General features: G+C 64.9%; 54 protein-coding genes, 7 tRNA genes and 1 pseudogene (1 of these 62 cut by a window edge). 43 read left to right on the top strand and 19 right to left on the bottom strand.

Annotated elements, in window-relative coordinates:
• Nucleotides 1-71: 71 nt before the first annotated feature.
• Nucleotides 72-491: an HD domain-containing protein gene (locus ACM0PK_RS15495; RefSeq protein WP_049415052.1), complete on the bottom strand. Its 420-nt coding sequence runs from the start codon at nucleotides 489-491 to the stop codon at nucleotides 72-74.
• 130 nt (nucleotides 492-621) lie between these two features.
• On the opposite strand from ACM0PK_RS15495, the gene ACM0PK_RS15490 reads away from it, so the two are divergent.
• The 18 genes from ACM0PK_RS15490 (at nucleotide 622) to ACM0PK_RS15405 (ending at nucleotide 19,609) form a co-directional block, all read left to right on the top strand.
• Entirely contained in the window at nucleotides 622-879 is a 258-nt protein-coding gene (locus ACM0PK_RS15490; protein WP_414607652.1) for a hypothetical protein, read from the top strand.
• A gap of 35 nt (nucleotides 880-914) precedes the next feature.
• Nucleotides 915-2,594: a type IV secretory system conjugative DNA transfer family protein gene (locus ACM0PK_RS15485; RefSeq protein ID WP_414607651.1), complete on the top strand. Its 1,680-nt coding sequence runs from the start codon at nucleotides 915-917 to the stop codon at nucleotides 2,592-2,594.
• Nucleotides 2,595-3,018: 424 nt separating this feature from the next.
• Nucleotides 3,019-3,465 carry a hypothetical protein gene (locus tag ACM0PK_RS15480; protein ID WP_032954281.1) on the top strand — a complete coding sequence of 149 codons (447 nt, stop codon included), beginning with the start codon at nucleotides 3,019-3,021 and terminating at the stop codon, nucleotides 3,463-3,465.
• A gap of 89 nt (nucleotides 3,466-3,554) precedes the next feature.
• Nucleotides 3,555-4,610 (top strand): VirB8 family type IV secretion system protein, encoded by a 1,056-nt coding sequence (locus ACM0PK_RS15475; protein ID WP_019660295.1) that lies wholly within the window; start codon nucleotides 3,555-3,557, stop codon nucleotides 4,608-4,610.
• Entirely contained in the window at nucleotides 4,607-5,386 is a 780-nt protein-coding gene (locus tag ACM0PK_RS15470; RefSeq protein WP_014037652.1) for a TrbG/VirB9 family P-type conjugative transfer protein, read from the top strand. The genes ACM0PK_RS15475 and ACM0PK_RS15470 overlap by 4 nt, the downstream gene beginning before the upstream one ends.
• Nucleotides 5,383-6,654, top strand: coding sequence for a TrbI/VirB10 family protein (locus tag ACM0PK_RS15465; protein WP_414607650.1), 1,272 nt, complete (start codon nucleotides 5,383-5,385; stop codon nucleotides 6,652-6,654). Before ACM0PK_RS15470 ends, ACM0PK_RS15465 begins: the two co-directional genes overlap by 4 nt.
• A 14-nt stretch (nucleotides 6,655-6,668) precedes the next feature.
• Nucleotides 6,669-7,712 (top strand): P-type DNA transfer ATPase VirB11, encoded by a 1,044-nt coding sequence (gene virB11 / locus ACM0PK_RS15460; protein WP_049415061.1) that lies wholly within the window; start codon nucleotides 6,669-6,671, stop codon nucleotides 7,710-7,712.
• Between the two features lie 3 nt (nucleotides 7,713-7,715).
• The gene (locus tag ACM0PK_RS15455; protein ID WP_414607649.1) at nucleotides 7,716-8,699 is read left to right on the top strand and encodes a lytic transglycosylase domain-containing protein; all 984 of its coding nucleotides are present in this window, start codon (nucleotides 7,716-7,718) and stop codon (nucleotides 8,697-8,699) included.
• 73 nt (nucleotides 8,700-8,772) lie between these two features.
• Nucleotides 8,773-9,180 (top strand): TrbC/VirB2 family protein, encoded by a 408-nt coding sequence (locus tag ACM0PK_RS15450; protein ID WP_049444299.1) that lies wholly within the window; start codon nucleotides 8,773-8,775, stop codon nucleotides 9,178-9,180.
• On the top strand, nucleotides 9,173-9,481 hold the full coding sequence (locus tag ACM0PK_RS15445) for a VirB3 family type IV secretion system protein (RefSeq protein WP_019660289.1): 309 nt from the start codon (nucleotides 9,173-9,175) through the stop codon (nucleotides 9,479-9,481). The genes ACM0PK_RS15450 and ACM0PK_RS15445 overlap by 8 nt, the downstream gene beginning before the upstream one ends.
• An 81-nt stretch (nucleotides 9,482-9,562) precedes the next feature.
• Nucleotides 9,563-12,004 carry a VirB4 family type IV secretion/conjugal transfer ATPase gene (locus tag ACM0PK_RS15440; RefSeq protein WP_414607648.1) on the top strand — a complete coding sequence of 814 codons (2,442 nt, stop codon included), beginning with the start codon at nucleotides 9,563-9,565 and terminating at the stop codon, nucleotides 12,002-12,004.
• A 45-nt stretch (nucleotides 12,005-12,049) separates the two neighbouring features.
• Entirely contained in the window at nucleotides 12,050-12,847 is a 798-nt protein-coding gene (locus tag ACM0PK_RS15435; RefSeq protein ID WP_329847450.1) for a hypothetical protein, read from the top strand.
• A 78-nt stretch (nucleotides 12,848-12,925) separates the two neighbouring features.
• On the top strand, nucleotides 12,926-14,098 hold the full coding sequence (locus ACM0PK_RS15430) for a TrbL/VirB6 family protein (protein ID WP_414607647.1): 1,173 nt from the start codon (nucleotides 12,926-12,928) through the stop codon (nucleotides 14,096-14,098).
• Nucleotides 14,099-14,122: 24 nt separating this feature from the next.
• Nucleotides 14,123-14,677, top strand: a complete 555-nt coding sequence (locus ACM0PK_RS15425) for a DUF4189 domain-containing protein (protein WP_321573200.1) — start codon at nucleotides 14,123-14,125, stop codon at nucleotides 14,675-14,677.
• 662 nt (nucleotides 14,678-15,339) lie between these two features.
• Nucleotides 15,340-15,846 (top strand): DUF4189 domain-containing protein, encoded by a 507-nt coding sequence (locus ACM0PK_RS15420; protein WP_081275803.1) that lies wholly within the window; start codon nucleotides 15,340-15,342, stop codon nucleotides 15,844-15,846.
• A gap of 798 nt (nucleotides 15,847-16,644) precedes the next feature.
• Nucleotides 16,645-17,181 (top strand): hypothetical protein, encoded by a 537-nt coding sequence (locus ACM0PK_RS15415; RefSeq protein WP_032954278.1) that lies wholly within the window; start codon nucleotides 16,645-16,647, stop codon nucleotides 17,179-17,181.
• Between the two features lie 57 nt (nucleotides 17,182-17,238).
• Complete coding sequence (locus ACM0PK_RS15410) at nucleotides 17,239-18,243, top strand: XVIPCD domain-containing protein (RefSeq protein ID WP_414607646.1); 1,005 nt, start codon at nucleotides 17,239-17,241, stop codon at nucleotides 18,241-18,243.
• Between the two features lie 97 nt (nucleotides 18,244-18,340).
• Nucleotides 18,341-19,609 carry a hypothetical protein gene (locus tag ACM0PK_RS15405; RefSeq protein WP_414607645.1) on the top strand — a complete coding sequence of 423 codons (1,269 nt, stop codon included), beginning with the start codon at nucleotides 18,341-18,343 and terminating at the stop codon, nucleotides 19,607-19,609.
• A 52-nt stretch (nucleotides 19,610-19,661) separates the two neighbouring features.
• Here the strand turns inward: ACM0PK_RS15405 and ACM0PK_RS15400 are convergent, their stop codons facing one another.
• Genes ACM0PK_RS15400 through ACM0PK_RS15390 form a run of 3 tightly spaced genes read right to left on the bottom strand, consistent with a single transcriptional unit; the run spans nucleotide 19,662 to nucleotide 22,355 of the window.
• On the bottom strand, nucleotides 19,662-20,990 hold the full coding sequence (locus ACM0PK_RS15400) for an XVIPCD domain-containing protein (protein ID WP_414607644.1): 1,329 nt from the start codon (nucleotides 20,988-20,990) through the stop codon (nucleotides 19,662-19,664).
• A complete protein-coding gene (locus ACM0PK_RS15395; RefSeq protein WP_414607643.1) occupies nucleotides 20,987-21,640 on the bottom strand; it encodes a hypothetical protein in 654 nt (217 codons plus the stop codon). The genes ACM0PK_RS15400 and ACM0PK_RS15395 overlap by 4 nt, the downstream gene beginning before the upstream one ends.
• A gap of 43 nt (nucleotides 21,641-21,683) precedes the next feature.
• A complete protein-coding gene (locus ACM0PK_RS15390) occupies nucleotides 21,684-22,355 on the bottom strand; it encodes a hypothetical protein (protein WP_164093640.1) in 672 nt (223 codons plus the stop codon).
• Between the two features lie 246 nt (nucleotides 22,356-22,601).
• On the opposite strand from ACM0PK_RS15390, the gene ACM0PK_RS15385 reads away from it, so the two are divergent.
• Entirely contained in the window at nucleotides 22,602-23,108 is a 507-nt protein-coding gene (locus ACM0PK_RS15385; RefSeq protein ID WP_414607642.1) for a GNAT family N-acetyltransferase, read from the top strand.
• Between the two features lie 34 nt (nucleotides 23,109-23,142).
• Here ACM0PK_RS15385 and ACM0PK_RS15380 read toward each other — a convergent pair whose 3' ends face one another.
• Nucleotides 23,143-23,580, bottom strand: a complete 438-nt coding sequence (locus ACM0PK_RS15380) for an acetyltransferase (RefSeq protein ID WP_180883971.1) — start codon at nucleotides 23,578-23,580, stop codon at nucleotides 23,143-23,145.
• 184 nt (nucleotides 23,581-23,764) lie between these two features.
• On the opposite strand from ACM0PK_RS15380, the gene tadA reads away from it, so the two are divergent.
• The 4 genes from tadA to ACM0PK_RS15360 all read left to right on the top strand — a co-directional run bounded on the left by tadA (nucleotide 23,765) and on the right by ACM0PK_RS15360 (nucleotide 27,238).
• Nucleotides 23,765-24,289 (top strand): tRNA adenosine(34) deaminase TadA, encoded by a 525-nt coding sequence (gene tadA / locus ACM0PK_RS15375; protein ID WP_180883973.1) that lies wholly within the window; start codon nucleotides 23,765-23,767, stop codon nucleotides 24,287-24,289.
• Between the two features lie 75 nt (nucleotides 24,290-24,364).
• Entirely contained in the window at nucleotides 24,365-24,937 is a 573-nt protein-coding gene (orn, locus tag ACM0PK_RS15370; RefSeq protein WP_053499815.1) for an oligoribonuclease, read from the top strand.
• Nucleotides 24,938-25,107: 170 nt separating this feature from the next.
• Nucleotides 25,108-25,983: an EcsC family protein gene (locus tag ACM0PK_RS15365; RefSeq protein ID WP_414607641.1), complete on the top strand. Its 876-nt coding sequence runs from the start codon at nucleotides 25,108-25,110 to the stop codon at nucleotides 25,981-25,983.
• Between the two features lie 139 nt (nucleotides 25,984-26,122).
• Complete coding sequence (locus ACM0PK_RS15360) at nucleotides 26,123-27,238, top strand: alkene reductase (RefSeq protein WP_414607640.1); 1,116 nt, start codon at nucleotides 26,123-26,125, stop codon at nucleotides 27,236-27,238.
• Nucleotides 27,239-27,362: 124 nt separating this feature from the next.
• Here the strand turns inward: ACM0PK_RS15360 and ACM0PK_RS15355 are convergent, their stop codons facing one another.
• Both ACM0PK_RS15355 and ppsA read right to left on the bottom strand, forming a co-directional pair.
• Nucleotides 27,363-28,262: a mechanosensitive ion channel family protein gene (locus ACM0PK_RS15355; protein WP_414607639.1), complete on the bottom strand. Its 900-nt coding sequence runs from the start codon at nucleotides 28,260-28,262 to the stop codon at nucleotides 27,363-27,365.
• Between the two features lie 145 nt (nucleotides 28,263-28,407).
• Nucleotides 28,408-30,786, bottom strand: a complete 2,379-nt coding sequence (ppsA, locus tag ACM0PK_RS15350) for a phosphoenolpyruvate synthase (protein ID WP_414607638.1) — start codon at nucleotides 30,784-30,786, stop codon at nucleotides 28,408-28,410.
• 144 nt (nucleotides 30,787-30,930) lie between these two features.
• On the opposite strand from ppsA, the gene ppsR reads away from it, so the two are divergent.
• The 15 genes from ppsR to ACM0PK_RS15275 all read left to right on the top strand — a co-directional run bounded on the left by ppsR (nucleotide 30,931) and on the right by ACM0PK_RS15275 (nucleotide 45,686).
• Nucleotides 30,931-31,752: a posphoenolpyruvate synthetase regulatory kinase/phosphorylase PpsR gene (gene ppsR, locus ACM0PK_RS15345; protein WP_005417170.1), complete on the top strand. Its 822-nt coding sequence runs from the start codon at nucleotides 30,931-30,933 to the stop codon at nucleotides 31,750-31,752.
• Nucleotides 31,753-31,929: 177 nt separating this feature from the next.
• A complete protein-coding gene (locus ACM0PK_RS15340; RefSeq protein ID WP_032954273.1) occupies nucleotides 31,930-32,439 on the top strand; it encodes a DUF1249 domain-containing protein in 510 nt (169 codons plus the stop codon).
• Nucleotides 32,440-32,481: 42 nt separating this feature from the next.
• Nucleotides 32,482-32,970, top strand: a complete 489-nt coding sequence (locus ACM0PK_RS15335) for an NUDIX hydrolase (protein WP_005417168.1) — start codon at nucleotides 32,482-32,484, stop codon at nucleotides 32,968-32,970.
• Nucleotides 32,971-33,113: 143 nt separating this feature from the next.
• Nucleotides 33,114-33,728 (top strand): DUF2239 family protein, encoded by a 615-nt coding sequence (locus tag ACM0PK_RS15330; RefSeq protein ID WP_414607637.1) that lies wholly within the window; start codon nucleotides 33,114-33,116, stop codon nucleotides 33,726-33,728.
• A 117-nt stretch (nucleotides 33,729-33,845) separates the two neighbouring features.
• Nucleotides 33,846-35,207 carry an MATE family efflux transporter gene (locus ACM0PK_RS15325; RefSeq protein ID WP_414607636.1) on the top strand — a complete coding sequence of 454 codons (1,362 nt, stop codon included), beginning with the start codon at nucleotides 33,846-33,848 and terminating at the stop codon, nucleotides 35,205-35,207.
• 452 nt (nucleotides 35,208-35,659) lie between these two features.
• Nucleotides 35,660-36,274 carry a CDP-alcohol phosphatidyltransferase family protein gene (locus tag ACM0PK_RS15320; protein WP_019660264.1) on the top strand — a complete coding sequence of 205 codons (615 nt, stop codon included), beginning with the start codon at nucleotides 35,660-35,662 and terminating at the stop codon, nucleotides 36,272-36,274.
• Between the two features lie 22 nt (nucleotides 36,275-36,296).
• Complete coding sequence (gene phaE, locus ACM0PK_RS15315; RefSeq protein WP_227837012.1) at nucleotides 36,297-37,346, top strand: class III poly(R)-hydroxyalkanoic acid synthase subunit PhaE; 1,050 nt, start codon at nucleotides 36,297-36,299, stop codon at nucleotides 37,344-37,346.
• Nucleotides 37,343-38,410: a class III poly(R)-hydroxyalkanoic acid synthase subunit PhaC gene (gene phaC / locus ACM0PK_RS15310; protein ID WP_005417157.1), complete on the top strand. Its 1,068-nt coding sequence runs from the start codon at nucleotides 37,343-37,345 to the stop codon at nucleotides 38,408-38,410. Before phaE ends, phaC begins: the two co-directional genes overlap by 4 nt.
• 33 nt (nucleotides 38,411-38,443) lie before the next feature.
• The gene (locus tag ACM0PK_RS15305) at nucleotides 38,444-38,812 is read left to right on the top strand and encodes a YfeK family protein (RefSeq protein WP_032954276.1); all 369 of its coding nucleotides are present in this window, start codon (nucleotides 38,444-38,446) and stop codon (nucleotides 38,810-38,812) included.
• 112 nt (nucleotides 38,813-38,924) lie between these two features.
• The gene (locus tag ACM0PK_RS15300; RefSeq protein WP_194430536.1) at nucleotides 38,925-39,083 is read left to right on the top strand and encodes a PspC domain-containing protein; all 159 of its coding nucleotides are present in this window, start codon (nucleotides 38,925-38,927) and stop codon (nucleotides 39,081-39,083) included.
• Nucleotides 39,084-39,127: 44 nt separating this feature from the next.
• The gene (locus tag ACM0PK_RS15295; RefSeq protein ID WP_088123871.1) at nucleotides 39,128-39,532 is read left to right on the top strand and encodes a hypothetical protein; all 405 of its coding nucleotides are present in this window, start codon (nucleotides 39,128-39,130) and stop codon (nucleotides 39,530-39,532) included.
• 580 nt (nucleotides 39,533-40,112) lie between these two features.
• Complete coding sequence (locus ACM0PK_RS15290) at nucleotides 40,113-40,328, top strand: hypothetical protein (RefSeq protein WP_005417149.1); 216 nt, start codon at nucleotides 40,113-40,115, stop codon at nucleotides 40,326-40,328.
• Nucleotides 40,329-40,535: 207 nt separating this feature from the next.
• On the top strand, nucleotides 40,536-42,923 hold the full coding sequence (locus ACM0PK_RS15285; RefSeq protein ID WP_414607635.1) for a Tex family protein: 2,388 nt from the start codon (nucleotides 40,536-40,538) through the stop codon (nucleotides 42,921-42,923).
• 208 nt (nucleotides 42,924-43,131) lie between these two features.
• Nucleotides 43,132-45,321, top strand: coding sequence for a PAS domain S-box protein (locus tag ACM0PK_RS15280; protein ID WP_065178518.1), 2,190 nt, complete (start codon nucleotides 43,132-43,134; stop codon nucleotides 45,319-45,321).
• A gap of 62 nt (nucleotides 45,322-45,383) precedes the next feature.
• The gene (locus tag ACM0PK_RS15275) at nucleotides 45,384-45,686 is read left to right on the top strand and encodes a hypothetical protein (RefSeq protein WP_032954271.1); all 303 of its coding nucleotides are present in this window, start codon (nucleotides 45,384-45,386) and stop codon (nucleotides 45,684-45,686) included.
• Here the strand turns inward: ACM0PK_RS15275 and ACM0PK_RS15270 are convergent.
• Nucleotides 45,628-45,918, bottom strand: a complete 291-nt coding sequence (locus ACM0PK_RS15270; protein ID WP_414607634.1) for a putative quinol monooxygenase — start codon at nucleotides 45,916-45,918, stop codon at nucleotides 45,628-45,630. The genes ACM0PK_RS15275 and ACM0PK_RS15270 overlap by 59 nt on opposite strands.
• A gap of 61 nt (nucleotides 45,919-45,979) precedes the next feature.
• Complete coding sequence (locus ACM0PK_RS15265) at nucleotides 45,980-47,068, bottom strand: DUF5694 domain-containing protein (RefSeq protein WP_065178517.1); 1,089 nt, start codon at nucleotides 47,066-47,068, stop codon at nucleotides 45,980-45,982.
• A gap of 532 nt (nucleotides 47,069-47,600) precedes the next feature.
• On the opposite strand from ACM0PK_RS15265, the gene ACM0PK_RS15260 reads away from it, so the two are divergent.
• On the top strand, nucleotides 47,601-49,427 hold the full coding sequence (locus ACM0PK_RS15260; RefSeq protein ID WP_414607633.1) for a methyl-accepting chemotaxis protein: 1,827 nt from the start codon (nucleotides 47,601-47,603) through the stop codon (nucleotides 49,425-49,427).
• Here the strand turns inward: ACM0PK_RS15260 and ACM0PK_RS15255 are convergent.
• Both ACM0PK_RS15255 and ACM0PK_RS15250 read right to left on the bottom strand, forming a co-directional pair.
• Nucleotides 49,338-49,625, bottom strand: a pseudogene (locus tag ACM0PK_RS15255) (hypothetical protein); the annotation flags it as partial. The gene ACM0PK_RS15260 and the pseudogene ACM0PK_RS15255 sit on opposite strands and share 90 nt — an antisense overlap.
• A gap of 270 nt (nucleotides 49,626-49,895) precedes the next feature.
• Nucleotides 49,896-49,981: transfer RNA gene (locus ACM0PK_RS15250), tRNA-Leu, on the bottom strand.
• Nucleotides 49,982-50,113: 132 nt separating this feature from the next.
• On the opposite strand from ACM0PK_RS15250, the gene ACM0PK_RS15245 reads away from it, so the two are divergent.
• Nucleotides 50,114-50,494, top strand: coding sequence for a response regulator (locus ACM0PK_RS15245; RefSeq protein WP_180883996.1), 381 nt, complete (start codon nucleotides 50,114-50,116; stop codon nucleotides 50,492-50,494).
• 124 nt (nucleotides 50,495-50,618) lie between these two features.
• Here ACM0PK_RS15245 and ACM0PK_RS15240 read toward each other — a convergent pair whose 3' ends face one another.
• Nucleotides 50,619-51,575: an SOS response-associated peptidase family protein gene (locus ACM0PK_RS15240; protein WP_414607632.1), complete on the bottom strand. Its 957-nt coding sequence runs from the start codon at nucleotides 51,573-51,575 to the stop codon at nucleotides 50,619-50,621.
• A 76-nt stretch (nucleotides 51,576-51,651) separates the two neighbouring features.
• Here ACM0PK_RS15240 and ACM0PK_RS15235 point away from each other — a divergent pair, with 76 nt between their 5' ends.
• A complete protein-coding gene (locus tag ACM0PK_RS15235; RefSeq protein WP_053500686.1) occupies nucleotides 51,652-52,068 on the top strand; it encodes a GNAT family N-acetyltransferase in 417 nt (138 codons plus the stop codon).
• 95 nt (nucleotides 52,069-52,163) lie between these two features.
• Here ACM0PK_RS15235 and ACM0PK_RS15230 read toward each other — a convergent pair.
• The 7 genes from ACM0PK_RS15230 to ACM0PK_RS15200 form a co-directional block, all read right to left on the bottom strand.
• Nucleotides 52,164-52,239: transfer RNA gene (locus tag ACM0PK_RS15230), tRNA-Glu, on the bottom strand.
• A gap of 47 nt (nucleotides 52,240-52,286) precedes the next feature.
• Nucleotides 52,287-52,362 (bottom strand) — tRNA-Ala (locus ACM0PK_RS15225).
• 44 nt (nucleotides 52,363-52,406) lie between these two features.
• A tRNA-Glu gene (locus ACM0PK_RS15220) sits at nucleotides 52,407-52,482 on the bottom strand.
• A 49-nt stretch (nucleotides 52,483-52,531) separates the two neighbouring features.
• Nucleotides 52,532-52,607, bottom strand: a tRNA-Ala gene (locus ACM0PK_RS15215).
• Nucleotides 52,608-52,792: 185 nt separating this feature from the next.
• Nucleotides 52,793-52,868 (bottom strand) — tRNA-Glu (locus ACM0PK_RS15210).
• Nucleotides 52,869-52,922: 54 nt separating this feature from the next.
• Nucleotides 52,923-52,998 (bottom strand) — tRNA-Ala (locus tag ACM0PK_RS15205).
• A 105-nt stretch (nucleotides 52,999-53,103) separates the two neighbouring features.
• Nucleotides 53,104-53,502, bottom strand: coding sequence for a heavy metal-responsive transcriptional regulator (locus ACM0PK_RS15200; protein WP_049415383.1), 399 nt, complete (start codon nucleotides 53,500-53,502; stop codon nucleotides 53,104-53,106).
• A 186-nt stretch (nucleotides 53,503-53,688) separates the two neighbouring features.
• Here ACM0PK_RS15200 and ACM0PK_RS15195 point away from each other — a divergent pair, with 186 nt between their 5' ends.
• Nucleotides 53,689-54,756, top strand: a complete 1,068-nt coding sequence (locus tag ACM0PK_RS15195) for a GlxA family transcriptional regulator (protein ID WP_049415382.1) — start codon at nucleotides 53,689-53,691, stop codon at nucleotides 54,754-54,756.
• A gap of 82 nt (nucleotides 54,757-54,838) precedes the next feature.
• Nucleotides 54,839-55,129, top strand: partial view of a redoxin family protein gene (locus ACM0PK_RS15190; protein WP_032954270.1) — the 5' portion only. 513 nt of this gene lie beyond the right edge of the window; the window shows 291 of its 804 coding nt (coding positions 1-291); its start codon is at nucleotides 54,839-54,841; the stop codon falls past the right edge of the window.

Below are 55,129 nucleotides of genomic sequence, written 5' to 3'. Positions count from 1 at the left end.
GCAGCAGCACTCAGGGTAAATCAGCGTTTGATCGGTGACACGCCGGCCCTCCGCGCCGCCTCGCGGCGGGCTCAGATGCCCAGCGCCGCCCGGGCATGAGCGTATTTGTCGCGAAGGCGCCCTGCCGTGGTCCCGTCCAGCATCGCCAGCCGCTGTGGATCGGCGTTGTCATCCAGATCGGCGCGCTTCACTTTCAATGCAAGCGGGTGGGCGGCAATGCGCGCGTAGTAGCTGTCCGCGTCAGGAGCCGCATCGCGGTTGAGCAGTTGCACCGCCTCGCGCAGCGGTGCGGGAAATACCTCGATCCGTGCGGCAAACGCCGGGCAGTCCTCGGCCACGTCATGCAGCCAGGCCACCACTTCGGCGTCATCGTCGCCGCGCACCGCAGCCGCCACCCGCGCCACATGGCCGATGTAAGGCTGGCCGGCCTTGTCGATCTGCCCCGCGTGGGCCTCGGTGGCCAGCGTGCGGGCAAGTGCTACCCAGTCCATTGCAGTCTCCTTGGATATCCGCGCACAGTTTCGCGCAAACGCCGCAGCGGTTGTGGATGCGCCCATGACGCTGCCACCGGCATGATGGCGGGGCAGGGGGCGCAGTGTTGCCCCGACAAGGAGGAGTGAGATGCAGGAATTCAGGCATGTGCTGGAAACCCGTGGGCGCTATCAGCTGGTAGCGGTGTCCTACGAGCCGGTGTACGCTCCCGGCGATGTGGTCGGCCATGCGGTCGTCGCCGACGATGGGGTTCGTCTGACCGACCTGATATCACTGGCCGAAGCGCGCCAACGCTTGCTGCAACTGGTGCGTGAAGAGGGCGAGGAGCCCGGGCTGGAAAACGAGAACCACCTGCGGAAGAAGGCGTCGCGCTGGCGCCACCGCTAGGCCGTCGCGCCGCGTGCGCATCATGGAGGATTCGGGTGTTGCCCAGTAAGAAGTATCTGCTCATCGCCATCATCACGCTGGCGACCCTGCTGCTCGGTTTCGTGTTTTCCGGCTATCTGACCCTGCTGTTCCTGGGGCTGGACACCCAGCTGTTCACCTGGAACACCTACTACCAGTACGTCCACGCCATCGGCCAACCGCAGGTCGCGCCCTTCGTGGGCAAGATCAAATGGGCTGGCTACGTGGGCTTCGGCCTGCCCCTGCTGGTGCTGCTGGTGGCCGGCCTGGTGCAGCTGCTGAAGAAGGACAAGCGCTCGCTGCACGGCGATGCGCGCTTCGCCACCGGCGCTGACCTGGCCAAGCACGGCATGTTCAAGAAGACCGGCCAGAGCATCGTGGTCGGCAGCCATGGCGGCAAGCTGGTGCGCCTGGATGGTCAGCAGTTCGTGATCCTGGCCGCGCCGACCCGCTCGGGCAAGGGTGTGGGCGTGGTCATCCCGAACCTGCTGGAGTACGGCGAATCACTGGTGGTGCTGGACATCAAGCAGGAGAACTTCGACCTGACCAGTGGCTGGCGCGCCAGCCAGGGCCAGGAAATCTATCTGTTCAATCCCTTCGCCGAGGACCGGCGCACGCACCGCTGGAACCCGCTCAGCTACGTCTCCGACGATCCGGCCTTCCGGGTGTCGGACCTGATGAGCATCGCCGCGATGCTGTATCCGGACGGGGCCGAGGACCAGAAATTCTGGGTCAGCCAGGCGCGCAACGCGTTCATGGCCTTCACCCTGTACCTGTTCGAGAACTGGGACGATGAGCGCAGCAGCGGTTTCCCGGGCGGCGCCGGCACGCCCACGCTCGGTGCGGTGTACCGTCTGTCCTCCGGCGACGGCACCGACCTGAAGAAGTACCTCAAGACCCTGTCGGAGCGGCCGTTCCTCAGCGCCAACGCACGTTCGGCATTCGCCAACATGCTGTCCCAGGCTGACGAGACTTTCGCCTCAATCCTGGGCACCTTCAAGGAACCGCTCAATCCCTGGATCAATCCGGTGCTGGACAAGGCCACCAGCTGCAACGACTTCCTGCTGACCGATGTCCGCAAGAAGAAGATGACCATCTATATCGGCATCCAACCGAACAAGCTGGCCGAGAGCCGGCTGATCATCAACCTGTTCTTCAGCCAGCTGATCAACCTCAACACCAAGGAACTGCCCAAGTCCAACCCGGACCTGAAGTACCAGTGCCTGCTGCTGATGGACGAATTCACCTCGATCGGCAAAGTGGAGATCATCGCCTCGGCGGTGTCCTACATGGCTGGCTACAACATCCGCCTGCTGCCGATCATCCAGAGCATGTCCCAGCTCGACGCCACCTACGGCCGGGAAGTGTCACGCACCATCATCACCAACCATGCCCTGCAGATCCTGTACGCGCCGCGTGAGCAGCAGGATGCCAATGACTATTCGGACATGCTGGGCTACACCACGGTGCGCAAGAAGAACGTCACCCATGCCCGCGAGAAGACCCACAACTTCACCGAGGAACGGCGCGCGCTGATGCTGCCGCAGGAGCTGAAGGCAATGGGGCCGGACATGGAGGTGTTCCTGTATGAGGGCATACCGCATCCGGTGAAGTGCGACAAGATCCGCTACTACAAGGACCGCTACTTCACTTCGAGGCTGCTGCCGAAGGTGGACGTTCCGATGCTGAACGTCTAATTCACGACGCTTAATTTGTGAATTTGATTCGAAGTTAAGAATGTGAATTCGTGATTTCGGTCAAGAATTTGGCATTTGTTCATGGATTTTCAGACTTGTCTGACATGGAATTGACGCGTGGTTGTGCGACCCTGTGCATGTCGTCCAGAAGTGTGTGCTGGATGTCGAAGATGTAGCAGCAGGGTGGCCAGGAGTTTGTGCCATGGAAACAAGGATGGTTTCGACGTTGGTGAGGTATGCGGATGTGTTGTCGGCTGCGCCGATGGCCCCGCGACCTGGTTGGCAGCTTTTGGGCTGCAGGGGAGCCGGAGTGGGTGCGCTGCACACAGCGTGTCCCTCCGATTCCGGCGTGCGCGATGCAGCGCCGGACGACCAGGGGACCAATGCTCGGGACTGCTTTTTCGTACGTCAAAGTGAAGCCCGTATGAATCAGGCGTTTATCGCGAAAATGTCCATCGCCGCAGTGGCGGCGCTGATGGTGGCCGGTTGCGCCACCAAGTCCGCTCCGGATTTCGGAGGCCGCTGGAAGCCGGTCAACCGCTTTGCTGCGACGACGACCGAAATTCCGCTGTACTCCAGCTACGTCTACCAGGCCTCGCCGATGGATGGCACGCTCAAAGCCATGCTCGAGCGTTGGGCCAAGGATTCCGGGCGCACGCTGGACTACCGCCTCAGCTCGGATTTCACCCTGTATGGCGCGGTCTCGAACATCGACACCACCAACGCACAGCAGGCCGTGATCGATCTGACCGCAGCCTATGCGGCGCAGGGCATCTCCGTCTCCATTGTTGGCAACCAGATCGTTGTGCAGAGCGCTGGCTCGACGCCGACCGCGTCGGCGCAGGGCGCTGATTCCAACAGCGGCACCTGAGTCCACCTCGAAATCATCGAACGTGCCGCTCCCCGCGCCTGTCGCAGGGGTGCCACGCCCATTGATGTTTCAGCAGTACGGAAGAATCCATGTTCCGCAAGAAGGATCCCGGCAATAGTCCAAAGGTCGAGCAGTCGGTCGCCAAGGCGGTCAGCTACGAGATCACCGTGGCCGACATGGCACGCCGCAGCGAGCGGCGCGCATGGTGGGTCGCCACAGGCTCGTTGCTGATGTCGCTCGCCCTGGCGGGCGGCTACTACTACATGCTGCCGCTGAAGGAGAAGGTGCCGTTCCTGGTGATGGCCGATGCCTACACGGGTACCGCGACCGTCGCGCGCCTGAGTGGCACCTTCCAGGGCGAGACGATCACCACCAACGAAGCGATCAATCGCAGCAACGTCGCCCAGTACGTGCTCGCGCGCGAATCGTATGACTCGGCGGTGATGGGCCTGCGTGACTGGGAGCTGGTGTTCGTGATGTCCACCGATCCGGTGGCGCAGTCCATGCGTGTCCGCTATGCCGGCAACAATCCGCAGAACCCGTTCGTGATGTATGGCCGCGAACGCGCGATCCGGGTCAAGATCCTCAGCATCACGCCGCTGGGCGCAGAACCGAACGGCAGCTTCCGCGGCGCTTCGGTGCGCATCCAGCGCAGCCTGCTGGACAAGCGCACCGGCGTCTCTACCTACCTGGACAACCAGCTGGTGACGATGCGCTTCGAGTACAACCAGAACCTGGCGTTGTCCGAGCAGGATCGCATCCTCAATCCGCTGGCGTTCCAGGTCACCGAGTACCGCGTCGACAACGACTACTCGCGTGGCGTGCCGGTGCCGGATGACGGCGCCATGCAGGCACAGGCGCAGCAGGCCGCGCAGGCCGCGCAGCAGGCGCAGGGTGTCTACGATCCCAACAATCCGGCCGCGGCCACCATGATCGACCCGGCCACCGGCCAGCCGGTCGCGGTGCCAGCCAACGGCCAGGTACCGGGTCAGGCAATGCCGGGACAGCCTGTACAGGGCCAACCGATGCCGGGTCAGCCGGTGCAGGGGCAAGCAATGCCGGGGCAGGCCATGCCCGGACAGCCGGCCATGAGGCCGGCGCAGAACAATTCCACCGGAACTGCTGATGGAGCAAGCAACCGATGAGTAGTCGAAATATCAGGGGAAGCGCGCTGGCGCTGCTGTCGATGTTGTCGTTGCTGTTCTCAGCAGCGGCGATGGCGCAGGCGGTTGACCACTACGAGTACGAGAAGGACCGCATCTATCCGGTTCGCACCGGCCTGGGCCTGACCACCCAGATCGAGTTGAGCCCTAACGAGAAGATCCTCGACTACAGCACCGGCTTCAGCAGCGGCTGGGAACTGACCCGCCGCGAGAACGTGTTCTACCTCAAGCCGAAGAACGTCGACGTCGACACCAACATGATGGTGCGCACCGAGACCCATTCCTACATCTTTGAACTGAAGGTGGTGGCCACCGACTGGCGCCAGCTGGAGCAGGCCCGCCGCGCGGGCGTGCAGTACAAGATCGCCTTCGTCTATCCCAATGACACGGTGTTCGGCGTCGCCCAGGAAGCGGTCGAAGAAGAGGCCAAGCCGTTGTTGAGCTCGGAACTGGCCAAGGACCGGCAGTACAACTTCAACTACTCCTATTCGACCAGCAAGGCGAAGAAGATGGGGTGGCTGATCCCGGTCAACGCCTACGACGATGGTCGTTTCACCTACCTGAAACTGCCGAATTCGCCGGAGTACAAGACCGGCATCTTCCCGGCGGTGTTCGGTCGTGAAACGGAATACGGTGAAGACTTCGTGGTCAACACCACGGTTGAAGGCAATACGCTGATCGTGCACGGGACGCACCCGTACCTGGTCATCCGCCACGGCGACTTCGTCGTCGGCCTGCGAAGGAACGTGAAGAAATGAGCCAGCAGAACACTCCCGGAAACGACCCGAACAACGGACGCGACGAGAGCCAGAGCCCGTACGGCGCACAGGGTGCCGCGGACGCGCCGTCGAATCCCTACTTCGGCACGACCCAGGCCGAGCCCGCGCCGGATCTGGATGCGGCCGCGCCGCAGCTGCGCTCTGCCGAAGAGCAGCGGTTGAACCGCAAGGCGCTGCTGTTCCTCGGCGGTATCGTGCTGCTGCTTGTGGCCATGGGCTTCCTGCTGTTCCGCAAGGGCCAGGATGACAAGGACGCTGCACAGAAGGTGCCGGAAGTCGCGCGTGTGTCAACGCCGACGCTGCCGGAAGCCGTGCAGACGGATCCGGTTCCGTCCCAGGCGATGCAGCCCGCTGACCCGATTCCGATGCTGCCGCCGCTGCCGCCGCAGGAGAGCAATGCCATTTCGCCAGCGATGATGGGCACGCGTCAGGAGCGCGAGATCGAGCGAGGCCCCTCGCTGCTTGATCGCCGCATTGCCGGGTCTGGCGGTGGCGTGGGTGGCATGGGTGAAGGGCAGGGTCAGGCTGGGGGTCCTCCTTCATCCTACGAACAGGCCATGCTCGCCACGCTGCAGGCGCAGAACGGCAACACCGCTCCCGCAAAGGTTCGCCGCGGCCCGGACGTCGAGGATGTCTCCAGCGCCACCTACATCCAAAGCCCCGATGCGCTGCTGGTGCGTGGCACCTACCTGCGTTGCGTGCTGGAAACCCGCATCATCACTGACCTCGCCGGCTATACCTCGTGCCTGCTGACCGAGCCGGTGTACTCGATCAACGGTCGCAACCTGCTGCTGCCGAAGGGTTCCAAGATCTATGGCGCCTACGGCGGCGGTCCGATGGGCAAGCGCGTGGAAGTGATCTGGGATCGCATCACCACACCGAATGGCATCGACGTTGCGATGTCCAGCCCGGGCGTGGATCAGCTGGGTGGCGCCGGTCATCCGGGCCAGTACAGCGCGCACTGGGGTAGCCGTATCGCATCGGCGCTGATGATCAGCCTGATTTCCGATGCCTTCAAGTATGCGGCCGCCGAGCACGGTCCGGAGACGACGACCATCGCCAACAATGGCATGACGGTGCAGTCGCCCTATGAGAGTGCTACCGCACGCACGATGGAGCGCCTGGCCAATGAGGCTCTCAGCAGCAACCGTCGTCCGCCGACCGTCACCATCAACCAGGGCACGATCGTGAACGTCTACGTCGCCAAGGACGTCGACTTCACCAACGTGCTGCACCCCCGCCGGTAACCCAACGAACGAACATGGACGCCGAAGTGTCACCCCTCGCCCTCGTCTCCAGCGATTTCCTGCGCTATCAGTACGAAGTGCTGGGCATCGCCGAGTACATGACCTCTCCGGAAGTGACGGAAATCTGCATCAACCGTCCCGGTGAGCTGTACCTGGAAACCCGGGCGGGGTGGCAGCGGGTGGACGTGCCGAGCCTGACCTTCGAGCGGGCCCGGCAGTTCTGCACGGCGGTGGTGAACGAGAGCAACACCGGCCAGCGCATCACCGATGCCGATCCGGTGGTGTCGCTCACGTTCCCCACTGGCCAGCGTGCGCAGTTCGTGATTCCGCCTGCATGTGATGCAGGCAAGGTGTCGATCACCATCCGTCTGCCGTCCAAGCACACCAAGTCGCTCAGCCAGTATCACGAAGACGGCTTCTTCAATCAGATCCTGGAAAGCGATGGCAGCATCAGCGAGCAGGATCGCGAGCTGCTGGAGCTGCGTCATTCGCGAGAGTACGCCGAGTTCTTCCGGCGTGCGGTGATGTACCGCAAGAACATCGTGGTATCCGGTGCGACCGGCAGCGGCAAGACCACCTTCATGAAGGCGCTGGTCAACCATATCCCGGACAACGAGCGCCTGGTCACCATCGAGGACGCACGCGAGCTGTTCCTGACCCAGCCCAACGTGGTGCACCTGTTGTATTCCAAGGGCGGGCAGAGCACCAGCAATGTGACGGCCAAGAGCTGCATGGAAGCCTGCCTGCGCATGAAGCCCGAGCGCATCATCCTGGCCGAGCTGCGCGGTGACGAAGCGTTCTACTTCATCCGCAACTGCGCGTCCGGCCACCCGGGATCGATCACCAGCTGTCATGCCGGCAGCCCGGAGCAGACCTGGGACCAGCTGGCGCTGATGGTGAAGGCTTCGGCCGAGGGTTCGGGCCTGGAGTTCAACGTGATCAAGCGGCTGTTGATGATGACCATCGACATCGTCGTGCATATCAAGGCGCATGCCGGTTCGCGCTACATCACCGGCATCGACTTCAATCCTGGGCGTGCCCAGGGGCAGGAGGGCTGAGGGATGCTGCCAGGACTGGAAATGATGGCGTGCCCGGAGATGGCGGTATCGATGGATGTGATGCAGCACGTCATCAACGTCGAATCGTCGCGCAATCCCTACGCCATCGGCGTGGTCGGCGGTGCACTGGTGCGCCAGCCCAAGGCGTTGGATGAAGCGCTGGCGACGGTGCGCATGCTGGAAGAGAAGGGCTACAACTTCTCGATCGGGCTGGCCCAGGTCAATCGCTACAACCTGGGCAAGTACGGCCTGGATTCCTACGAGAAGGCCTTCCAGCAGTGCCCGAACCTGCAGGCCGGTTCGCGCATCCTCGCCGAGTGCTACAAGCGCTCCGGTGGTGACTGGGGCAAGTCGTTCAGCTGTTACTACTCGGGCAATTTCGAGACCGGCTTCCGTCACGGCTACGTGCAGAAGATCTACGACTCGATGCGCCGCGGCCAACAGGTCGCCAGCAATGGTGTTGCGCCGATCGACGTGGTCAGTCGCGGTGAGCGCCGTACAGTGAAGGTCGAGCATCACCCGCAGCTCGCTTCGCCGGCGCAGGCGCGCATCGTTGCTCAATCCAATGGCCCGGTGTACGTGCCGTCCGAAGATCCCGCACGCGCCTATGTCGTGTACCCGTCCACCGGGGCGATGGCGCGGGGTAGTTTGCTGAATCTCGCCGACCAGGCGCTGTCCAAGGTGGTGCTGGGTTCGGTGGACAGGATGATGCAGCCCCAGGCGCAACCCGGCCAACGGGCCGCCTATCCGCAGCAGCAGGCCGGCGGCACGCCGCAGCAGCTGCCTCAGCGGGGTGCTGCACAGGCGATGGCCATGCCGCAACAGTTGCCAGGCGCGGCTGGCGCCGGCAACGAGGGTCCGGTGATGCTGCGGCCCTGGAGCGAGCGTAACCAGCCTGTGGCGGGTGCCGACAATTCGTACAACGCGCCGGTGCAGGCCGCACCGGTGCAACAGATTCCCGCAGGGGATGCGGCCTTCGTGTTCTGACGAAGTCGTGGTGCGGCCAGTCCCCCGGCTGGCCGATTCAGTTGTGTTAGTCCATCAACAAGGAAATCAATCCATGAAGCGATCCAATCTCGACCTCGTCCAGGCCCAGCGCACGCTGAAGACCCTGCTGATGGCCACGATCTTCGTTGGCGCATTGTTCGCCCCGCAGGTGTTCGCCACCGGCACCGACTTCGGCGGCACCGACAAGAAGGTCTGCGGTTTCTTCTCCAACATCAACGGCCTGCTGAACATGGCCTCCATCGCCGTCGTGACCATTGCGGTGATCTTCGCCGGCTACCAGATCGCCTTCGCGCACAAGCGCATCGGTGACGTCGCGCCGATCCTGATCGGTGGCGTGCTGATCGGTGCCGCTGGTCAGATCGCGCGCATGCTGCTGGGCGAGGGCAGCGACGGCAAGTGCACCGGCGGCAGCACGACGTACTACCTGATCAACAACGCGATCCAGTACTACAGTGCATAAGAACGTCGTGTTCCGCGGCTGCACGCGCCCGGCCATGTTCCTGGGCGTTCCCTACCTGCCATTCTTCATGGTGGCAGGTGGGTTGCTGCTGCTCAGCATGTACACGAACTTCTGGTTCCTGCTCACCATTCCGGTGGCGGTCTTCATCATGCGGCAGATGGCCAAGCGTGACGAAATGATCTTCCGCCTGTTGGGCCTGCGCCTGATGTTCAAGCTGAAAGTCCGCAACGTGCAGGAACACGATGGCATGTGGGTGTTCAACCCCAACCATTACCGCGACAAGCCGGCCCGAATGGATTGAGGTCCGGATCCGGCCCGGCGGGCGCCAGCGCCCGTCGGGTCTGTTGAAACTTCTTGGCAGTACCTCTTTGGAAGCAGTCGTATGTTCAGCCCAGACACCTCCATCAGCGAGTTCATTCCATTGTCGTCGCACGTCGCCCCGAACGTGGTCAAGACCACGGGCGGCGACTACCTGCTGACCTGGCATCTGGAAGGGTTGCCGTTCGTCGGCCGTGAGGAGTGGGAGCTGGAGCATCGCCACAACACGTTCAACCGCCTGCTGCAGACGCTGCGTGCTCCCGACTTCGTGAACGTGGCGTTCTGGGTGCATGACATCCGTCGTCGCCGCACGCTGAAGGGCAAGAGCAACTACAAGCAGCGCTTCAACCAGGACGTGTCCGATCAGTACATGGGCATGCTGTCCTCGCAGCGCATCATGCAGAACGAGCTGTACCTGACCATGATCTATCGCCCCGTGGTGGCGGGTAAGCGCTTCGTCGAGAAGTCGGCGAACGTGGACAAGTTGCGCGCCGAGCAGGAGCAGGCGATCGAGAAGCTGATGGAGCTGGCTGGCAACGTCGAGGCCGTGATCCGCGACTACGCGCCATACCGCCTCGGCATGTACGAAGCCAAGAACGGCGTGGTGTTCTCGGAAACGCTGGAACTGTTCGGCTACCTGATCAATCGCATCGACGAACCGGTCCCGGTGCTGTCGGCACCGATCAAGGACTACCTGCCGGTCAGCCGGCACATGTTCTCGTCCAAGACCGGTGACTTCGTCATCAATACCCCCAATGGTGCCAACCACTTCGGCGCCATCCTGAACATCAAGGAGTATGCCGAGGGAACTTACCCGGGCATCCTCAACGGCCTGAAGTACCTGGACTACGAGTACGTCATCACCCATTCGTTCAGCCCGATGGGGCGTCAGGACGCGCTCAAGGTGCTCGACCGCACCAAGGGCATGATGATCTCCTCCGGCGACAAGGCAGTCAGCCAGATCGTCGAGCTGGACCAGGCGATGGATCAGCTCTCGTCGGGTAATTTCGTGCTCGGCGAGTATCACTTCATCATGGCAGTCTACGGCGACAGCCAGGCCAAGCTGTCGCAGAACGTGGCCACGACGCGCGCCGAGCTGTCCAATGCCGGTTTTGTGTCGACCAAGGAAGATCTGGCGGTTACCTCGTCTTTCTACTCCCAGCTGCCGGCCAACTGGCGCTACCGCACCCGCCTGGCCAATGTCAGCTCGCTGAACTTCCTGGGCCTGTCGCCGCTGCATAACTTCGCGACCGGCAAGCAGCACAACAACCCGTGGGGCGATTGCGTCACCACGCTGCAGACCACCAACGGCCAGCCGTACTACTTCAATTTCCACGCGACCCATCCGTCAGAGAACTCGCTGGGCGAGAAGGCGATCGCCAATACCATGGTGATTGGTAAGTCCGGTACCGGTAAGACCGCGCTGATCAACTTCCTGCTCAGCCAGGTTCAGAAGTACGAGCCGTCGCCGACCATCTTCTTCTTCGACAAGGACCGTGGTGCGGAGATTTTCGTGCGCGCCTGCGGTGGTAACTATCTGGCCCTGGAGAACGGTGCGCCAACCGGCTTCAACCCGTTCCAGTGCGAGAACAATGAAGCCAACGTCCAGTTCCTGGCCGACCTGATCAAGGTGCTGGCCGGCAAGCGTGAGTACAGTGCCCGCGAGGAAGAGGATATCTATCGCGCTGTAGAGAGCATGCTCGATACGCCGATGCACCTGCGCAGCATGACCAACTTCCAGAAGAGCCTGCCCAACATGGGTGACGATGGGCTGTACGCGCGCATGCGCCGCTGGACCTCGGGCAATTCGCTGGGCTGGGTCTTCGACAATCCGGTCGACACCGTTGATCTGAGCAAGGCCAACATCATCGGCTTCGACTACACCGACATCATCGACAACCCCGAAGTGCGCGTGCCGGTCATCAATTACCTGCTGCACCGCCTGGAGTCGCTGATCGATGGTCGTCCGCTGATCTACGTGATGGACGAATTCTGGAAGATCCTGGACGGCGAGGGTGGCCTGAAGGAGTTCGCGAAGAACAAGCAGAAGACCATCCGTAAGCAGAACGGTCTGGGCATCTTCGCGACGCAGAGCCCGGAGGACGCGCTGAAGAGCGATATCTCCGCCGCACTGATCGAACAGACAGCCACGCTGATCCTGCTGCCGAATCCGAATGCCAGCAAGAGCGACTATATGGATGGCCTGAAGCTGACCGAGGCCGAGTTCAGGGTGGTTACCGCCCTGGACGAGCGCTCGCGCTGCTTCCTGGTCAAGCAGGGCCATGCCTCCAGCGTCTGCCAGCTCAACCTGCGTGGCATGGACGATATCCTGTCGGTGATCTCGGCCTCGACCGACAACATCGACATCATGCACCGGGTATTGCAGACCGCTGCAGTCCGTAACCGGATTACCGTGGATGAGCTTACGCCGGAGCAGTGGCTGGAAGATTTCTACAAGAATCGAAAGGGTTCGGGCAAGACGGCGAGTACTGAGGCCGTGGCATGAGTCGGGTGTCCCGACGCTCTTGAACGACCGACTATGGAGACGATGATGAACAGTCTGAGCAAGAACAGGAAGAAGGCCGGTATGCCGCGCAGCACTCGACTGAGCGCGTTGGCATTGGGCGCCGTGATGTCGTTGGCAACCACGACGGCGAACGCAGGCTGGCCGGTGTTTGATTACTCGAACCTGATGCAGGCCATCTATGAGTACAAGAACTCGATCACCAGTTACGCGGCCGACGCTGCCGAGTATGCCGAGCAGGCAGAGCGTTGGAAAAGGACGCTGGACCAGTACGCTCAGGCGCTGGTGAAGGTGCAGGCTCAGATGCGCAAGATCGGCCTGCCGGAGGGGCAGCCGTTGGTACCCGTGCCTGCGGACTATCTGGTGGCGGAAACCTGTGGCAGCAAGAGCAGTTTCTCGCCCGGCGATCTTTTCAAGAGTCTTGTGTTCAATCCGACCGGTGACATCAAGGAGCAGCAGACCCAGATCTGCGTGAACATCCGCATGATGCAGAATCGCAAGTACAACGATTCGGTCATGTTCCTCGCGCAGTCCATTCCCCAGATGGAGTCGGGCCTGAAGGAAATATTCGATCTGCGCATCTTCAGCAATGATCAGGGCAACGTCCAGGGTTCGGACAGCGAAGCGACCCGCATGGCCAACAACCTGGAAGTGGCAGCGCAGAGCTGGGAAGGACGCATGCGTTCTTACGATGCCTACATTGAAGTCATGGAAGCCAACCAGAAGATTGTGGCACAGGCGGCGCTCAAGGGGGATCCCACCAAGACCCTTGCGAGCGATCTGGTGAAGACAGTCGCGCTGAAGGCTGCACTGTCCATCGATTGAGGCAGGCGGTGGGGTGGCCAGAGCAGGTGCAAGGGGCGGCCACCGGTGCAAAAGCGGTATTACCAAGGGATTGCAGGAATGACGATCAGGTCGATTGCCAACTTTGATTTTTCGGGCGGGTTCCAGGATCTGATGGAGCACGCTGTGCGTATCCAATCGATCGGCGACTTCGTGTTCTTCAAGCTGATTCTTGACTACCTGCGCGACAGGATTGGCAAGTTCGGCTTCCATTTGATGGAGAACATGATGACGTGGGTCGGCGGCATCGCGCTGACCCTGATGACCCTGTGGGTGCTGGTGCAGGGCTATCGGATCGTCACCGGCCGCAGCCGGGATTCGATGATGATCCTGGTGACCAACATGGCGCGCGCCGCCCTGATCGTGGCGGTTGCGACGAGCATGGGCATGTTCGGCCGCGACCTCCATGAATTCCTGACGGAAGACGTGAAGGGGCTGATCACGCACGTTGTGACCGGCAAGGACGAGAAGCCCGAGGCGCAGATCGACAAGAGCCTTGCCTGGATGCAGGTGGCGCTGTCCAGTATCGATGGGATCAAGATTCTCAATGATCCCGAGCTGCAGGCTGACAAGACCCGCGCGATGTGGTTCATTGGCCTGGGCACGGGTGGCCCTGCGGTGACGGCAGGTTCAATGCTGCTGCTGTATGAGGTCGCGATGGCCCTGTTCATCGGCTTGGGACCACTGTTCATTCTGTGCCTTCTGTTCGACCAGACCAAGCAGCTGTTCCAGCGATGGCTGTTCTACGGTATTGGAACCATGTTCTCCATGGCGGTACTGGCGGCGATGGTCTCGATCGCGCTGGACATGGTGATCCGCGTGTCGGCCTCGTTCTGGATGACGGCGCTTGTGAACAAGTTCCCGCTCATGGGCGCGTCCAGTGACGGCATGACCAGTCAGGCGATGCAGCAGGGCGGCATGGGATTGATCCTGACGACCTTGATTCTGACTGCGCCCCCAATGGCGGCCATGTTCTTCCAGGGCACCTTGGGCAGCTTCATGGCATATTCGCAGATAGGTGGCAGCCCGGTCGCACAGGCGCCGGGCCCGAGTGGGCAGCCGCCGGGTAGTTATACGCCGGCGCAGACGAAGGACGGCAGTAGTGCGAACACAGCAAGTGGAGCCTCAGGGGCTGGCGCTGGATATACGGTCATGGGCAGCCACAATGCGGGTCAAGGTGCGCAGCAGCAGGTAGGCAAATTCGGGAACGCTGGAATGAGCGCTGGAAGTTGAGTTGATTGTTTGGAGTTGACTGCCATGAAAAGAATGTTCCTTCTGGTCTATCTGCTTATCGCTCCCTCGTTCGCGTGGGCGGAAGGGCGCTGCCCTCCTGGTCAGTACCCCATTGGCGATGATCGACAGGGGGTTGGTGGATGTGCGCCGATTCCTGGCGGCCAGAGTCAAGGCAGTGCTCAGCCAAGTGCTCCTGTACCTACCGGGAGATGGGAGACTCGCTGGGGAGCGATTGCTCAGGATACCTCTCCTGCGCAAGGGGCGATGCTCGCTATTGGCGTCTCGGAGTCGAGGGCTTCGAAGCGAGAGGCGGCTTCGGTCGCAATTTCGCAGTGTGCTAAAGCTGGGGGCGCGAGTTGTAAAATCTTAATGGAGTACCACAATCAATGTGTTGCACTCGCTGGGCCAGAAGTAAGTGAGTTCAGGATGAAGGGGGGGGCAACATATTCGTCGAGAGCTCCATCGGAGAGTGAGGCAAAAACGAATTCGCTGCGTGAATGCCAAGCGCATGGTAATGCTGCGCGCTGTGAGTTGATCTATTCGGCATGTAGCATGTCTGAGTTCAAGTCATTCCGTTGATGTGAGTTCTAGCGGCAGTAGAGCTCTGTTGCTCGTTACAATTATGCTGTGATTTTTCGAGAAAAAGGGGCCTGATCAATGCCTTTTCCTTTTTCGGTTGCGCGCCTCGGACGCTAGCTTTCTGCCAACCGGAAATGTCGCCAATTGTCAGGTCAGACTGATTCTGCATGCAGCAAACGCCCTTGGGCATGAGGGCGATTCCTGTGGTCATGGTGTCGATGGTGCTGCACACGCTGACCCGCGTGTCTGCCCCGTTATGCGTGACAGCGATTGTGAAGAGGTTCCCGCGTACGGCCGCGTCCACCGGTAACATGACCAATCGACGATCTGGCAGGGCGGCATAGGTCCGATCTTGACGACGCGTTTCCCGACTGCGCCCCCAATGGCAGCCATGTTCTTCCAGGGCACCTCGGGTAGCTTCATGGCATATTCTCAGATAGGTGGCAGCCCTTTGGCGCCGGCGCCGGGCCCGAACGGGCAACCGCCAATGCTGGTGTTTCAACCGGTACTCAGGATGCGACCGCTGGAGTATCACGCATGGGTTTGCCGCAAAACTCGACGATTGGAGTACAGGAGACGGGTCTTCGGGGAGCAAATCGTTAGGTCCTCCTTCCTCCATGATGGCCGTTGCACCGAATTGTCTTGGTCGTTGAGTAGAGCTTATGAAAATTGAGAAAGTGATCCTGTTAGTTCTGCTGCTCGCGTTCTCTGCAAGTGCATATGCGGAGGGGCGTTGTCCGCCTGGACAGTACCCGATTGGCGGCCAAGGAGTAGGCGGCTGCGCTCCGATCCCTGGGGCGGGTGACGGATCGCTCAAGACGCCGCAACCGGCAGGGAAGTGGATCAAAACGTGGGGTGCGATCTCTGTTTCTCCTGAGGGCGCGTCTGGAGTGTCTACCGGGAGGCGTAGTAAGTCTGACGCAGAGGCAGAGGCTGTGATGCAATGCCGGCAATCAGGTGGTCGTGCCTGTCGAACTTCTTTCTCCTACGAGAATCAATGCGTTGCTGCGGTGGTCCCCAGTTCGGGTTCCGGCGGCACCAGCTTTGGTGGAAAGGCGACTGTTGATGAAGCAATTCAATTGGCAACTCGTCTTTGTATAAGGGATGGGGGTCAGGGATGCCATGTCGTGTACACCGCGTGCTCAGTTCCTGAGTATGTGCGGAATTGAAGCGAGGATAGCGCCGGGCTAGCGCGCTGGTTGTTTCGTTGGCCCGGCCGTAGTGCTTCAAGGCTTTGGAAATTTTCACCGCAAACGACTGATGCCGAGCGCTGCAATGGGGCTTGTGTTCGGGCGGGTTCGTTACGGCCCCTGATCTTTGCGTTGTCGTTACTTGGAACGAGCGTCAGTTTTTTTCAGAAGCGCTTTGCCCGCTTGAGCATGTTCAACTGGTGGTGAATGCGTCCGGAGACGGTGCTCTCCGGATTCAATCCATGGCTTAATCACCCGGCTTCTTGCCCGCCGGAAAATTGAAGACGCGTGCGGTTCTCAGCTACGGCTGGGCTCCGTTCCACATTGAAGCTCGGGCTCGCTTGCGGGGACGATGACTGCGTGGCGTGTGTCACCCGATCCGTGTTCGCCGCCCCCGTTCCGCTTGCGTCTGCACGAGTGTTAAGTGCCTGATCAGCGCTGCCGTCATCTCCAAGTGGGCATCCATTCACGTTAACCGCGCTTTTTCTGTGATCAAGTGCGCTTTTCATCGCAAGCCCCCTTCGACGAGCCCCGCCTCCTCAAAGTAAGCTGCGTGCGCGTCAAAATCCCGACGCGCCGGTGCCATCGAACGCAGGAGCTTTTCCGTCCATGAGGACTGTGTCCCCCCGCGATGCGGGTGACGCTTGCCACCATCGCGGTTGCCGTGGGCTCGGGGCTATCATCCGCCATGGCGGCCGCAGGGCACGTGCGAGGCATCGCCCCGTTTCCTGCCTCCGCTCGGGAACTGGCAGGACGGGATTGAAGGAGTTGCAGGGGATGGAGAAGGGGAGTGGCGTACACATGGACAATGCCTTGGCGTTCGTTCCGTCCGGCGCGAACCTGCTGGAAGCCGTGCGCGGTGATCTGACCGGCAATGGTTTCCAGGACCAGCTGCTGGTGATCGACCAACCTCCTCCGGAGGGCTTGCTGCCCGGCGAGCACGGTCCCAACCGGGTGCTGTTGCTGCTGCTGGGCGACGCCACGGGTCGATGGCAGTTGGCGGCGCGCAACGACAAGCTGGTGCCGTGTTCCACCCGGGGAGGCATTGCCGGCGATCCCTTCGCGTACGTGACCATCGAGGATGGTGCGTTCAGTGTGATCACCAACGGCGGCAGTCGCGAACGCTGGAGCAGCGTCTACACGTTCCGGTATGCACCTGCCGAGCAGGCGTGCTGGGTGCATGGCGTGCAGCGCAGGGTGGTCGACACCGAGACCGAGGCCACCCATACGCGTGACTTCTCGGCCGCCGAACTTGGCCGGGTGCGGTTCGAGGATTTCGATCCGTCCGTCGTCGCCGACGTCAGCTTGCCCTGAGTGCCATGCCGGTGAGGAGGCGGGAGTATCCAACGATGATCGAGCAGGAGTTTCACCGTGTCGCAGGATAGGGAGTCGCAGCTGTTGCGGCAGGCCACGGAGGCCGGCATGACCTCGTCCCGGGAACTGGCCAACTTCATGGCGCAGGCCGGGCACGAGTCCCGTGGCCTGAGCCGGCTCAATGAAAGTTTCAACTTCACCCGGGGTATCTCGCAGATCCCGGTGGAAGCGGCGTGGCGCAATGGCAATGGTGCGCTTGAGAGCGCGCGCCAGGAGGCGCTGCGTGGTCGGCCGGAGAACCTGGCCGAACTGATGTATGGCGGGCGTATGGGCAATGACGCGCCTGGCGATGCGCTGAAGTATCACGGCCGTGGCTATCTGCCTCTGGTCGGCAAGGAGAATTACGAGCGTGCCGGCAAGGCGCTGGATCTGGACCTGGTGAATCACCCGGAACTGGCCGCGCAGCCCGAGCACGCAGGCCGCATTGCCGTGTGGCAGTGGCAGACGCGGGTGCCGGAAGCGGCGCGCGAGGACGTGCGCGAAGCGACGCGCGCGATCAATGGTGGCCTGAACGGCATCGAGGCCCGCCAACAGCGATTCGAGGTGTGGCAGCAGAAGCTGACGCCTGATGTGATGGCGCGGCTGGAGCGGGGCGAAGTCGGGGCGCCGGCCCAGCAGGCCACCGTGCGCGACATGTCGCAGCCTGGCGCGTCGGGGCATGCCCTGTTCCAGGGCGCCCGCCACCATCTGCAGCAGATGGGACCACAAAGCGGTCTGCGCAGCGTGCAGGAACTGGACAATGCTGCCGGCGCACTGGCGCTGAGCGCGCAGAAGGCGGGGATGTCGCGCATCGATCATCTCTTGGCTGGCAACGACGGCCGCACGTTGTTTGCCGTGCAGGGCGCGCTGGGTGACCCGGCCATGCTGCGCGCTTCGGTCGAGCGCGAACAGGCGGCGCAGCAGCCGCTGGCGCAGAGCAGCCAGCAGTTGGCCGCCAGTGTCGCCCAGCAGGACCCCGCGGCCGCGCTCCGCGAGCAGGAGCAGCGCTCTCGATCCCTGTAGCACCTGATGCCGGCGGGCAGAGTGCCCGCAGGCGCTTTACGTACGACGCGTGGCGCCCTGTGGCGCCGACATGGAAACCCACTCGTAAGGACACCACATGCGAATCGTTCCCTCGAATACTCGGCACGCCGCTGCCCGCTGCACTGCATCCATGCGCTGCCTGCCGCCGGTCTGGCTGTTGTCACTTGGACTTGTCGCGGGGGCGGCACAGGCTCAGGAGGCAGCGGCATCTGTGGTGGAGACGCCCCCCGCTGCCGAGGCTACCGTTGAGGCGCCTGCAGAGGCGGCGCCCGTTGCCGCGCCCGCGGCGGCCGACGCCGTTGTCGTGGCGCCGACGCCCGAGGTGTCGGCTGCCGTGACACCCCCTGCGACCCCTGTGGTGGACGCGCAGCCGGCGCCGACTGCGGATCCGGCGCCGGCGCCCGTTGCGCCCGCAGCGGCGGCACCTGTGGCTGCACCGCCCGCCACCGTCGAGCCAACCGTTCCCGCAGTAGCGCCCGCTCCGCCCGCATTGGCCATCGTGCCGTTGCCGCCAGAGCAGGCGACCGAGCGGGCGCTCGGTGCCCGCTGCCCGGTGGATCTGGCCGGGCGGCTGGCGACCCAGGGCGACCTGCTGATTGGCGCCTGCCAGGGCACCATGCCGGCGCATCTGGCCGCGTTGCTGGTCGCGCTGCCCGTGCAGGACATCCACCTGCCGCGCAGCTGGCGCGAGCGTGAGGTGCGGCAGAAGGCCTGGTTCAAGGCTGTGCCGGGCTATGGCCAGCGCCCGGACTTCATCGTGCGGATGGGCGACATCTGGGTGCGTTCGCTGGAAGGGCGCGACGCCGACAGCACGTTCTATCTGGTGTCGGCGCCGTTCACCTGCAGCGACCAGGTCGCCAACCGTGATGAGTACGGCGCGGAGCCGGTCCGCGTACCCGCAGGTGATTGCCGCGAGGCTTATGTGGCCCAGCGTGTGTACCAGGTCCGCGGCGATGCGGCGCCGCGGGATGTGACCGCTGATGTCATGCCGATCATGCCGCAGCAGACGGAAGCGGATCGTGCGCGGCAGCTGTCGCGTGAGGGACGGATCAGCCTGGACCACAGCAAACTGCAGTATGGCCCGGCGATGCGCTGGTTCGTGCAATACCCGGAGTCGGCGCAGAAGGGTGGTCCGCGCGCCTACAGTGACTGGAACCGTGAGCACATCGCGTTCGTGGTCTGGACCGGTGATCGCTTCGAGCTGCGCGAGAAGGTCGCGCGCGCGCAGTGGCCCTGTGACCCGGTGGCACCCGGCGATCGCGCCTGTGGCGGATTCCCGGATTCCGGGCCCGATCTGTTCGTGACGGCCGGAGCATCCGTGCCAATGGCAGCGTCCAGCCCCTGAGCCGGAGTTTCGAAGTGATGCGGGAGCCGGGCTGACCGGCTCCCTCGCTGCATCAGGTCTGCAGGCTGCGGGTCTGGTTCCGCTGCTGTTCCAGCTGCTGGTCGCGCTCCAGCGTAACGCGCTGGTCGGTGGCCTGCTGGTCGATGCGCTGGCTGCTCTGTTCCAGCGGGGTGTTCATCGCCACTGCCGTATCGACCGATACGCGAAGGTGGGCGGGGTCGCCGCCCTGGCCCTGCACGGCGAAGCTGCGCGAGGCATCGGCATTCATGACCACTTCGTCGATGCGCTTGCCGCCTGCTGCGTGCATTTCGGCGGCCAGGCTGCCTGCCAGTTGCGTGCTCATCACGTCTGGTACCCGGCCGACGCGGACATCCTGCGCGTGCACGCCACGGATCGCGTCGTTGAACAGTGGGTTGCCCACATGGTTGGCATCGTCCATTCGCAGCATGCTGGTGTGATGGCCGTTCTTCTCCGCTTCGCGGCGTGCCGGCTCACCGGGCTGCAGCGGGCCGCGGATGTGGTCGTACAGGTCGACGGCGCCGCCTGGAATGCCCCGCGCCGCGCGGGTGACACCACGGCGCAGTGATTCAACGTCGTCGCGGTACTCCTCGATCATCCTGGCGTTGTCTTTTGCCAGCTTCTGCGTTTCCGGGTGCTGCAGCACCGAGCCGTCACCGAGGAAGTTGCCCAGCTTGTGCGCGCCGAACGAGCTGCCTGCGGCGATGATCGGCCGGTCGGGGATAAGGGCGCGCAACGAGTGATTGCTGAAACCGTTCGCGGCGAGCGTGCTGATTTCATTCGGCCTGGCGTAGATGCGCACCTGGCCGAAGTGCGGCGACGCTGCGCTGACCGGATCGGAGGCCATGACATGGTTGATCATGGTGTTGCCGCCTTCCGGGATGCGGTAGCTGAGGCTGACCGCGCCATAGGCGTTGAAGGTTTCGCCCTTGACGTTGAAATGGTGCGAGGTAATCTGGGCCAGGGCGCCGCCGAGGGAATGGCCGGTGACGGTGACTTGAGGAGTTGGTCCGCCGCTCAAGCGGGACTGCGCCGCTGCGGCTTCGAGCGTTCTCTGCGTCAATGCGATCGCGTCAGGTGCCTGCACATTGGTGCGGGCGACGACCATGCCTCCATCCGTCAGGATGCCATCGCGTCCGATCTGCTCGGTGCCCCGATGTGCAATGACGATTTCCTTGCTGTCTACGCGTTGATAGACCGTACCTTGATAACCATTGAGCCGATTGTCGACATGCTCAAGGATCTTGTACTCATGGCCGTTCAGTATGACCTTCTCTTCTTGACCAGGGGCGCGTCGACCGACAGCGCGATCCTTATATGCGTCATCGGATAAGGCGGCGTAGTCTTGTGACGTGATGGTCACGGGGCCACCTCACTTGCAGAAAGACTGATCGTGAACAACTTGTCCCGCAGATCGACGGCATAACCGCTGCGATCGGACTCGCCACTTGCCGGGAAATTGGGAACACGGTCTGTCCGCGGATAGACGAGATCAGGATAGAAAAGCGTGTGCGTTTTCCCTTCGATCAGCGGTTCCGCGTCAGCGAAGGTCAGGAAGCGGGTCTCCTCTTCAGCACCCGTTGCCTTCAGCATCGCGCCTGCACCGGTGAATTCCCATTTGCAGACACCACGACCGTAGTAGTCCTCGTCCAGCATGCGGTCCACATACAGCGTGCCGCGGTACTCGCCATCAGCGACCTTGCGCAGTTCCACCGGCTCCTGGCTGGTGATGCGGGCAGCCGTGCCGGTGGCCGGCTCGATGTGGCCGCACTGGTCTTCGTTGGTGACGTCGTACTGGGCCACGCCTTCAACCACAGCGAAATCACCCGGGGCGTCCTTCAGGCGCAGCACCAGTTCATAGGCCTTGCGCGGGCTGGGGTTGAGCTTGGCGAGGCCGCGCCCACCCTGGGCGACATCGGCTTCAGCAGCGGCACGTTCCTGGTTCATGGCGGTCTCCGGATGGCAGGCGGTCAACAGAAGCACAGCAAGGCACGAAATCATCTTGTGGCGCAATGTCGGCCTCCTGGTGTGTAAGGGTGAATGTGGCACTGGCGGCTCATGGCACGAGCTTCTGTACAGTGGTGGTAGATGAGAACAGCGCATTGCGTAGATCCTCCCTGTAGGCTGACGGATCTTCTTTACCGCTGGCAGGGAAGTTGGCAGCAAGCTCGGCGCGGGGATAGGCAGTCTTCGGGTAGTAGAGAGTCAGCGGCGATCCTGCGTCCATGCGCTCTTTATTGACGTAGGTCAGGAATCGCGTATCGGCTTCGCCGTTCGTCGCACGCAACATCGCGCCAACACCGGTCAGCGTCCAGTGGCACGTACCGCGATCGTAATAGTCCTGATCCTGCATGCGGTCGAGGTAGAACGTACCGCGGTATTCGTTCTCGCCAACCCTGCGCAGTTCCACCGGTTCCTGGCTGGTAATGCGGCTTGCCGTACCGGTGGACCATATGATCCGTCCGCAGTCTTCGTAGTTGCTGACGTCATACTGGGCCACGCCCTCCACGATCGCGAACGGGCCCGGCGCGTCCTTCAGTGTCAGCACCAGTTCGTAGGCCTGCTTCGGCGCCGGGTTGAGTTTGGCCAGGCCGCGTCCACCCGCGGCGACGTCACGCTCGGCGTCGGCGTAGGGCGAACATGCCGCCAGCGGGACGAGGGCGAGCAATGCCAGGAGCGGCCGCCCCCTGGGTTCGGGGCGAGCTACACCCATGGCGCGAGCCTGCATCGTGCGTCCATGTCCATCTATCCTTCCTGGGTGGCAGGTTTCTCGATTATGGAACGTGCCGGGAGCGCAGTGCCACCCTTGGAGACGGATTTTTGACGCCCCGGGGATGCATTGCCCAGGCGGATCGCTTGCCGCACAAGGCTCGCGATCGTCACGTTGGCATTGCTGCCGGGGGCAGGTCTGCGGCTGAATCCGTGACTGAAATCAATCATTCACATGTCCATCACTTTATAGAAGGTGCTTTCCTTGAACTGCATGATCCGCCCTGAAAACCGCGAAGACCGCGCTGTCATCCACGCACTCACCGAGGCAGCCTTCCGCGAAGCCCCGCACAGCAGCCACACCGAGCAGTTCATTGTGGATGCACTGCGTTCGCGTGGAGAGCTGAGTCTCTCGCTGGTCGCCGAGAAGGACGGGCAGGTCGTCGGGCATGTTGCCTTGTCGCCGGTGACGATCAGCGATGGCAGTACGGGCTGGTTTGGCCTGGGGCCAATCTCGGTGCTGCCCGGATGGCAGGGGCAGGGTGTTGGCGCGGCGCTGATGCACGCGGCGCTTGATGCATTGCGTGAGCAGGGGGCGCAGGGCTGCGTATTGCTGGGAGAACCCGCGTATTACGGTCGATTCGGATTCCGCGCCGAGCCGGGCCTGGTGCTGCCGGGTGTGCCGCCAGAGTACTTCCAGGCGCTGTGCCTGAGGCCGCCGATGGCGCAGGGAGAGGTCCAGTACTCACCGGCATTCGAAACCACGGCCTGATGATCGGGGGCGGGCCTCGAACATCCGTCGAATGTCAGCCGTTGTGCCGGAGATGGATCAGCGGATACGGGCGGCCCTGCGAATCCAGCGGTGAACGTCCGGTTTCAACGAAGCCCATGCGCAGGTAGAAGCCAACGGCCTGTGCGTTCTGCTCATTGACGTCGGTACTCAGCTGCGGATGCTGGGCCAGCGCGTGCTGCAGCAGTTGCCGGCCGATACCAGTGCCGCGCACGTCCGGATCGATGAACAGCGCTTCCATGTGCGTGCCGTCGATCAGCATGAAGCCCAGTGGCCGATCCTGTGCATCGACCGCAACGGTCATCGGTGCCTGCGGCAGGAAGCTGGCGACTTCGGCATCGATGGCCTGGCGGTCTTCGGCGCTGAGAAAGTCATGGGTGGCGTCGACGGCGCGGCGCCAGACATCGATGAGGGCGGCGCCGTCGTCGGCACGCGAGGGGCGAAGGGTGGTCATGGGTTCACCAAGGTGCTTGCGGAAAGGCGCAGTATGAGGCCTGCAGACTGGCTTCAGCGCACTCGCTGCTTGAACCGCCGGTCGCGTGCAATGGCACCGCCGATATCCGCGCCGCCTGTACGGCTGCAGGCGTACAATGCGGCCCCGGCGGCCATCCTGGCCCTGCAGACACGCGAGAACCGCCATGACCGATGCCCTGGGTGTACCGGTGCACGACGCCGATGAACACTGGATGCGCCATGCGCTGGCGTTGGCCGAGCGTGCGCAGCGCGAGTTCAACGAGATTCCGGTCGGTGCGGTACTGGTGGGCGCCGATGGCCAGCTGCTGGGTGAGGGCTGGAACCTCAACATCGCCTCGCACGACCCCAGTGCGCATGCCGAGATCGTGGCCATGCGCGCCGGCGGCACGCGGCTGGCCAATCATCGGCTGCTCGGCAGCACCCTGTACGTGACCCTGGAACCCTGCGCGATGTGCGCGATGGCGATCGTGCATGCACGCGTTGCCCGCCTGGTCTACGGCGCCAGCGACCCCAAGACCGGTGCCTGCGGCAGCGTGTTCGACCTGCTGGGCGATGCCCGGCACAATCACCGGGTGGAGATCCACGGTGGGGTGCTGGCCAAGGAGGCCAGCATGCGCCTGACCAATTATTTCCGCGCCAAGCGCGGCAAGCCGCCGTTGCTGCTGGAAGACCATGCGGGCGAGGGCTGAGGGGCGAACGGGTATGATGGGCGCCTCTTTCCTTTACCGGTAGGCCGCGCGCCTGCCCAGCAACGAGGCGACACAATGGCGGACACCGGCGCGGCCAACGAGCGACTGATCTGGATCGACCTGGAGATGACCGGGTTGGATACCGACAACGATTCGATCATCGAGATCGCTACGGTGGTCACCGATGCCCAGCTCAATGTGCTGGCTGAAGGCCCCGAGTTTGCCATCCACCATCCGCTGGAAACGCTGGAGGCGATGGATGAGTGGAACCGCAACCAGCACCGTCGTTCGGGCCTGTGGCAGCGCGTGGTGGACAGCACCACCACCTTGGGCCAGGCCGAAGCGCAGACGGTGAACTTCCTGGCGCAGTGGATTCCGGCCGGCCTTTCGCCGATGTGCGGCAACTCGATCTGCCAGGATCGCCGCTTCCTGCACCGCCAGATGCCGAGGCTGGAGAAGTACTTCCACTACCGCAACCTGGACGTGTCCACGGTGAAGGAACTGGCCAAGCGCTGGGCGCCGAGCGTGGCCGCCGGCGTCGGCAAGAACAGCAACCATACCGCGCTGAGCGATGTACACGATTCAATCGCCGAGCTGCGTCACTACCGCCAGTTCATGGGCGCGCTGTCGGGCCTGCCGGCTGCCTGAACGACGCCGTCGGGCATGGCCCGGCGCTACCGAGTGACACACCAACGGGTAGTGCCGGCCGCTGGCCGGCAAGGCGCCGGGGTCGGATCCCTTTGCTGCGGAAAGGGCTCTGACCCCTCTGTCGTACCCCGCGACGAACCGTTCAACTTCCGGGCGCTAAGATCGGCGCCATGAACGAGCCGATCCTGCTCCCCCGCGACATCGCCCATGACGCCCGCGACTGGTCCGACCTGCAGCGCGCGGTGGCCCTGCTGGAAGCGCCGACCCTGACTGCGCGCATGGCCAACCTGGTCGGTACGCCGCTGGAGTTCGCGGTGAAGGCGCTGCCCAGCTCGGTCTCCAACCGCATCCACGGTGCGGTGCAGGCGGCGCTGTCCAAGTCGGCGCAGGCAGCCCTGTGGAGCATGGACAACTCGCCCGGCAAGGGAGCGTCGACCCGCTGGCACAAACTGGCGGCAGCCACCTGCGGTGCGGTCGGCGGCGCCTTCGGCTTTGCCGCCTTGCTCATCGAGTTGCCGGTGTCGACCACGATCATGATGCGTGCGGTGGCCGACGTCGCCCGCAGCGAGGGGTTTGACCTGTCCGAGTTCAGCACCCGCCAGGCGTGCCTGGAGGTGTTCGCGCTGGGCGGCAACTCGCCACGCGATGACGCCAGCGAGACGGGCTATTACCTGGCTCGAGGTTTCACCACCGATGTGATGCGCCATCTGTCGGCCGAGCTGGCCGGGCGCGTGGTGACCGGCCGCGACCTGACCCTGGGCGTGGCACCGAAGGAGGCCGGCAAGCTGCTGGCGAAGATGGTGGAGAAGGTGGCGGCGCGCTTTGGCGTGGTCGTTACCGAGAAGTTCGCCGCGCAGGCGGTGCCGATCGTTGGTGCCGCCGCGGGTGCAACGCTGAACACCATGTTCACCGACTACTACCAGGACATGGCGCGTGGTCACTTCATCGTGCGCCGGCTGGAGTTGAAGTACGGGGAAGATGTGGTGCGCACCTGCTATGACCGCGTGGCACACGGTGCGGTAAGGATCGAGCCAAGGGTGGAGTAGATCCACGCCATGCGTGGATGAGCCCTCGTACCGGGTGATCCTTGCCGTGGGGGAACAACTGTTTTGCCAGTGCGTGCCTGTTGCCTGGCGGGCGCCATCCCCATTCTTGGTGGCACTCCTCCCGCAAGAGATCGCCGCCATGTTGTTCACTCCTCATCATCTGGGCGCACTGACGCTGCCCAACCGCATCGTGATGCCGCCGATGACCCGCTCGCGCTCGTCGGCCGGCAACGTGCCCACTGCCGAAATGGCCACGTATTACGCGCAGCGCGCCAGCGCCGGCCTGATCGTCAGCGAAGGCACCCAGATCAGCCCTCAGGGCCAGGGCTATGCCTGGACCCCGGGCATCCATAGCCCGGACCAGGTGAAGGGCTGGCGCCGGGTGACCGATGCCGTGCACGCTGCCGGCGGTCGCATCTACGCCCAGCTGTGGCATGTCGGCCGGGTCTCGCACGTGGCGCTGCAGCCGGGTGGCGCCGCGCCGGTGTCGTCGTCGGCGTTGTTGGCGGAAGGCGTGAAGGTGTTCGTCGACCCGACCGGGGCAGGTCCCGAAGCCGGGGTGGGCGAAATGATCCAGCATTCGATGCCGCGCGCGCTGCGCGAAGACGAGATTCCGGGCATCGTCGCCGACTACGCCGAGGCGGCACGCAACGCGCTGGACGCAGGCTTCGATGGCGTGGAGTTGCACGGTGCCAATGGCTACCTGATCAACCAGTTCATCGACTCGCAGGCCAACCAGCGCACCGACGGCTATGGCGGCGCGTTGCAGAGCCGCCTGCGGTTCCTGCGCGAGGTGGTGCAGGCGGTGGTTGCGGTGGTCGGTGGTGACCGCGTCGGCGTGCGCCTGGCGCCACTGACCACGTTGCAGGGCGCGGTCGACGATACGCCGCAGGCGACCTATCTGGCCGCCGCGCATCTGCTGGGCGAGCTCGGCGTCGGTTACCTGCACATCGCCGAGGCCGACTGGGACGACGCACCGCTGATGCCGGTGGCGTTCAAGCAGGCGCTGCGCATGGTCTACCCGGGCACGCTGATCTACGCCGGCAAGTACACCGCCGAGCGCGCCGAGCAGGCACTGGCCGAAGGCTGGGCCGACCTGATCGGCTTCGGTCGCCCGTTCATCGCCAACCCGGATCTGCCTGAGCGCCTGCGCCTGGGGGCGGAACTGAATCCGCCGGATCGCGCGACATTCTTCGGTGGCGGGGCGGTCGGCTTCACCGATTACCCGACGCTGGAAGAGAGCGTCGCGGCCTGATCCTGAAGGCTGCCGGCCAGCGGCCGGCACTACCGGGAGGCGAGGGATAGTGCCGGCCGCTGGCCGGCATTCCAGTCAGGCGGCGGGGGTAGTGCCGGCCGCTGGCCGGCGTTCCACTGCCGGATCACGGCTTGTCGCGCACCAGCGCGTCGGCCTCGACCACACCGCCATCCTTTCCATGCAGGTACAGGTGCATGTCCTGCTGCGGGTACGGGATGTTGATGCCGGCCTTGTCAAAGCCCAGCTTGAGCTGCTCCAGCAGCGTGACCTTGGTGCCGAACCAGTCGGCCGACTTCACGTAGCAGCGGATGCCCAAGTTGATCGCGTGCGCCCCCAACTCGTACACCACCACGTCCGGTGCCGGCGTCTGCAGCACGCGCGGGTCCGCCTTCATCAGCGCCAGCGCGGTGTCGCGTGCCAGCTGGATGTTGTCCTCGTAGCCGATGCCGATCACCAGTTCGACGCGGCGGGTCGGCTCGGCGGTCAGGTTGATGATCGGTGCGGCGGTGATCAGCGTGTTCGGAATGGTGGTGTGCTGGTTGTCGGCACCGGTGATGACCGTCTGGAAAATGCGCACTTCGCGCACCGTGCCGGTCTGTCCGGCAACGGTGACCACGTCGCCGACGCGGAACGGCCGCAGTGTCACCAGCATCACGCCCGAGGCGATGTTGGACAGCGAATCCTTCAGGGCAAGGCCAACGGCCAGGCCGGCGGTGCCGAGCACGGCCAGCAGCGGCGTGATCTGCACGCCCAGCGTGCCGATGGCCAGCACCACCACGATCACCAGCGATGCGGCGTACACCACGTTGCGCAGGAAGCTGCCCAGCATCGGGTCCACGCCCATGCGCGCTGTGGCGCGCGGCATCGCGTTGGACAGGCGACGCGCCACCCACAGGCCCACCAGCAGCACCACGATGGCGGCCAGTAACGGCACACCGTAGGTTTCCAGCAGGCGCTCCCAGTTGAGCGAGTGGAACCAGGGCGTTGCGGCGGGGGCGGGGGTGGGAGGTGCGGCGGCGATCATGCGGAAGTCCTTTGTTGCGTAGCGATGTCTGCGTGGGGCAGGGCGTGCGCGGACGCCAGAAACAGCAAGCCCCGCAGAGGCGGGGCTTGCGTGCAGCAGCAGTATGGGCGGACGTCGATGAAAGCGACGTCAGCCCATCACGGCATCAGCCGTTGGCCTTCAGCTTGGCCAGGCGCAGCCATGTATCAACCACGGTATCCGGGTTCAGCGACACCGACTCGATGCCTTCCTGCATCAGCCATTCGGCCAGATCCGGGTGATCGGACGGGCCCTGGCCGCAGATGCCAACGTACTTGCCCTTGGCACGTGCTGCCTTGATCGCCATCGACAGCAGCTTCTTCACTGCCGGGTTCCGTTCGTCGAACAGGTGCGCGACGATCGACGAGTCGCGGTCCAGGCCCAGGCTCAGCTGGGTCAGGTCGTTGGAGCCGATCGAGAAGCCGTCGAAGATCTCCAGGAACTCATCGGCGAGCAGTGCGTTGGACGGCACTTCGCACATCATGATGATCTTCAGGCCGTTCTCGCCCTGCTTCAGGCCGTTCTGTTCCAGCACCTCGACGACCTTGCGGCCTTCTTCCAGGGTGCGCACGAACGGAATCATGACCCACAGGTTGTCCAGGCCCATTTCGTTGCGCACGCGCAGCACTGCCTTGCACTCCAGCGCGAAGGCGGCCGAGAAGCTCGGGTCGACGTAACGGCTGGCGCCGCGGAAGCCGATCATCGGGTTCTCTTCGTGCGGCTCGTAGTTGCTGCCGCCGATCAGGTTGGCGTACTCGTTGGACTTGAAGTCCGACAGGCGCACGATCACCGGGTTCGGTGCAACCGAGGCGGTGAGGGTGGCGATGCCTTCGGCCAGGCGGTCCACGTAGAAGCTGACCGGGTCACCATAGCCGGCGATCTTCTCGTCGATCTTCTTCTTGGTCGCGGCGTCCTGGCGGTCGTATTCCAGCAGCGCGTTCGGATGGATGCCGATGTGGCTGGCAATGATCATTTCCAGGCGGGCCAGGCCGATGCCGGCGTTCGGCAGCTGGCCGAAGTCGAAGGCACGTTCCGGGTTGGCCACGTTCATCATGATCTTCAGCGGGGCCGGCGGCATGTTGCCCAGATCGGTCGTGGTGCGTTCGAAGCCGAGCTTGCCTTCGTAGATGAAGCCGGTATCGCCTTCAGCGCAGCTGACGGTGACCAGCTGGCCATCCTCGATGACCTGGGTGGCGTTGCCCGAACCGACCACGGCTGGCACGCCCAGCTCGCGCGCGATGATCGCGGCGTGGCAGGTGCGGCCACCGCGGTTGGTGACGATGGCCGAGGCGCGCTTCATCACCGGTTCCCAATCGGGATCGGTCATGTCGGCGATCAGCACGTCGCCCGGCTGCACGCGGTTCATGTCGTCCAGCGTCTTCACCACGCGGGCCACGCCCGAACCGATCTTGGCGCCGACGGCACGGCCCTCGGCCAGCACCTTGCCGCCCTTCTCGGTCAGCGCGAAGCGCTCGATCTGGGTGGCGTGGCTGCGCGACTTCACCGTTTCCGGGCGCGCCTGCACGATGAACAGCTTGCCGCTGACACCGTCCTTGGCCCACTCGATGTCCATCGGGCGGCCGTAGTGCTTTTCGATGACCAGCGCCTGCTTGGCCAGTTCCTGCACGTCCTCGTCGCTGATCGAGAAGGTGGCGCGCAGTTCGGCCGGCGTGTCTTCAATACGGACGCGCTCACCGGGGACATCCGAATACACCATCCGGATCGCCTTGCTGCCGAGCGAGCGGCGCAGGATCGCCGGCTTGCCGGCCTGCAGGGTGGGCTTGTAGACGTAGTATTCGTCCGGATTGACCGCGCCCTGCACGACCATCTCGCCCAGGCCGAACGAGGAGGTGACGAACACCACGTCGCGGAAGCCGGACTCGGTGTCCAGGGTGAACAGCACGCCGGAGGAGCCGACGCCCGAACGCACCATCAGCTGCACGCCGGCGGACAGGAACACGTCCTCATGCTTGAAGCCGTGGTGCACGCGGTAGGCGATGGCGCGGTCGTTGTACAGCGAGGCGAACACTTCCTTGACCTTGTGCACGACGTCGTCGGCACCGGTCACGTTGAGGAAGGTTTCCTGCTGGCCGGCGAAGGACGCATCCGGCAGATCCTCGGCGGTGGCAGACGAACGCACGGCCACGGCAACGTCGCCGCCGCCATTCTCGGCGCTCAGCTTGGCGTAGGCGGTGCGGATGTCCTGGTCCAGCTGCGGCTGCAGCGGGGCGTCGATTACCCAGCCGCGGATTTCCTTGCCGGCGGCGGTCAGCGCATTGACGTCCTCGACGTCCAGCGTGGCCAGCCTGTCGAAGATGCGCTTGGACAGGTCGTTGTGCGCGATGAAGTCCTTGAAGGCTTCAGCGGTGGTGGCATAACCGCCCGGCACCGAAACGCCCAGACCGGCCAGGTTGCCGATCATCTCGCCCAGGGACGAATTCTTGCCGCCTACGCGGGCCAGATCGGCCAGACGCAGTTCGTGCAACCACAGGATGTTCTCGTTCAAGCGCGATGCTCCGTTTGGCCATCGCCCGAGGCGGGCTGAGTGGCCGCGTCCGTAGGAAGAAGCCGATATGATGCCGGGCAGAGCACCGTCGGCACAAGCTTGTGCTGGCGGCCTTTTTAAGCTTTGTAGGGGGTAAAAGCGCGCATGTCGACCATCCGTCCGGTGTTCTACGTTTCCGATGGAACCGGTATCACCGCTGAAACCATTGGGCATAGCCTGCTGACCCAGTTCTCCGGGTTCAGCTTCATTACCGATCGGATGTCGTTTGTCGACGACCCTGAAAAAGCGCGTGAAGCCTGCGCCCGGATCCAGGCGGCGGGGGAGCGGTACCAGGTCCGGCCGATCGTGGTGAACTCCTGCGTGGACCAGAGCCTGAGCCTGATCCTGGCCGACAGCGGTGCCCTGATGCTGGATGTGTTCGCGCCGTTCATCGAGCCGCTGGAGCGTGAACTGGCCAGCCCGCGCCTGGCCCGGGTCGGCCAGGCCCACGGCATGGTCGATTTCGACACGTACCACCGCCGCATCAACGCGATGAACTTCGCCCTGACCCATGACGACGGCATCGCGGTGAACTATGACGATGCCGACGTGATCCTGGTGGCGGTGTCGCGCGCCGGCAAGACGCCCACCTGCATCTACCTGGCTCTGCATTACGGAGTGCGCGCGGCCAACTACCCGCTGACCGACGAAGACCTGGAAAGCGACCGCCTGCCGCCGCGCCTGCGCAACTACCGGCGCAAGCTGTTCGGGTTGACCATCGATCCGGACCGCCTGCAGCAGATCCGCCAGGAGCGCCGTCCGAACTCGCGCTACGCGAACCTGGACACCTGCAAGCGCGAGGTGGCCGCGGCCGAGACCATGTTCCGCATGGAGCGGATCCCGACCCTGAGCACCACCCACACCTCGATCGAGGAGATTTCCAGCAAGGTGCTGGCCACATTGGGGCTGCAGCGCGAGCTGTATTGATCCTTTCCGGCGCGCCTCGCTGTGCCCGTAGAGCCGAGCCCACGCTCGGCTGGGCCAGCGGGTTCTGGCCGAAGCGCAGCCGAGCGTGGTCTCGGCCCTGCAGGGGGATCGTCGTCGTCGGGTTGGCTGTGGCTTGAGGCGCCCCCACGTTGAAGCACCAACGTGTAGGATCGACCCATGGCCCGAGCCTTGCCCCGTACCGAACGCATTCCCCGCCTGAGCCGGCTGAGCTGGCTGATGGGCCTGTACGCGGAGAACTACCGCCATCTGGTGCGCCTGTTCGAACCGGCGGGACTGGCGGCGGGCAGCTACATTTCCTCGATCGGCGACGGCCTGGATGTCCGCCTGGACGTGATCGAGTGCCACCGCTATACGGTGGAACTGCGGCTGACCTACGACATTGCCGACCCGGTCACCGGCGAGCCGGATCCCTCGGCCTATGTTCGCCTGTACCGTGACGCGCGCCAGGCCGAGACCACCCATTGCTACGTCGGCCGCCGCTGGCAGGACACCATGGGCCTGTACCCGCCGCCGGCGGAGTTGATCAGTCATCGCATGCGGATGAACACCTTCCTCGGCAAGTGGCTGGAATACCTGGCCGAGCGCGGCCACGGCGTCGCAACGCTGCGCCGTGACCCCGATGGCGCCGGTGCGCCTGCCGAGCGCCGCCTGTCGCTCGTGCGCTGATCGGCCATAATCCAGGGCTGACCTGCCGCTGGATGCCGCCCCATGCCGTACACCCCGATCGTCGCCACTCTGGGCTATGTGCTGTCGCCCGATCGTCGCCAGGTGCTGATGATCCATCGCAATACGCGCCCCGGTGACCATCACCTCGGCAAGTACAACGGCCTGGGTGGCAAGATCGAAGCGGACGAGGACGTGGCGGCCAGCATGCGCCGCGAGATTGCCGAGGAAGCCGGCATCGACTGCACCGGCATGCGCCTGCGCGGCACTCTCAGCTGGCCCGGTTTCGGCAAGCACGGCGAAGACTGGCTGGGCTTCGTGTTCGTCATCGACAGCTTCGAAGGTACCCCGCACGGCGGCAACCACGAAGGCACGCTGGAGTGGGTAGATCTGGACAAGCTGGACACGCTGCCGATGTGGGAAGGCGACCGCAACTTCCTGCCGCTGGTGTTCGACGCCGACCCGCGCCCGTTCCACGGCGTGATGCCGTACAAGGACGGGCGCATGGTCAGTTGGTCCTACAGCCGGCTGTGACCCGGTGAATCGGGGAGGTGCCAACCATTCCGGGGAGTGCCAATCTGGGTTGGCACGCTCTTTTGGTCGATTAATACCCGGGCAATATTGACAGCCATAAATTACCCGGGCAATATTCGCGCATCACCTCTGATGCCATTGCCATGCCTGCGTCCCGACTCCCTCCTTTCAGTTGTTTCGACGGCCATCGCCTCGTTGCCTGCGGCAGCCCGGAAGTGGCGGCACTGGCGCTCAAGCGGCTGCGCGCCGACAACGCTGCCGGACCATTGCTGGTGTTCGACAACGCCACCGGTCGCACCCGCGATTTCGATACGCGCGGCAGTGACGAGGAACTGCTGGCGCGGGTAACCGAAGCGTTTCCCCCCTCTGACGAGGCGGATGCCGAAATCACTGCCGAAGACGCTGCGACCCCGCGTGGCCGTGGCCGCCCCAAGCTGGGCGTGGTCGCCCGTGAAGTGACCTTGCTGCCGCGCCATTGGGCCTGGCTGGCCGAGCAGCCGGGCGGCGCCTCGGTGGCATTGCGAAAACTGGTGGAGACGGCCAGCCGCGCCGGTGCGGACAAGGACCGCCGGCGTCGCGATGCCGAACGCGCCTATCACTTCCTGCAGACCATCGTCGGCGACCTGCCGGGCTTCGAGGAGGTCATCCGCGTGCTGTTCGCGCACGACCGTGCGGGCCTGGAAGCGGTGCTGCATTCCTGGCCCAGGGATGTGCGCGACCACGCCCTGCGTCTGGCGTTCGACAGCGCTGACGGCTGATCCATCGCGCCGTCGTTGAACGGCGGCGCCACCTGATCGCGGGCCACGGCCCGGTCCCCTGTGCTTGCTTTGCTGGTGGAAACGCCGGGCAGGGCAGCGCCTTGCCCAGAGAACCCCATGAACTCCCCTGTACATCCCACGCCCCTGGTCGCGCCGCCTCTGTGGCGCACCTACCTGGCCCTGCTGCTGCCGATGCTGCTGACCAATGCGCTGCAGCTGGCCGCAGGCACGCTGGACAACATCTACCTCGGCCATCTGCTCGGTACCCAGGCGGTGGCCGTGGCCGCTGCGTTCTTCCCGGTCTTCTTCCTGCTGCTGGCCCTGGTGATGGGCCTGGCGACCGGCGCGATGGTTCTGATCGGGCACGCCTGGGGCGCGGGTCGGCCGCAGCAGGTGCGCGCGGTGGCTGGCAGTGCGGTGGCGCTGATCCTTGTGCTGTCGGTGCTGGTGATGGCTCTGGGGAGCGGTTTCGCACCACAGCTTCTGATGTCACTGGGTACACCGGCACCGATCCTCGGTGAGTCCATCGTCTACGCGCGCGTGCTGCTGCTGGCGGCGCCGGCGTTCTTCCTGCTGTGGTTGGCCACTGCCGTGAGCCGCGCGGTAGGCGATGCGAAGACGCCGCTGCATGCGCTGCTGCTGGCCACGGCGGTTGGCCTGCTGTGTACGCCGCTGCTGATTCTGGGCTGGGCCGGCCTGCCGCGGCTGGGATCGGCCAGTGCGGCGGTGTCGGCGGCGTTTGCCTCGCTGTTGGCCCTGGGCTGGCTGCTGTTGCGTTGGCATCGGACAGGACATCCCCTGGCACCGGGCCATGAGTTGTTGCATGCCATTCGTTTCGATGGCGCGATCATCCGATCGATGCTGCGCATCGGCATACCCTCCTCGCTGCAGATGCTCAGCCTGGCCGTCGCCGAAATCGTGTTGCTGGACTGGATCAACCGCTATGGCTACACGGCCACGGCCGCCTACGGTGCGGTCAACCAGCTGATGAACTGGGTGCAGTTGCCGGCAATGTCGTTGGGGATCACCGCCACCATCCTCGCGGCGCATGCGATGGGCGCCGGGCGTACAGCACGGCTGCCGGCCATCGCCCGGACGGGTGTGCTGGTGGCGCTGGCGACGCTGAGCGTGGTGGTGGTGCTGGTTGTGGCGCTGGCGCGCGGGCTGACCGGGCTGATCCTGGCGGCAGCCGACGTGCGCGAGCTGGCTGCGTTGCAGCTGCGCATTGTGGTGTGGGGCGTGCTGGCGATGGGAATCAGCGCGGTGCTTGTCGGGGTGATGCGCGGCAGCGGCACGGTATGGTTGCCAGCGTTGCTGGGTATGGCAGCGGTGCTGCTGGTGGAACTGCCGCTGGCGATGTGGATGCAGGCGCAGCACGGGCTGGCCGGCGTGTGGTGGGCGTGGCCGCTGGGGTTGCTGGCCATGCTGGTGATGCAGGTGTTGTGCTTCGCGCGTTGGCGGCGGGTGCAGGCTCGGTAGTTGCCTGCCGCCGTCCGGCACCCCGGAATGGGAGGGGCAGCCGGCCAGCGGCCGGCTCTACCACTTCAGCGCCGCTGCGCCAGCAGCAGGCGGAAGCATCCGGCATCATCATCGTCCGTCACCAGGAATCGGACGTGGCGGCGGGCCCGCCGGTGACCATAGCGCCGACCTCGCGGCTTGGGAAGTAGGGAAACCCCGCGTCAGGGTGATGAGGAAATGTCCACCGTCGCAGTCGGTGAGATCTGGTTGTCCACAGGGGGTGTGGATTACGCGTGGGCAACTTTGTGGATAAGCCGCGACAGGCGCCACCCCCCTAGGCTGTCAAGATGGGTGGCGAAAAATTCACCGTCGGTGAGGGTGGGTGAGGGGGCGGTGAAGGTGGGACCGGCCGGCGCTGTCGCCAGCGGCGGCGCTCGCGGTAACCTGTGGGCCTTGATGCTCCGTGAGTTCCCATGAAACGTCACTTCTCGATGCTGCGCGAATTCCAGCTGGCCGACTGGTTCACCCTGGCCAATGCATTCTGCGGCACCGGTGCGGTCTTCGCCGCGATGCGCTTCCTGCAGGATGGCGAGCGCGGCTACCTGCTGTTTGGCATGGCGCTGATCCCGTTGGCCTTCATCTTCGACGCCCTTGATGGGCGCATCGCGCGCTGGCGCAAGTCCAGCTCCACCCTCGGCCGCGAGCTGGACTCGCTGTCCGACGTGATCTCCTTCGGGGTGGCCCCAGCGGCGCTGGCCTATGCCTGCGGCATGCAGGGTGGCTGGGACTGGCTGGTGCTGAGCTACTTCGTCTGCTGCGGCGTCAGCCGCCTGGCACGCTACAACGTCACTGCCGAGGCAATGACCGGCGATGAGGGCAAGGTCACGTATTTCGAGGGCACCCCGATCCCGACCAGCCTGGTGCTGGTGATCGTACTGGCGATCGCCGCCGGCACCGATGCCATCGGCCAGAACATCTGGTTCGGCCAGTGGCAGATCGGACCGTGGCAGCTGCACCCGATGGTGCTGTTGTTCGCCCTGTCCGGGTCGCTGATGATCAGCAAGACCCTGCGTATCCCCAAGCCATGAGCCAGCCCTGCGGAGGCCTGCGATGACCAGCTCGGCCCACGATGCCGGCAGCAGCGATTTCGAGACGCTGGCCCGGCAGTACTTCGGCGCCTGGGGTGATGCTCTGCGCCATGCGGGCGCGCCCGCAGCACCTGCCGGTGACGACCCCGGCAGCTGGCAACGGTTGTTTGACTGGTGGGGCCAATTGCTGCCCGAACAGGCGCCCGGCGCGCCGGAAGATGCCATGCGCCGGTTCCGCGAACAGGCGGGCAGCTGGTACGGCACCATGCAGGAGGTCGCCGCTCGGTTTGCCGGCCGCGACGCCAGCAGTGCCGACGTGGCCCAGGCCTGGCGTGAGGCGGTGCAGGGGCAGGGCGACGGCATGCTGCAATGGATGCTGCAGGGTGCCCGCGGCAGCACCCACGCCGGTGCCGCAGTACCTGAATTCGCCGCATGGCTGCAGCAGTTCCAGTTGCAGGCGGGCCCGTGGCTGCAGAGCCCGGCATTCGGCCCCGGCCGCGAGCACCAGGCGCGCTGGCAGGCCCTGCTGCGTGCGCAGGAAGAATACCAGCAGCATTCGCGCGCCTATGTCGACCAGATCAAGCGGGCATTGGACGAGGCATTTGCGCTGTTCGAGCAGCGCCTGGCCGAGCACGAACAGCCGGGCAGCCAGCTGACCAGCGCCCGCGCGATGTTCGACCTGTGGATCGAAGTGGCCGAGGAGGCCTACGCCAAGGTCGCCATGTCCGAACCGTTCCAGCAGGTGTACGCCTCGCTGGGCAACGCGCAGATGCGTCTGCGCGCCGGCCTGCAGCGCGAGGTGGAACAGATGAGTGAACGTATCGGCCTGCCGACCCGCAGCGAGATGGATGCCGCACACCGCCGCATCGCCGAGCTGGAGCGCAGCCTGCGCCGGCTGCAGGCACAAGTGGCGGTGCTGGCTGGAACCGCTGCGGTCGATCCGGTGGCGCAGCCGACGCCGGCGAAGGTGAAGCCAGCCGCCCGCAAGGCCGCGAAGAGGGCCGCGCCGGCAAAGAAGGTGGCTGCCAAAAAGTCCGAATCTCGCACCACCTCACGGGCACGTGACCGATGAAGGGACCGCTGGGCTTCAACGCCGATGACCTGATGCAGGAGACCCTGGCCATGCAGCGCAAGCTGATGGAAGGGCTGAAGCTGCTGCCGCAGGTGGAAGACGTTGACTATGGCGTGACTGCCCGCGAGGAAGTGTGGCGCGACGGCAAGGTGGTGCTCTACCGCTTCGTCGGCGAACAGGCGCCGACCCGGCGCACGCCGCTGCTGATCGTCTACGCGCTGGTCAACCGGCCGTACATGGTCGACCTGCAGGCCGACCGCTCGCTGGTGCAGAAGTTGTTGGCGCTTGGGCAGGATGTGTACGTGCTGGACTGGGGCTACCCGGATCGCTCGGAGCGCTTCCAGACGCTGGAGGACTATCTGCTGCGCTATATCGATGGTGCGGTGGATGCACTGCGCGTGCGCAGTGGCGGCCCGATCGACCTGCTCGGCATCTGCCAGGGCGGTGTGTTCGCGCTGTGCTATGCCGCGCTGCGCCGGGAGAAGCTGGGCAAGCTGATCACCATGGTCACCCCGGTCGATTTCCAGACGGCCGACAACATGCTCTCGCACTGGGCGCGGCAGGTGGACGTGGATCTGCTGGTGGATACGCTGGGCAACATCCCGGCTGACCTGATGAATGCCAGCTACCTGATGCTCAAGCCATTCCGCCTGAACGTGCAGAAGTACGTCGGTCTGCTCGATATCCTCGACGACAAGGCGGCGCTGGAGGATTTCCTGCGCATGGAAAAATGGATCTTCGATTCGCCGGACCTGGCGGGCGAGGCGTTCCGTGACTTCATCAAGCAGTTCTACCAGGGCAACGGCCTGGTGAACGGTACGGTGCGGATCGGCGAGGAAGCCGTGGATCTGTCGCAGGTGACCTTGCCGGTGCTGAACATCTATGCCGAGCAGGACCATCTGGTACCGCCGGACGCCTCGCGCGCGATGCGTGGGCGCCTGGGCACGGACGACTACACAGAGTCCAGTTTCCGCGGTGGCCACATTGGTATCTATGTGTCCGGCCGCGCCCAGCGCGAAGTGCCGGCCACGATCGATGGCTGGTTGAAGGCGCGTGACCTGTAGAGTCGAGCCATGCTCGATTGACCTGGGGGGATGATGACGTACCGGATTTCGTTGATTCTTGCGGCACTGCTGGCAGCACAATTTGCCCACGCCGCACCCAGTGCCGATGCACGCCGGGAGATCGCCCAGCTGATTTCCAGCCTGGACGGCTCGCAGTGCCGTTTCCAGCGCAATGGCAGCTGGTACGACGGCGGCGATGCGCGCGCTCATCTGCAGCGCAAGTACGACTACCTGCTGAAGAAGGACATGGTGGACAGCGCCGAGCAGTTCATCGAGCGCGCCGCCAGCCAGAGCAGCATGAGCGGGAAGCCTTACCGCATCCAGTGCCCGGGGCAGCCTGAACAGACCGCGGCCGCCTGGTTCGGTGCGCGCCTGCAGGCGCTGCGTCTCCGCACGCCGTAGACACGGAGGCGGTGTAGAGTCGCGGCGTGCTCGACTGATTCTGCCCGCAAGCCGAGGAGACACCGCCGTGAACACCACGCCCAAGACGCTGTCGCGTTCATTGAACGACCGCATGATTGCCGGCGTGATGGGCGGCATTGCCCATCGCTTCGGCTGGAACCCCACCCTGGTGCGGATCGTGTTCGTGCTGGTATCGATCGGCTCGGCCGCCTTCCCCGGCATTCTGATCTACCTGATCCTGTGGCTGCTGATTCCGAACGAGGCGGATTGAACACCGCCGCTCGATCCTGGCCGCTCTGGCTGCGCGCGCTGCAGATGCTGGGCGCCGCATGGACGCTGCCCAACACACTGATCGGCCTGATCGGCGGCCTGGCCGGCATGCTTGGCGGCGCGACGCTGCGATGGAGCGGGCGGGACTGCGCCGTGGTGTTCGATCACTGGCCGTGGGGGCCGGGCGGTGCGATCACCCTGGGCAACGTGATCCTGCATACCGGCCATGACCTCGGCATCTGTTGCCGGACCTATGCGCATCAGGCGGGGTGGGGCGTGGAGCCGCTGATTCGGCTGGACGACCACGAGCGCGCGCACGTTTACCAGTACATGGTGCTGGGGCCGTTGTACCTGCCGGTGTACCTGCTGTGTGGTGGGGTGAGTGCACGCAATCCGTTCGAACGCGCGGCCGATCATTTCGCCCGGTTCGGGCGTGGTTGGTGGCCGTAGTTTCCAGCCAACGGCGCGGCCCCTCGTGGGTGGTCGCGGAATGCCCGCTTCCTGGGGCTGGCCGGGTGGGTGGGGCTGGCGGGGACGCCGTGCTTCGCGGACTGGCCTGAAAGCAGCCGAGCATGGGCTCGGCTCTACAAAAAGTGAGCCGGCCAGGCCGCTTTTGCTCTGGTCTTCTTTTTTCTTTTCCATGGCTGGACGTGCCCGAAAACTGTCGGGGGTCGGTCGGGGTGGGTTCGCGGGACCGATGGCGCCATGAATGGCGCCATCGAGCCCCCATGGACGGGTTTTACGGCGTGTCCTGCGAATCCACCTCGACCGACCCGCTCACATGAAGCGCATTTCGCGACCAAGCCACAAGGGGCTGCGCCGTTGGCGGAGATCCCCCACCGATTCGTTAGCCGGAGGTTAAAGATCCGTAAGCATTCTGCTGCGATCCCGCAGTCATCTGCATGCAACCGATCGTCATTAGCCTTCGTGACGTTCCAGTCAGGTTCGACGCGGTAAGCTCTCCCTCGATGAGCTCGCAGCATCGCTCATCGAGCGCAGTACGCAGTAGCAATTTGGAGGAAGACATCACATGGCAATCGTTCTTTATGTCGGTGGTAGCAAGGATGGCGAGAAGGGCGTGGTGCCCTACGGCTTCAGCAAATCCCGCGCCGACACCGCGCTGGGGCCGGAGTTCTACACGGAGCGGTTCATGGAACTGCAGGGTGTCGGCAAGGTCCGCCTGATGGCCTTGGAAGGCATGCGTGACGACATCGTCATGCAGCGCGCCGCCCGCCACTACCGCTGACCGTCGCAACACGCGGCAGGGCGCGCCCACCATCGCGCGCCCGCGCCGGCATCCCAGCCCCGGGCCAGTCCGAGCCCGCTCTTTGCCAGGATGCCGGCGTCCAATCCGGCTTCGCCGCTGAACCTCGCCCCCTGTCAATGCCTTGTCCGGCTCCGTCGCGGATTGCCAGAATGGGGGCTTCCCGAAACGCGGCACAGACCTGAAGCAATGCACGACGCCAAGAACGCCCAGAGCGCGCTCGCCCAGCAGATCGCCCAGACCATCGCCGACGAAATCGGTGCCCAGTCCGCCCAGGTACGCGCCGCCGTCGGCCTGCTCGACGAAGGCGCCAGCGTTCCGTTCATCGCGCGCTACCGCAAGGAAGTGACCGGTGGCCTGGACGACACCCAGCTGCGCAACCTGGAAACCCGGCTGACCTACCTGCGCGAGCTGGAGGACCGTCGCGCGGCGGTGCTGGCCAGCATCGGCGAGCAGGGCAAGCTCAGTGACGAGCTGCGCAATGACATCCTGGCCGCCGATACCAAGAGCCGGCTGGAAGACCTGTACCTGCCGTACAAGCCCAAGCGCCGCACCCGTGCGCAGATCGCCCGCGAGGCCGGCCTGGAGCCGTTGGCCGATGGCCTGCTGGCCGACCCGACGCAGGACCCGCAGACGTTCGCGGCCACCTTCGTCGACGCCGACAAGGGCGTGGCCGACGCCAAGTCCGCGTTGGAAGGCGCGCGCGCGATCCTGATGGAGCGCTGGGGCGAAGACGCCGCGCTGGTCGGTGAACTGCGCACCTGGCTGGGCGAGACCGGCGTGATCCGTGCCCGCGTCGCCGAGGGCAAGGAAACCGAGGGCGCCAAGTACCGCGACTACTTCGAGCATGCCGAGGCGCTGGCGAAGATTCCGTCGCATCGCTTGCTGGCACTGTTCCGTGCGCGCCGCGAGGAGATCCTGTTCCTGGAACTGGAGCCGGGCAGCGATGCCGAGGCTGGCCATCAGTACGCCGAAGGACGCGTGGCGCGCAAGGCCGGCATCGCCGACCAGGGCCGTGCCGCCGACCGCTGGCTGCTGGATGCGTGCCGGCTGACCTGGCGTGCCAAGCTGCACACCCATCTGCTGCTGGACCTGTTCAACCAGGCCCGCGAAAAGGCCGAAGCCGAAGCCATCGCGGTGTTCGGCGACAACCTGAAGGACCTGTTGCTGGCGGCACCCGCCGGCCCGAAGACCGTGCTCGGAATGGACCCGGGCATCCGCACCGGCTGCAAGATCGCCGTGGTCGATGCCACCGGCAAGCTGGTCGCCACCGACACCATCTACCCGCACGAGCCGCGTCGCCAGTGGGAGCAGTCGCTGCAGACGATCAAGCAGCTGTGCGCCAAGCACAACGTGGAACTGATCGCGATCGGCAACGGCACTGCCAGCCGCGAAACCGACAAGCTGGCCGGTGAAGCGATCAAGGCCGCTGCCAACCCGAAGCTGCAGAAGATAGTGGTCAGCGAGGCCGGGGCGTCGGTGTACTCGGCGTCCGAGTTCGCGGCCAGGGAGTTCCCGGAGCTGGACGTGTCGCTACGTGGGGCGGTGTCGATCGCCCGCCGCCTGCAGGACCCGCTGGCCGAACTGGTGAAGATCGAACCCAAGGCGATCGGTGTCGGCCAGTACCAGCACGATGTGGATCAGTACCGCCTGGCGCGCGCGCTGGATGCCCGCGTGGAGGACTGCGTGAACGCGGTGGGCGTGTACGTGAACACCGCTTCGGCTGCACTGTTGTCGCGGGTGTCCGGCCTGTCGGCCACGGTGGCCGAGAACATCGTGCGCCACCGTGATGCGAACGGCCCGTTCAAGCGCCGCAAGGACCTGCTGAAGGTCGCGCGCCTGGGCGAGAAGACCTTTGAACAGTGCGCGGGCTTCCTGCGCATTGCCGACGGTGATGAACCGCTGGATGCTTCGGCGGTACACCCGGAAGCCTACCCGGTGGTCGAGCGCATCGTTGCCAGCACCGCGCGCCCGATCAAGGCGCTGATCGGTGATGGCAGCTTCCTGCGCGGCCTGAAGGCCGAGCAGTTCACCGATGCCACCTTCGGCGTGCCGACCGTGCGTGACATCCTCAAGGAACTGGAGAAGCCGGGCCGAGACCCACGCCCCGAGTTCAAGGCGGCACGATTCGCCGAGGGCGTCGAGGACATCAAGGACCTGCGCGAGGGCATGGTGCTCGAGGGTGTGGTCAGCAACGTGGCGGCCTTCGGTGCCTTCGTCGATATCGGTGTGCACCAGGATGGCCTGATCCACACCTCGGCACTTTCCGATACGTTCGTGAAGGACCCGCGCGACGTGGTCAAGGCCGGCGATATCGTCAAGGTGAAGGTGCTGGAGGTGGACGTGGCGCGCAAGCGCATCGCCCTGACCCGGCGCCTGGACGATACCCCCGGGCAAGCCACCAGCCGCCCGGGACAGCGTGATGAGCGCGGCCATGGGCAGGGTCCGCGCCGCGATGCAGGCGGCCAGAACCGCGGGCTGAACCGGGGTCAAGGCAATGGTGGCCGTCCCGCCGCGTCCGCGCCCCCGGCCAACAACGCCCTGGCCGAGGCCTTCGCGCGCGCCAAGCGCAGTTGAGGACCGCGTTCCCCGTCACACTTGATTCGTGGCGAGGGACTTGTCGATTTTCCCCGTGATTGCGCACACTTGCGCTTGAGGGGAGGCGTCCGGCCACCCCGCTGTTGCTGGGGAGGGCCATGACGCCAGCACGACCCGCCATCTTCGTTGCAGACCGCAGCGTTCCGCTGCGGTCGGCGCCTGCCCGTGCCGGCAGGGGACCGGATTGATGCCGGGCCAGGGCACCCACGGCAATGGACTGCTGGAGCGCCGCCTGCAGGAGCTGGCGGAAGAGCGTCGCCGCCTGGCGATGATCATCGACGGTACCGCCGCGGGAACCTGGGAATGGAACGTGCAGACCGGCGAGATGCGGGTCAACGCGCGCTGGGCTGAGATCGTCGGCTACCGCCTGGAAGAGCTGCAACCCATCTGCCAGAAGACGTTCCTGAAGCTGGTCCATCCCGATGACATCGCGCTGTCCGATGCGGCGCTGGATGAGCATTTCGAAGGCCGCAGCGACAACTACGCCTGCCTGCTGCGCATGCGCCACAAGAACGGGCAGTGGATCTGGATCCAGGACCGCGGGCGGGTCTTCGAATGGGATGGGCAGGGCAAGCCGCTGTGGATGGCCGGCGCGCATGCTGATGTCACCGAGCTGCAGCAGGCGAGGCAGGACGCGGCCGAGACCCGGCAACGCCTGCAGGCCGTGGTCGATGCGTCCGATGAGGTAGCGGTGATCGCCACCGATACCGATGGCACCATCACCCTGTTCAACACGGGTGCGGAGCGCCTGCTGGGCTACAGCGCAGCGGAGGTGGTCGGCCAGCGCCGGCTCGATGCGTTCCACGATCCGGAGGAACTGAAAGCCTGGCTGGAGCCGCTGGCCGATGCCGAGGGCAACCTTCCCGACGTGTTCGAAGCGCTCAGTGCTCGCGCTGACGGGCAGACCTACTCGCGGCAGTGGACGTTGCTGCGCAAGGAGGGCCTGCCACGCCAGGTGCGCCTGTCGATCAGCCGCATGGAAGGTGCCGATGGCGCACGCATCGGCTACGTCGGCATGGCCATCGACATCACCGAGATCCTGCAGGCACGGGCTGAGGCGCGGCTGTCGGCGGAGAAGTTCGCCGGTGCATTCACGTCGGCGGCGTTGGGCATGGCGCTGGTGTCGCTGGAGGGGCGTTGGCTGGACGTCAATGATGCGCTGTGCCGGATCCTGGGTTACCCGCGCGAAGAGCTGCTGCAGGTCGACTTCCAGCGCCTGACCCATCCCGATGACCTGCAGACCGACCTGGCCCTGGTGCAGGACCTGCTGGCCGGACGGCGCAGCCATTACCACCTTGAAAAGCGCTATCTCGACCGCGACGGCCGCATCATCTGGGCGCGGCTGTCAGTGTCGCTGGTGCGCAGCGAGCATGGCCAGCCACTGCATTTCGTGTCGCAGATCCAGGACATCACCGCCCAGCGCAGCAGTGAGCAACGCCTGTTCGAGAGCGAACAGCGCAGTCGCATCACCCTGGATGCGGTGGCCGACCTGGTGCTCAGCGTCAACCTTGACGGCCGCATCGACTATGCCAACGCGGCCGCGGTACGCACCCTGGCCGGTGATGGCGCGCTGTCGCTGGCCGGGCACAGGGTGCAGGACGTGCTGGCGCTGACCACCGAGTACGCGCCCGGCTCGGTGCTGGATGTGCAGGTACTCCTGGACCCGGAAAGCAACGCGGTGGACCTGCATGCCGACCTGCTGCTGCGCCTGGGCACGGCAACGGTGCCGGTGGATCTGACGCGGGCCTGGCTGCGCGATGACGAAGGCCATGTGCGCGGCGCGGTGTGGGTGCTGCGCGACGACACCCAGCAGCGGGCGCGGCAGCGCGAAGCCCGCCACCTGGCCGAGATCGATCCACTCACCGAACTGAGCAACCGCCGCGGTTTCGAGGTGCACCTGCAGCAGGCGATCACCCGCGTCGAGCGCACCGGGCAGGCCGCCTCGCTGATGTACATCGATCTGGACCGCTTCAAGCCGGTCAACGACACCTGGGGCCACCTGGCCGGCGATGCCGTGCTGTGGGCGGTGGCCAGTGTGCTGCGACATGGTGTGCGTGATTCGGACGTGGTGGCGCGGCTGGGCGGCGACGAGTTCGCGGTGATCCTGTCCGGGTGTACGCCGCGTCGTGCCGCACGGATCGGCGGTGAGCTCCTGCAGACCCTGTCAGCGCTGTCCATTCCATGGGATCAGCACCGGCTGCGGGTCGGTGCCAGCATCGGCATCGCGCCCCTGGCGGGGGGCATGAGCGTGGACCAGGCGGTGGCCGCTGCCGATGCACAGTGCTACCGGGCCAAGGCGCTGGGGCGCAACAACGTGCAGGTGCAGGGCGAGCTGTCGGGGCTTCCAGGCGACGATGCCGATGCCGCCCAGGACTGATCTCAGCCTGTGAGAGGACGCGCGCGAATACTGCGCGCATCTCCACTCAAGCAGGTGAACCCATGAATGCCTGGAACCCGGTTGCGGTGCGCATGTTCATTCCGGCCCTGATCGGCTGGTGCCTGGCGCTGGCCACCTGCCTGCGCGCCGAACAGCTGCGCGGCGACCCGTACGCGCAGGCGTTGTTGCCCGTGCTGCAGCAAGGCGCGGTCGCGCTGCTGGTCCTGAGCCTGGCGTGCACGGTTGCAGCCTGCCTGTTGCTGTGGCGGCATGGCCGCAGCGTCGGCGGGCGTCTCGCTTCCGGCACTACACCCGTGCGGCGTCCATCAGCAGGGCCCGGCACGGTGCGCGCTGGAACGCGTTGATCTGAGGCACCAGACGCTGGAAGTGCTCGCTGGCGCAATGGATATCCAGTGCGTCGCGGTCCGGCCATTGCTCGATGAAGACGAAATGCCCGGGGTCCCTCTGGTCGACGAACAGTTCATAGCCGAGGCAGAGCGGCTCTCGCTGCGTGCATGCGACCAGCTCGCGGTACAGGGGAAGCACGGTATCCACGGCATCGGGATGGATGAAATCCTCGGCGATCACTTTCAGCATGTCGGCACCTGCAGACGGGCCTTGCAGGATAGTGCCAGCGCATGGCCGGCACCTATCCTGGTCAACGCAATACTGCGTCCGTACTGACCAGCTGCACGTCGTGCATCTGATTGAGGTAGGCCTCGTAGTAGCCCTTGTGCGAGGCACCGACGATGGCCAGCATTCGGCTGCCAGGGTGCAGGCCCAGCACGTCACGGATGTTGGCGACCATGCGCAGGTTGCGGGTTTCCCAGTAACCGACATACATCCGGCCGAACGCCTTGGAGGACGGCTCGACGAGCGTCGCGCCGAAGTCGCTCTGGTACGCTGCCATCGCTGCCGCCGGGCTGTTGTAATCCCGATACAGCGCCATGACGCCACCGGGCTTGTCCAGATTGGCCACGAGGCGTTCATCGGCCTCCCGTCGCGCCCGCAAGTACGTATTGTTCCAGGCACCGGTGATGGCTGCACTGGCCGCCGCCTTATCCTCCGCCGGTGTGGGAGAATCGGCCGTGTGGTCGTCCACGGCCCACAGCCGTTCATGCCCGAGGCGGGCGGCAACGACGGCGGCGATCAGGCTGGTTTCATTGCGGCGGACCAGGCCTTTGCCGAGGATCTCGACCAGGGCCGGCGTCAGCCCATCGCCGGCTTTGCGCTCGGACGCAGGCAGGCGCAGCCATTGCACCTGCGCCGAGCCGCGTTCGCCCGCAGCCAGGAACAATGCGGCGAGCCGACGACGCTGGGCGGGCGTCGGCTCGTCCGGCCAGGTCGCAAGCAGGCGCTCGGCCTGGGCGTTCGCTGAAGGCACGTCCAGGCCGGTGGCAGCCTGCGCAGCGGTGGTGTCGAAGCAGTAGGTGGCCACGCTCTCCGCATAGCGTTCCGGGTAGCGACGCATGGAATCGCACTGGAGGCCGGACAGGTCTTCGGTGGCGATCAGCCCGGGCTTCCAGGCGACCAGTCGCTGCAGCAACGGTTCAAGCAAGGCGGGCTGGAAGGACTTGGGCAGGCCGGACAGGTGGGCGGTGCCCAGTACCAGTACCTCGTTCGGTCGCCCTGCAGGCGGCCCCTTCAGCTGGTCCGGCTGGAAGGCGGGCCGATAGGTGGCATCGGCAGCGAGGGCGCCGGTACTGCACAGGCCCAGGATCAGGAAGCTGGCCAAGCGTGGGAACATGCGATCTCCGTGTCAGTGAGCGTCCTGCGGTTCGCTGCATGCTGGCCATTTTCACCTGCCATGGAATCGCCCGTTGGTCATGCAAACCTTTTGGGCTTGAACTGCATCGGCGTGCCGGGCAAGGCTATGCCCAGTGACGGCGGCAACGCGCGATATGTTCCGTGACGACACCCCGTGCCCCGCCGAGCGTGAGCAGAATGTGAAGTACATCGCGATTGTCTACCGCGTCCCTGCAGCCGCATCTGAAGTTGCGACGGACGTCGCGTAATCCGGCTAAAGCCACCGATCGCCTCGCCGATACTCCCTCTGGATCCCGCTCCAGTCACCCGCCGCAGGGCCCCAGGCCGTCCCCGATGGGCGGCCCGCGCTGTGTGTTCCGCCGCTCCCAGATGCCGATCGCACCCGCAGCAGACGTTCGTGGCAGTCGCTCGAGAGGTGCCGGTTGGCACCTGTAGTCCCTGGCACCTGAAGTTGCCGCCGGGCATCCCGCCCGTCGGGTCGCAACCGCTTACCGGACACCGAGGATCAGACAATGCTCATTCCAGGCTTCACGGCGGGCGCGCAGGCGCCGGCCGAGCTGCATACCCGTTGGTCGCCGTGGCGTGCCCTGCTGGGCGCGCTGGCTCCCCAGCACCGCACCGGCGCCGAGGCCGTGTCCGATGGCCGTGCCGAGCTGGAAGCCCAGGTCGCGGCGCTGCACCGGGTCCAGGCGGTCATCGAGTTCGCCCTCGATGGCACCATCCTGCAGGCCAATGACAACTTCCTGCAGGCGATGGGCTACCGGCTGGAGGAGATCCAGGGAAAGCATCATTCCCTGTTCGTCGATCCCGAGCAGGCGCGCAGCGCCGAGTACCGCGAGTTCTGGGCGCGGCTGGGGCGTGGCGAATATGACGCTGGCCAGTACCGGCGCTTCGGCAAGGGCCAGCGCGAGATCTGGATCCAGGCCTCGTACAACCCGGTGCTGGACCGGCAGGGGCGGCCTTACAAGGTGGTCAAGTTCGCCACCGACATCACTGCGCAGAAGCTGCAGGCAGCCGACTCGGCCGGGCAGCTGGCGGCGATCGACAAGTCGCAGGCGGTGATCGAGTTCGGCATGGACGGCCGCATCCTTTCGGCCAACGACAACTTCCTGGCCGCCACCGGCTACAGCCTGGACGACGTGCGTGGCCAGCACCACTCGCTGTTCGTCGAGCCCGAGTATCGTGGCAGTGCCGAGTATCGCCAGTTCTGGGAGAAGCTCGGCCGTGGCGAATACGATGCCGGCCAGTACCGGCGCCTCGGCAAGGGCGGGCGCGAGGTCTGGATCCAGGCGTCCTACAACCCGATCCTGGATCTCAACGGAAAGCCGTTCAAGGTGGTCAAGTACGCCACCGACATCACCGCGCAGGTGCATGAGAACCAGGCCATGCAACGTGCCGTGGCGCAGACCCGTGAAGTGGTGGCGGCCGCGAAGGAGGGCGACCTGACCCGGCGCGTGGCCACTGCCGACAAGAACGGGCCGATCGCCGAGCTGTGCGAAGGCGTGAATTCGTTGGTGGAGGCGAAGGCCGCGATCATCGCCCAGATCAAGTTCGCCGCCGACACCATCGCCGTCGGTGCCACCGAGATCGCGCAGGGCAACAGCGATCTGTCGCAGCGCACCGAGCAGCAGGCCGCGTCGCTGGAGGAGACCGCGGTGTCGATGAAGGGCCTGGCCGAGACCGTGCAGCGCACCGCGACCAACGCACGGCAGGCCAGTCAGCTGGCCGGTGGTGCTGCTGATGTCGCTGCCCGCGGTGGCAACGTGGTGCACGAAGTGGTCGAGACCATGGCCGTGATCAACGCGTCCTCGCGGCGCATCGTCGACATCATCGGCGTGATCGACGGCATTGCTTTCCAGACCAACATCCTTGCGTTGAACGCGGCGGTGGAAGCAGCGCGTGCGGGCGAACACGGGCGTGGCTTCGCCGTGGTCGCCACCGAGATCCGCGAACTGTCGCAGCGCTCGGCCAGTGCCGCGAAGGAGATCAAGCAGCTGATCGATGCGTCGGTGGCCAATGTCGGCGCCGGTACCGCGCAGGTTGAGAGCGCCGGACGCACCATGGACGAGATCGTGCTCAACGTGCGCCGGGTCAGTGACCTGATGTCCGAGATCAGCACGGCCGCACAGCAGCAGAGCGACGACATCCAGCAGATGAACCACGCTGTCGATCTGATCGACCAGGGCACCCAGCAGAACGCTGCGCTGGTCGAGGAAGCCTCGGCCGCGGCGCGCAGCATGGAGGAGCAGTCAGCGCAGCTTCTGCAGACCGTGGCCAGCTTCCGCGTGCAGGGTGGGGCGGGGCACCTGCATGGCGCGGCGGTGCTGCGCGCGGTCTAGGCCCGGCGGTCGGAGTGCTGTTCCCCGGCCTTGTGGGTCGGCCTGCTCATGCGCGGCCTGCCAGGCTACGCCGATGCTGATGGTCACATGGGCCTCAGCGGCGGGCAGGGCGGCGATGAATTCCTCGCCGCCGTCGCGGGCCAGCAGGTCATCACTGCGTTGCGGGCAGCCGTCGAGGATCGCGGCGACCGCCTGCAGGTTGTTGGCGTCCCCAGCGCCCAGCGCTGATCGGATGCGTCAGGCAGATGGCGGGCGATCTGCAGCGCCATCGCCCGTTCGGAAACGTGGCCCCAGCTGGTGTGCTCGATCACGCCCGGCAGCGAGAGGTAGTGGGACCAGGCGACGGCGTCGGACGCCCGCAGGAGGGGCAATCGCGCGGGCAGGGCATGCTGGGGCACCTTCGCCAGTGTCGGCGCTCGGGCCCGCGAAATGCAAAAGGCCAGATCATGGACCTGGCCTTTGATGCAGTGGTGCCGGTGAAAGGACTCGAACCTTCATGGGGTCACCCCCGGCTGATTTTGAGTCAGCTGCGTATACCATTCCGCCACACCGGCAGGCAGCGTGCGAGTGTAACCGAGGTCGGCAGGCGATGCATAGTAGGAGGGCCTATGAGGGCGGTTCCTGTCGGCATTGGCCCCTTGATAGCTATACTCCCAGCGTGCAATTGCCTCCAGGAGCGGTAGCCGATGACAGTGTTGCAGGACCTGAGGGTGCTGGTGGTCGAGAACGACGAAATGAGTGCGGCCCTGCTGCAGATGCAGCTGGTGCATGCCGGTGCGGTCGTGGTTGGCCTCGCAGCGAGCGTGTCCGAAGCCCTGCAGCTGCTGGAGCAGAGCACCCCGGACGTGGCCCTGCTGGATTACCGGCTGGCCCGCAACGAGACCAGTGAACCAGTGGCTGCAGCGCTTTCATCGCGTGGCATTCCGTTCGTGCTGGCCACCGGGATGCTGGCCGAGCAGCTGCCGGCGCCGATGTTGGCCGGCCTGCTGCTGGTCAAGCCGTACCTGTCGGCTGATCTGTCACGCGCGCTGGCGCGAGCGGTGGGTCGCTCCAGCGTCAAGGCCTGAGCCGTCCGCCACGGACCGGCAGGGGGATACTGCCGACGGCTGAATGCTCGCGTCTGCGATGTTCGGCGGCAACCCCTGATCCAGGAACCCCGCCCAGGCGGGGTTTTTCAATTGCGTCCGGCGCTCAGCCCGCTTCCTCGTACACGTAACGGATCTCCTCGCGGTCGTCGAGGATGCGGTACTGGCGCGCCAGGTCATCCGGTTCGGGGTTGAGCCAGGCGTCGAGGTGTTCCTTGCGGATCGGCACTACGCCGCGGTCATGCCCGGCAGCGGCGACGTCGCTGGGAGGTGCGTCGGTGATCGTGGCAAACGACAGCAGGCGGCCTTCCGGTCCTTCCCATTCCGCCCAGAGGCAGGCCAGCAACAGGTCGCGGGGCGGATCGGGACGGAATTCGAGTACCACGTCCTGTTCCTTTTCGTTGGCACCGAGGGTGCGGCCGGCGATGGCGTGGCGGGGCACGTGCTCGTAGAACGCCTGCACCACCACTACGCCGTGGCGCAGTCCAAACGCACCCCGCCAGTAACCTTCCAGGCTGTCGCGCCGCGCATTGTAGGTGCCGGGGTAAAGCACGTCGTTGCGCGCCGGCTTGTCCGGCAGCCGGCACTGGTAGCGCATCGGCCTGATCACGCGCTGGCCGTTCTCGCTGACCATCACCGGTGCGTAGGTGCCGGGGAAAATGCGGTTGTCACGCGGCAGCAGCTGCACCCGATGCAGGTCTTCCAGCCGGGCCTGTGCGCGCTCGATGCGGTTGCCGGCCACGCGCAGGTCGTTGCGCGCCTTCTGCGTGGGCCGGGTGGCCAGCGTGGCATGGGCAATATCGCGTCGTTCGCATTGCCGGGCCAGTTCGGCCTCCAGGGCCTGTCGCTCCTGCGCATGCCATTGCTGGATCTTCGCCACGATGTCCCGCCCCTGTTCGGTACGCGCACCGGCGAATCCGTCATCCATCGCCTTCGGGGTCTTCGGCCGTTTCTTGCCCGGATCGTGTGCGTACAGTTCGGCGAAGTCCTCCAGCGACAGGATGGCGCCGAACTCGCGTACCAGTTTGGCGTAGTCAGCGCGGATCAGGGCGGAATAGCACATGGGACTCTGTGGGCCTGGGTCGCAGCGGCTGCGACGTGGATGCGGCAGGATAGCCCGACCCATCCGGAGATGCCGCATGAATGGTTCCATCACCTGCCAGTTCCGCGAAGCCGTACCCACGGTCGAGGACTACTGCCAGTTGCGCGTGCTCGCAGGCCTCAGCGCCAAGTCCCGCGAAGCAGCCGCCCGCGCGCTGCCCAATACGCTGTTCGGCGTATGTGCCTATCAGGGCGCTGAGCTGGTGGCGATGGGCCGTATCGTCGGCGATGGCGGCTGCCACCTGCAGGTCTGTGATATCGCGGTGCTGCCGCGATTGCAGGGGCAGGGCCTGGGCAAGGAGGTGATGCGGCGGCTGGACGGCTGGATGCAGGCCAACCTGCCGCCGTCGGCTTACGTCAGCCTGCTGGCCGATGGCGAGGCGCATCGGCTGTATGCACAGTTTGGTTTCGCACCGACTGCGCCGGCATCGATCGGGATGTATCGGCGGTTCTGAGCCGTGGGCGGAGTGAAGTCATCTACGCGCAGGGCGGTTTGATGGCAGATCGCGGGCAAAGAAAAACCCCGGCCGAAGCCGGGGTTTTCAAGAATTGGCGTCCCCACGGGGATTCGAACCCCGGTCGCCACCGTGAAAGGGTGATGTCCTAGGCCTCTAGACGATGGGGACGCACGAAAACTTCAAGTTGTAGATCCTTCGACGGCCTAATGTCGAAGTGGTGGAGCCAAGCGGGATCGAACCGCTGACCTCCTGCATGCCATGCAGGCGCTCTCCCAGCTGAGCTATGGCCCCATGAAACTCTGGATATCTGCCAGGAGCAGAGTCCGTCTTGAAACTGGCGTCCCCACGGGGATTCGAACCCCGGTCGCCACCGTGAAAGGGTGATGTCCTAGGCCTCTAGACGATGGGGACGCACGAAAAACTTCAAGTTGTAGAACTTTCGACGGCCTAATGTCGAAAGTGGTGGAGCCAAGCGGGATCGAACCGCTGACCTCCTGCATGCCATGCAGGCGCTCTCCCAGCTGAGCTATGGCCCCGTATTACCGAGCCGCCTATCATACCTGCGTGTTCACGTTTGTGGAAGCTTTTTTCGAACTTTTTTCGTCCCGGTTCAACCTTCGCCACCAAGGGCAGGGGAACCGCAACGCCACAACCTGAATGCCGGTAGGCGGTGAACAAAAAAGACCCGGTTATCGGCCGGGTCCTCGTTGTTCGTGATGAGTGGCGTCCCCACGGGGATTCGAACCCCGGTCGCCACCGTGAAAGGGTGATGTCCTAGGCCTCTAGACGATGGGGACGCAATTCTCATCAATGTTCTTTAGCGACCTTTCGACGGCCTAATGCCGAAAGATTGGTGGAGCCAAGCGGGATCGAACCGCTGACCTCCTGCATGCCATGCAGGCGCTCTCCCAGCTGAGCTATGGCCCCACGTCGCTGAGGAGCGAAATAATAGCCTTGCTCCAGAGGGTTGGCAAGCATTTGTTGCACTTTTCTTCACGTGCGTTGCGAGGGGGGGGCGACGATCGCACGTACTCAGTCGGCGCCGTCGGTCAGCGCCGCCAGGATCGGGCACTGATCCAGGGTGCCGTGGCCGGGGCAGGCGTCGACCAGCTGCGAGAGCGCGCTGTGCATGCGTTGCAGTTCAGCCATGCGCTGCGCGATGTCCTGTAGGCGGGCCTGTGCCGCGTCGCGCACGCTGCCCATGTCCTGCGGGTGGCGATCACTGAGTGCCAGCAGTTCGGCGATTTGTTCCAGGCTGAAGCCCAGCGTCTTGGCGCGGCGGATGAAGCGCAGCCGGCGCAGGTCCTGCTCACCGAAGATGCGGTAGCCCCCGGCCGAGCGTGCCGCGGTGGGCAGCAACTGCTGGCGCTCGTAGTAGCGCACGGTATCGATCGGTACGCCGGCCTGGCGCGCCAGTTGACCAATGTTCATGGCGGATTCCTGCGGATGCTGCCGGTCATTCTGAAGCCTTGAGTGCAGTCCAGGGTCAAGCTCCCGCCGCTGACGGCGCATTCAGCGCACTTTGCAACTTTCTTCATAGCCCCGCCGTCGTGGCAGTTCCTACCCTGCGCCTGAACCGGCCGCTGGATGGCCCGCAACGAACCGAGGAGATGCTCTGTGGAAGGATTCAGGAACGAAGGATTCGTAGAGGTCGCGGTGGTCGAGTACCCGGGAGGCGACCCGTCGGCCGCCTCTGTGCTGACCGAAATGGCACATGTCGCCAACCGGCTTGCCCAGCAGCAGCGTCGCCCGTTCAAGCGTGTCCTGGTGACCCGCTGGGTCGTGCCAGCCAGCCAGACCGGCGTGCATCGCATTGCCGGCGCGGAGATGCTCGAGGCGGACATTCCCGCCGTGATCGCCGTGCCTGGCCAGATCAGTCAAGGCGTCTGCCTGCGCGCCGATGAGGTCCTGCTGGATTGGCTGCGCGCGCATTACGATGGCGGCAGTCTGCTGGCAGCTGCCAGCGATGGTGTCAGCATGCTGGCACGCGCGGGTCTGCTTGCCGGGCGCACCGTCAGTGGGCCGGACCTCGGGCGCCATCCGGGCCTGCAGGGGCAGTCGGCCAGCTGGGTGCCCAGTGAGCGCGCGCTGGTCGACGACGGTGATCTGCTGACAGTGGCCGGTTCCCAGGCCTGGCGCTTCCTCGCCCTGCGGCTGCTGTACCGGCTGCACGGCCAGGGCGTAGCGAGTTCCGTGGCGCAGCAGTTGGGGATCACGGTGCCCGCGGCGATCCAGCAGGATCTGGAGCGTTTCAGTGCCAACTTCGCCCACGGCGATCGCGACGTACTGAAGGCGCAACGCTGGCTGCATACCACCGCTGCGCGTGGGGCCACGCTCGGAGCGATCTGCGAGGTTTCCGGACTGGAACCGCGGACTCTGCAGCGGCGCTTCCTGAAGGCCACCGGCCTGCGTCCGATCGAGTATTGCCAGCGGTTGCGTATCGCCAAGGCGCAGACATTGCTGCAGCAGGGGGCGGGTATCGATGAAGTGGCCTGGGGCGTGGGCTATGCAGACCAGAGCGCATTCCGCCGCCTGTTCCTGCGCATTGTCGGAATGACGCCGGCCAACTATCGCCGGCAGGTCAACAACAATCGGCGCGAACGACCGCTGTTGTCGTCGGTGGCGGGCAGCCTGCGCGGGCTGCAACCGGCGCCTGGCATGCAGATGCCGCGCAGCGCGGCCTGAAGCCGGCGTTGGGCGTCGCACTTGCAACCTGGGCGCGACGCTTTGACCATGCAGGCAACGAGATGATGGGACAGGTGGGTTGATGTCGAGTGTTGGACCGGTGCCGATGCCGGTGGTGCTGATCCTGATGTGCGTGCTGCTGGCCATGGCGGTGGCACACCTGTGGCCGCGGCCGAAGGACGGGATGGCAGTGCCTTCCGGGGCCAGCCTGGTCCTGGACATGTTGCTGATCGGCCTGCTGTGTGGACGCATCAGCTTCGTGGCCTTGAACTTCGCGCTCTACCGTGAGGCCCCCTGGAGCATCCTGCAGATCGCCGACGGTGGGTATCACCTTGCAGTCGTGCTGGTTGCGGGCCTGGCGTGGGGCACCTGG

Origin of the sequence: Stenotrophomonas sp. FR010, assembly GCF_047520755.2 — a bacterium.
Lineage (GTDB): Bacteria > Pseudomonadota > Gammaproteobacteria > Xanthomonadales > Xanthomonadaceae > Stenotrophomonas > Stenotrophomonas sepilia.
Note: the sequence above shows the minus strand (reverse complement) of the source record. Positions and strands in the feature narration are given on the sequence as shown.

Coding starts and splice junctions, on each gene's coding strand:
- orn (WP_053499815.1), top strand. CDS start 24,365: ATGGCGGACACCGGCGCGGCCAACGAGCGACTGATCTGGATCGACCTG.
- ACM0PK_RS15245 (WP_180883996.1), top strand. CDS start 50,114: ATGACAGTGTTGCAGGACCTGAGGGTGCTGGTGGTCGAGAACGACGAA.
- ACM0PK_RS15480 (WP_032954281.1), top strand. CDS start 3,019: ATGAATCAGGCGTTTATCGCGAAAATGTCCATCGCCGCAGTGGCGGCG.
- tadA (WP_180883973.1), top strand. CDS start 23,765: ATGACCGATGCCCTGGGTGTACCGGTGCACGACGCCGATGAACACTGG.
- ACM0PK_RS15425 (WP_321573200.1), top strand. CDS start 14,123: ATGAAAAGAATGTTCCTTCTGGTCTATCTGCTTATCGCTCCCTCGTTC.
- ACM0PK_RS15335 (WP_005417168.1), top strand. CDS start 32,482: ATGCCGTACACCCCGATCGTCGCCACTCTGGGCTATGTGCTGTCGCCC.
- ACM0PK_RS15495 (WP_049415052.1), bottom strand. CDS start 491: ATGGACTGGGTAGCACTTGCCCGCACGCTGGCCACCGAGGCCCACGCG.
- ACM0PK_RS15470 (WP_014037652.1), top strand. CDS start 4,607: ATGAGTAGTCGAAATATCAGGGGAAGCGCGCTGGCGCTGCTGTCGATG.
- ACM0PK_RS15305 (WP_032954276.1), top strand. CDS start 38,444: ATGACGTACCGGATTTCGTTGATTCTTGCGGCACTGCTGGCAGCACAA.
- ACM0PK_RS15280 (WP_065178518.1), top strand. CDS start 43,132: ATGCCGGGCCAGGGCACCCACGGCAATGGACTGCTGGAGCGCCGCCTG.
- ppsR (WP_005417170.1), top strand. CDS start 30,931: ATGTCGACCATCCGTCCGGTGTTCTACGTTTCCGATGGAACCGGTATC.
- ACM0PK_RS15275 (WP_032954271.1), top strand. CDS start 45,384: ATGAATGCCTGGAACCCGGTTGCGGTGCGCATGTTCATTCCGGCCCTG.
- ACM0PK_RS15240 (WP_414607632.1), bottom strand. CDS start 51,575: ATGTGCTATTCCGCCCTGATCCGCGCTGACTACGCCAAACTGGTACGC.
- ACM0PK_RS15355 (WP_414607639.1), bottom strand. CDS start 28,262: ATGATCGCCGCCGCACCTCCCACCCCCGCCCCCGCCGCAACGCCCTGG.
- ACM0PK_RS15450 (WP_049444299.1), top strand. CDS start 8,773: ATGAAGCGATCCAATCTCGACCTCGTCCAGGCCCAGCGCACGCTGAAG.
- ACM0PK_RS15295 (WP_088123871.1), top strand. CDS start 39,128: ATGCTGGGCGCCGCATGGACGCTGCCCAACACACTGATCGGCCTGATC.
- ACM0PK_RS15200 (WP_049415383.1), bottom strand. CDS start 53,502: ATGAACATTGGTCAACTGGCGCGCCAGGCCGGCGTACCGATCGATACC.
- ACM0PK_RS15435 (WP_329847450.1), top strand. CDS start 12,050: ATGAACAGTCTGAGCAAGAACAGGAAGAAGGCCGGTATGCCGCGCAGC.
- ACM0PK_RS15455 (WP_414607649.1), top strand. CDS start 7,716: ATGCTGCCAGGACTGGAAATGATGGCGTGCCCGGAGATGGCGGTATCG.
- ACM0PK_RS15465 (WP_414607650.1), top strand. CDS start 5,383: ATGAGCCAGCAGAACACTCCCGGAAACGACCCGAACAACGGACGCGAC.
- ACM0PK_RS15260 (WP_414607633.1), top strand. CDS start 47,601: ATGCTCATTCCAGGCTTCACGGCGGGCGCGCAGGCGCCGGCCGAGCTG.
- ACM0PK_RS15290 (WP_005417149.1), top strand. CDS start 40,113: ATGGCAATCGTTCTTTATGTCGGTGGTAGCAAGGATGGCGAGAAGGGC.
- ACM0PK_RS15330 (WP_414607637.1), top strand. CDS start 33,114: ATGCCTGCGTCCCGACTCCCTCCTTTCAGTTGTTTCGACGGCCATCGC.
- ACM0PK_RS15265 (WP_065178517.1), bottom strand. CDS start 47,068: ATGTTCCCACGCTTGGCCAGCTTCCTGATCCTGGGCCTGTGCAGTACC.
- ACM0PK_RS15320 (WP_019660264.1), top strand. CDS start 35,660: ATGAAACGTCACTTCTCGATGCTGCGCGAATTCCAGCTGGCCGACTGG.
- ACM0PK_RS15420 (WP_081275803.1), top strand. CDS start 15,340: ATGAAAATTGAGAAAGTGATCCTGTTAGTTCTGCTGCTCGCGTTCTCT.
- ACM0PK_RS15415 (WP_032954278.1), top strand. CDS start 16,645: ATGGAGAAGGGGAGTGGCGTACACATGGACAATGCCTTGGCGTTCGTT.
- ACM0PK_RS15430 (WP_414607647.1), top strand. CDS start 12,926: ATGACGATCAGGTCGATTGCCAACTTTGATTTTTCGGGCGGGTTCCAG.
- ACM0PK_RS15390 (WP_164093640.1), bottom strand. CDS start 22,355: ATGCAGGCTCGCGCCATGGGTGTAGCTCGCCCCGAACCCAGGGGGCGG.
- ACM0PK_RS15360 (WP_414607640.1), top strand. CDS start 26,123: ATGTTGTTCACTCCTCATCATCTGGGCGCACTGACGCTGCCCAACCGC.
- phaE (WP_227837012.1), top strand. CDS start 36,297: ATGACCAGCTCGGCCCACGATGCCGGCAGCAGCGATTTCGAGACGCTG.
- ACM0PK_RS15235 (WP_053500686.1), top strand. CDS start 51,652: ATGAATGGTTCCATCACCTGCCAGTTCCGCGAAGCCGTACCCACGGTC.
- ACM0PK_RS15440 (WP_414607648.1), top strand. CDS start 9,563: ATGTTCAGCCCAGACACCTCCATCAGCGAGTTCATTCCATTGTCGTCG.
- phaC (WP_005417157.1), top strand. CDS start 37,343: ATGAAGGGACCGCTGGGCTTCAACGCCGATGACCTGATGCAGGAGACC.
- ACM0PK_RS15285 (WP_414607635.1), top strand. CDS start 40,536: ATGCACGACGCCAAGAACGCCCAGAGCGCGCTCGCCCAGCAGATCGCC.
- ACM0PK_RS15300 (WP_194430536.1), top strand. CDS start 38,925: ATGATTGCCGGCGTGATGGGCGGCATTGCCCATCGCTTCGGCTGGAAC.
- ACM0PK_RS15490 (WP_414607652.1), top strand. CDS start 622: ATGCAGGAATTCAGGCATGTGCTGGAAACCCGTGGGCGCTATCAGCTG.
- ACM0PK_RS15270 (WP_414607634.1), bottom strand. CDS start 45,918: ATGCTGAAAGTGATCGCCGAGGATTTCATCCATCCCGATGCCGTGGAT.
- ACM0PK_RS15475 (WP_019660295.1), top strand. CDS start 3,555: ATGTTCCGCAAGAAGGATCCCGGCAATAGTCCAAAGGTCGAGCAGTCG.
- virB11 (WP_049415061.1), top strand. CDS start 6,669: ATGGACGCCGAAGTGTCACCCCTCGCCCTCGTCTCCAGCGATTTCCTG.
- ACM0PK_RS15365 (WP_414607641.1), top strand. CDS start 25,108: ATGAACGAGCCGATCCTGCTCCCCCGCGACATCGCCCATGACGCCCGC.
- ACM0PK_RS15380 (WP_180883971.1), bottom strand. CDS start 23,580: ATGACCACCCTTCGCCCCTCGCGTGCCGACGACGGCGCCGCCCTCATC.
- ACM0PK_RS15325 (WP_414607636.1), top strand. CDS start 33,846: ATGAACTCCCCTGTACATCCCACGCCCCTGGTCGCGCCGCCTCTGTGG.
- ACM0PK_RS15405 (WP_414607645.1), top strand. CDS start 18,341: ATGCGAATCGTTCCCTCGAATACTCGGCACGCCGCTGCCCGCTGCACT.
- ACM0PK_RS15340 (WP_032954273.1), top strand. CDS start 31,930: ATGGCCCGAGCCTTGCCCCGTACCGAACGCATTCCCCGCCTGAGCCGG.